Origin of the sequence: Pseudomonas capeferrum (genome assembly GCF_000731675.1) — a bacterium.
In the GTDB taxonomy this organism is placed as follows: Bacteria; Pseudomonadota; Gammaproteobacteria; order Pseudomonadales; family Pseudomonadaceae; genus Aquipseudomonas; species Aquipseudomonas capeferrum.
This window is the reverse complement of record NZ_JMIT01000002.1, coordinates 1,032,625-1,088,807: the sequence shown is the minus strand read 5'-3', so window position 1 is coordinate 1,088,807 and position 56,183 is coordinate 1,032,625. Positions and strand designations below refer to the sequence as shown.

The 56,183-nt window shown below is 63.2% G+C and carries 52 protein-coding genes and 1 tRNA gene (2 of these 53 only partly in view); 27 read left to right on the top strand and 26 right to left on the bottom strand.

The annotated features are described in order from the left end of the window. Window positions 1-95: the beginning of an HNH endonuclease signature motif containing protein gene (locus PC358_RS28295; protein WP_227697289.1), read on the bottom strand. It extends 130 nt beyond the left edge of the window; 95 of the gene's 225 nt are visible here — the first part of the coding sequence; its start codon is at window positions 93-95; its stop codon lies beyond the left edge, outside the window. Between the two features lie 517 nt (window positions 96-612). On the opposite strand from PC358_RS28295, the gene PC358_RS27260 reads away from it, so the two are divergent. Together PC358_RS27260 and PC358_RS17430 are read left to right on the top strand one after the other, a co-directional pair. Beyond that, window positions 613-882 (top strand): HNH endonuclease, encoded by a 270-nt coding sequence (locus PC358_RS27260; RefSeq protein ID WP_081874756.1) that lies wholly within the window; start codon window positions 613-615, stop codon window positions 880-882. Between the two features lie 493 nt (window positions 883-1,375). Continuing rightward, complete coding sequence (locus tag PC358_RS17430) at window positions 1,376-1,603, top strand: hypothetical protein (RefSeq protein WP_033701407.1); 228 nt, start codon at window positions 1,376-1,378, stop codon at window positions 1,601-1,603. Window positions 1,604-1,786: 183 nt separating this feature from the next. Here PC358_RS17430 and PC358_RS17425 read toward each other — a convergent pair whose 3' ends face one another. The 3 genes from PC358_RS17425 to PC358_RS17415 all read right to left on the bottom strand — a co-directional run bounded on the left by PC358_RS17425 (window position 1,787) and on the right by PC358_RS17415 (window position 5,802). After that, window positions 1,787-4,231, bottom strand: a complete 2,445-nt coding sequence (locus tag PC358_RS17425; protein ID WP_033701406.1) for a TonB-dependent siderophore receptor — start codon at window positions 4,229-4,231, stop codon at window positions 1,787-1,789. Between the two features lie 111 nt (window positions 4,232-4,342). Then, a complete protein-coding gene (locus PC358_RS17420) occupies window positions 4,343-5,299 on the bottom strand; it encodes a FecR domain-containing protein (protein ID WP_033701404.1) in 957 nt (318 codons plus the stop codon). Then, window positions 5,296-5,802 (bottom strand): sigma-70 family RNA polymerase sigma factor, encoded by a 507-nt coding sequence (locus PC358_RS17415; protein ID WP_033701403.1) that lies wholly within the window; start codon window positions 5,800-5,802, stop codon window positions 5,296-5,298. Before PC358_RS17415 ends, PC358_RS17420 begins: the two co-directional genes overlap by 4 nt. 230 nt (window positions 5,803-6,032) lie before the next feature. Between PC358_RS17415 and PC358_RS17410 the strand changes: the two genes are divergently transcribed. Then, window positions 6,033-6,962: a malate dehydrogenase gene (locus tag PC358_RS17410; RefSeq protein ID WP_033701402.1), complete on the top strand. Its 930-nt coding sequence runs from the start codon at window positions 6,033-6,035 to the stop codon at window positions 6,960-6,962. A gap of 78 nt (window positions 6,963-7,040) precedes the next feature. Here PC358_RS17410 and PC358_RS17405 read toward each other — a convergent pair whose 3' ends face one another. The 4 genes from PC358_RS17405 to PC358_RS17390 all read right to left on the bottom strand — a co-directional run bounded on the left by PC358_RS17405 (window position 7,041) and on the right by PC358_RS17390 (window position 14,190). Continuing rightward, window positions 7,041-7,994, bottom strand: a complete 954-nt coding sequence (locus tag PC358_RS17405; protein ID WP_033701400.1) for an arsenic resistance protein — start codon at window positions 7,992-7,994, stop codon at window positions 7,041-7,043. 69 nt (window positions 7,995-8,063) lie between these two features. Then, window positions 8,064-8,654, bottom strand: coding sequence for a hypothetical protein (locus tag PC358_RS17400; RefSeq protein ID WP_033701399.1), 591 nt, complete (start codon window positions 8,652-8,654; stop codon window positions 8,064-8,066). 142 nt (window positions 8,655-8,796) lie between these two features. Then, a complete protein-coding gene (gene glyA / locus PC358_RS17395; RefSeq protein ID WP_033701398.1) occupies window positions 8,797-10,050 on the bottom strand; it encodes a serine hydroxymethyltransferase in 1,254 nt (417 codons plus the stop codon). Between the two features lie 309 nt (window positions 10,051-10,359). Next, window positions 10,360-14,190: a sensor domain-containing protein gene (locus PC358_RS17390; RefSeq protein WP_033701397.1), complete on the bottom strand. Its 3,831-nt coding sequence runs from the start codon at window positions 14,188-14,190 to the stop codon at window positions 10,360-10,362. Window positions 14,191-14,461: 271 nt separating this feature from the next. Here PC358_RS17390 and PC358_RS17385 point away from each other — a divergent pair, with 271 nt between their 5' ends. From PC358_RS17385 to gdhA, 3 genes are all read left to right on the top strand, one after another. Then, a complete protein-coding gene (locus PC358_RS17385; protein ID WP_033701396.1) occupies window positions 14,462-14,878 on the top strand; it encodes a hypothetical protein in 417 nt (138 codons plus the stop codon). 261 nt (window positions 14,879-15,139) lie between these two features. Beyond that, a complete protein-coding gene (gene ettA / locus PC358_RS17380) occupies window positions 15,140-16,807 on the top strand; it encodes an energy-dependent translational throttle protein EttA (protein ID WP_033701394.1) in 1,668 nt (555 codons plus the stop codon). A gap of 324 nt (window positions 16,808-17,131) precedes the next feature. Then, on the top strand, window positions 17,132-18,472 hold the full coding sequence (gdhA, locus tag PC358_RS17375) for an NADP-specific glutamate dehydrogenase (RefSeq protein WP_033701391.1): 1,341 nt from the start codon (window positions 17,132-17,134) through the stop codon (window positions 18,470-18,472). A 66-nt stretch (window positions 18,473-18,538) separates the two neighbouring features. Here gdhA and PC358_RS17370 read toward each other — a convergent pair whose 3' ends face one another. From PC358_RS17370 to PC358_RS17345, 5 genes are all read right to left on the bottom strand, one after another. Continuing rightward, window positions 18,539-19,036 (bottom strand): GreA/GreB family elongation factor, encoded by a 498-nt coding sequence (locus PC358_RS17370; protein WP_033701390.1) that lies wholly within the window; start codon window positions 19,034-19,036, stop codon window positions 18,539-18,541. A 598-nt stretch (window positions 19,037-19,634) separates the two neighbouring features. Further along, the gene (locus PC358_RS27790; RefSeq protein ID WP_143500719.1) at window positions 19,635-20,222 is read right to left on the bottom strand and encodes a hypothetical protein; all 588 of its coding nucleotides are present in this window, start codon (window positions 20,220-20,222) and stop codon (window positions 19,635-19,637) included. Window positions 20,223-20,653: 431 nt separating this feature from the next. Then, a complete protein-coding gene (locus tag PC358_RS17355; protein ID WP_033701385.1) occupies window positions 20,654-21,010 on the bottom strand; it encodes a lipoprotein in 357 nt (118 codons plus the stop codon). Window positions 21,011-21,088: 78 nt separating this feature from the next. After that, on the bottom strand, window positions 21,089-22,942 hold the full coding sequence (locus tag PC358_RS17350; RefSeq protein ID WP_033701384.1) for an Lnb N-terminal periplasmic domain-containing protein: 1,854 nt from the start codon (window positions 22,940-22,942) through the stop codon (window positions 21,089-21,091). 75 nt (window positions 22,943-23,017) lie between these two features. Further along, window positions 23,018-23,506 carry a DUF3015 domain-containing protein gene (locus PC358_RS17345; protein ID WP_033701382.1) on the bottom strand — a complete coding sequence of 163 codons (489 nt, stop codon included), beginning with the start codon at window positions 23,504-23,506 and terminating at the stop codon, window positions 23,018-23,020. A 254-nt stretch (window positions 23,507-23,760) separates the two neighbouring features. Here PC358_RS17345 and PC358_RS17340 point away from each other — a divergent pair, with 254 nt between their 5' ends. From PC358_RS17340 to PC358_RS17320, 5 genes are all read left to right on the top strand, one after another. Continuing rightward, on the top strand, window positions 23,761-26,199 hold the full coding sequence (locus PC358_RS17340) for a Lon protease family protein (RefSeq protein ID WP_033701381.1): 2,439 nt from the start codon (window positions 23,761-23,763) through the stop codon (window positions 26,197-26,199). A 162-nt stretch (window positions 26,200-26,361) separates the two neighbouring features. Beyond that, window positions 26,362-26,700 carry a PA4575 family protein gene (locus tag PC358_RS17335; RefSeq protein ID WP_016713353.1) on the top strand — a complete coding sequence of 113 codons (339 nt, stop codon included), beginning with the start codon at window positions 26,362-26,364 and terminating at the stop codon, window positions 26,698-26,700. 177 nt (window positions 26,701-26,877) lie between these two features. Further along, the gene (locus PC358_RS17330; RefSeq protein WP_016501546.1) at window positions 26,878-27,366 is read left to right on the top strand and encodes a TIGR00645 family protein; all 489 of its coding nucleotides are present in this window, start codon (window positions 26,878-26,880) and stop codon (window positions 27,364-27,366) included. A gap of 109 nt (window positions 27,367-27,475) precedes the next feature. After that, the gene (locus tag PC358_RS17325) at window positions 27,476-27,781 is read left to right on the top strand and encodes a DUF6482 family protein (protein ID WP_033701379.1); all 306 of its coding nucleotides are present in this window, start codon (window positions 27,476-27,478) and stop codon (window positions 27,779-27,781) included. 85 nt (window positions 27,782-27,866) lie between these two features. Then, the gene (locus PC358_RS17320) at window positions 27,867-28,484 is read left to right on the top strand and encodes a BamJ family beta-barrel-assembly machinery protein (RefSeq protein ID WP_033701378.1); all 618 of its coding nucleotides are present in this window, start codon (window positions 27,867-27,869) and stop codon (window positions 28,482-28,484) included. A gap of 26 nt (window positions 28,485-28,510) precedes the next feature. On the opposite strand, the gene PC358_RS17315 is transcribed toward PC358_RS17320, so the two are convergent. The 3 genes from PC358_RS17315 to PC358_RS17305 all read right to left on the bottom strand — a co-directional run bounded on the left by PC358_RS17315 (window position 28,511) and on the right by PC358_RS17305 (window position 30,371). Beyond that, complete coding sequence (locus tag PC358_RS17315; protein ID WP_003256316.1) at window positions 28,511-28,756, bottom strand: PA4570 family protein; 246 nt, start codon at window positions 28,754-28,756, stop codon at window positions 28,511-28,513. 151 nt (window positions 28,757-28,907) lie between these two features. Next, on the bottom strand, window positions 28,908-29,249 hold the full coding sequence (locus PC358_RS17310; RefSeq protein WP_033701376.1) for a zinc ribbon domain-containing protein YjdM: 342 nt from the start codon (window positions 29,247-29,249) through the stop codon (window positions 28,908-28,910). Window positions 29,250-29,402: 153 nt separating this feature from the next. Then, entirely contained in the window at window positions 29,403-30,371 is a 969-nt protein-coding gene (locus PC358_RS17305; protein WP_033701373.1) for a polyprenyl synthetase family protein, read from the bottom strand. Between the two features lie 245 nt (window positions 30,372-30,616). Between PC358_RS17305 and rplU the strand changes: the two genes are divergently transcribed. The 5 genes from rplU (at window position 30,617) to PC358_RS17280 (ending at window position 34,304) form a co-directional block, all read left to right on the top strand. Then, on the top strand, window positions 30,617-30,931 hold the full coding sequence (rplU, locus tag PC358_RS17300) for a 50S ribosomal protein L21 (protein WP_003247466.1): 315 nt from the start codon (window positions 30,617-30,619) through the stop codon (window positions 30,929-30,931). Between the two features lie 38 nt (window positions 30,932-30,969). Continuing rightward, window positions 30,970-31,227 carry a 50S ribosomal protein L27 gene (gene rpmA, locus PC358_RS17295; RefSeq protein ID WP_008092023.1) on the top strand — a complete coding sequence of 86 codons (258 nt, stop codon included), beginning with the start codon at window positions 30,970-30,972 and terminating at the stop codon, window positions 31,225-31,227. A 188-nt stretch (window positions 31,228-31,415) separates the two neighbouring features. Continuing rightward, entirely contained in the window at window positions 31,416-32,642 is a 1,227-nt protein-coding gene (gene cgtA / locus PC358_RS17290) for an Obg family GTPase CgtA (RefSeq protein ID WP_033701372.1), read from the top strand. Between the two features lie 85 nt (window positions 32,643-32,727). After that, entirely contained in the window at window positions 32,728-33,846 is a 1,119-nt protein-coding gene (gene proB, locus PC358_RS17285) for a glutamate 5-kinase (protein ID WP_033701371.1), read from the top strand. Continuing rightward, window positions 33,843-34,304, top strand: coding sequence for a CreA family protein (locus PC358_RS17280; RefSeq protein WP_033701370.1), 462 nt, complete (start codon window positions 33,843-33,845; stop codon window positions 34,302-34,304). Before proB ends, PC358_RS17280 begins: the two co-directional genes overlap by 4 nt. 151 nt (window positions 34,305-34,455) lie before the next feature. Here PC358_RS17280 and mksF read toward each other — a convergent pair whose 3' ends face one another. From mksF to mksB, 3 genes are read right to left on the bottom strand one after another with little or no spacing between them, the layout of a single operon-like run. Further along, the gene (gene mksF, locus PC358_RS17275) at window positions 34,456-37,287 is read right to left on the bottom strand and encodes an Mks condensin complex protein MksF (RefSeq protein WP_033701369.1); all 2,832 of its coding nucleotides are present in this window, start codon (window positions 37,285-37,287) and stop codon (window positions 34,456-34,458) included. Then, window positions 37,284-37,991: an Mks condensin complex protein MksE gene (gene mksE, locus PC358_RS17270; protein WP_033701368.1), complete on the bottom strand. Its 708-nt coding sequence runs from the start codon at window positions 37,989-37,991 to the stop codon at window positions 37,284-37,286. Before mksE ends, mksF begins: the two co-directional genes overlap by 4 nt. Then, window positions 37,981-39,270, bottom strand: coding sequence for an Mks condensin complex protein MksB (gene mksB / locus PC358_RS17265; protein WP_033701367.1), 1,290 nt, complete (start codon window positions 39,268-39,270; stop codon window positions 37,981-37,983). The genes mksE and mksB overlap by 11 nt, the downstream gene beginning before the upstream one ends. A gap of 236 nt (window positions 39,271-39,506) precedes the next feature. On the opposite strand from mksB, the gene PC358_RS17260 reads away from it, so the two are divergent. The 4 genes from PC358_RS17260 (at window position 39,507) to PC358_RS17245 (ending at window position 42,094) form a co-directional block, all read left to right on the top strand. Beyond that, window positions 39,507-40,292, top strand: coding sequence for a hypothetical protein (locus PC358_RS17260; RefSeq protein WP_033701365.1), 786 nt, complete (start codon window positions 39,507-39,509; stop codon window positions 40,290-40,292). Continuing rightward, the gene (gene rimI / locus PC358_RS17255) at window positions 40,289-40,744 is read left to right on the top strand and encodes a ribosomal protein S18-alanine N-acetyltransferase (protein ID WP_033701364.1); all 456 of its coding nucleotides are present in this window, start codon (window positions 40,289-40,291) and stop codon (window positions 40,742-40,744) included. The genes PC358_RS17260 and rimI overlap by 4 nt, the downstream gene beginning before the upstream one ends. Window positions 40,745-40,795: 51 nt before the next feature. Then, window positions 40,796-41,434, top strand: coding sequence for a carbonate dehydratase (gene can, locus PC358_RS17250; protein WP_033701363.1), 639 nt, complete (start codon window positions 40,796-40,798; stop codon window positions 41,432-41,434). A gap of 75 nt (window positions 41,435-41,509) precedes the next feature. Next, window positions 41,510-42,094 carry a D-Ala-D-Ala carboxypeptidase family metallohydrolase gene (locus tag PC358_RS17245; RefSeq protein WP_077068631.1) on the top strand — a complete coding sequence of 195 codons (585 nt, stop codon included), beginning with the start codon at window positions 41,510-41,512 and terminating at the stop codon, window positions 42,092-42,094. On the opposite strand, the gene PC358_RS17240 is transcribed toward PC358_RS17245, so the two are convergent. Next, window positions 42,034-42,951 (bottom strand): LysR substrate-binding domain-containing protein, encoded by a 918-nt coding sequence (locus PC358_RS17240; protein ID WP_033701362.1) that lies wholly within the window; start codon window positions 42,949-42,951, stop codon window positions 42,034-42,036. The genes PC358_RS17245 and PC358_RS17240 overlap by 61 nt on opposite strands. A gap of 120 nt (window positions 42,952-43,071) precedes the next feature. Between PC358_RS17240 and PC358_RS17235 the strand changes: the two genes are divergently transcribed. Beyond that, window positions 43,072-43,689, top strand: a complete 618-nt coding sequence (locus PC358_RS17235; RefSeq protein ID WP_033701361.1) for a LysE family translocator — start codon at window positions 43,072-43,074, stop codon at window positions 43,687-43,689. Between the two features lie 116 nt (window positions 43,690-43,805). Here the strand turns inward: PC358_RS17235 and PC358_RS17230 are convergent. Next, a tRNA-Met gene (locus PC358_RS17230) sits at window positions 43,806-43,882 on the bottom strand. 95 nt (window positions 43,883-43,977) lie between these two features. Further along, complete coding sequence (locus PC358_RS17225; RefSeq protein ID WP_033701359.1) at window positions 43,978-44,901, bottom strand: FecR family protein; 924 nt, start codon at window positions 44,899-44,901, stop codon at window positions 43,978-43,980. Between the two features lie 192 nt (window positions 44,902-45,093). On the opposite strand from PC358_RS17225, the gene PC358_RS17220 reads away from it, so the two are divergent. The 3 genes from PC358_RS17220 (at window position 45,094) to PC358_RS17215 (ending at window position 47,826) form a co-directional block, all read left to right on the top strand. Beyond that, window positions 45,094-46,308, top strand: coding sequence for an MFS transporter (locus PC358_RS17220; RefSeq protein ID WP_033701358.1), 1,215 nt, complete (start codon window positions 45,094-45,096; stop codon window positions 46,306-46,308). A 138-nt stretch (window positions 46,309-46,446) separates the two neighbouring features. After that, a complete protein-coding gene (locus PC358_RS27930; RefSeq protein ID WP_167334465.1) occupies window positions 46,447-46,590 on the top strand; it encodes a hypothetical protein in 144 nt (47 codons plus the stop codon). 78 nt (window positions 46,591-46,668) lie between these two features. Next, a complete protein-coding gene (locus tag PC358_RS17215; RefSeq protein ID WP_033701357.1) occupies window positions 46,669-47,826 on the top strand; it encodes an MFS transporter in 1,158 nt (385 codons plus the stop codon). Window positions 47,827-47,838: 12 nt separating this feature from the next. Here PC358_RS17215 and PC358_RS17210 read toward each other — a convergent pair whose 3' ends face one another. After that, entirely contained in the window at window positions 47,839-48,795 is a 957-nt protein-coding gene (locus PC358_RS17210; protein WP_033701355.1) for a FecR domain-containing protein, read from the bottom strand. Then, on the bottom strand, window positions 48,782-49,297 hold the full coding sequence (locus PC358_RS17205) for a sigma-70 family RNA polymerase sigma factor (protein ID WP_033701354.1): 516 nt from the start codon (window positions 49,295-49,297) through the stop codon (window positions 48,782-48,784). Before PC358_RS17205 ends, PC358_RS17210 begins: the two co-directional genes overlap by 14 nt. 172 nt (window positions 49,298-49,469) lie before the next feature. Here PC358_RS17205 and PC358_RS17200 point away from each other — a divergent pair, with 172 nt between their 5' ends. Genes PC358_RS17200 through PC358_RS17190 form a run of 3 tightly spaced genes read left to right on the top strand, consistent with a single transcriptional unit; the run spans window position 49,470 to window position 53,662 of the window. After that, entirely contained in the window at window positions 49,470-50,096 is a 627-nt protein-coding gene (locus PC358_RS17200; RefSeq protein WP_033701352.1) for a DNA-3-methyladenine glycosylase family protein, read from the top strand. Window positions 50,097-50,144: 48 nt separating this feature from the next. Next, a complete protein-coding gene (gene ada / locus PC358_RS17195) occupies window positions 50,145-51,203 on the top strand; it encodes a bifunctional DNA-binding transcriptional regulator/O6-methylguanine-DNA methyltransferase Ada (protein WP_033701351.1) in 1,059 nt (352 codons plus the stop codon). Window positions 51,204-51,259: 56 nt separating this feature from the next. Continuing rightward, complete coding sequence (locus PC358_RS17190; protein WP_033701350.1) at window positions 51,260-53,662, top strand: DUF3772 domain-containing protein; 2,403 nt, start codon at window positions 51,260-51,262, stop codon at window positions 53,660-53,662. A gap of 29 nt (window positions 53,663-53,691) precedes the next feature. On the opposite strand, the gene PC358_RS17185 is transcribed toward PC358_RS17190, so the two are convergent. After that, the gene (locus PC358_RS17185; protein ID WP_033701349.1) at window positions 53,692-54,909 is read right to left on the bottom strand and encodes a DUF3422 domain-containing protein; all 1,218 of its coding nucleotides are present in this window, start codon (window positions 54,907-54,909) and stop codon (window positions 53,692-53,694) included. Window positions 54,910-55,122: 213 nt separating this feature from the next. Then, window positions 55,123-56,183 carry the 3' portion of an aldehyde dehydrogenase family protein gene (locus PC358_RS17180; protein WP_033701347.1) on the bottom strand. 370 nt of this gene lie beyond the right edge of the window, so the window shows 1,061 of its 1,431 coding nt (coding positions 371-1,431); its start codon lies off the right edge, out of view; the stop codon is at window positions 55,123-55,125.

The following is a 56,183-nucleotide window of genomic DNA, read 5'->3' as shown; positions in this document are numbered from 1 at the left end:
GCACCTAGCATGTGGTGCACGTCTAAGAAACCAGGGAACGTCCGACTCTCAGTGCATCTCTCACATCGGTACTGAGCTCGTTGTAGTACAGCCATTCGTACCTTAGGGTCTCGCTTCACGTGAGACCGAACGGTGCTCACCCTCTCCCCAAGGTCACGCCCTAAAGCCGAATAGTCCGGCGCCGGGCAATCGTCATATGTGTCCTCAAAACCAGCCGGTTTCGGATCGGACGCAACCAGCTTGGCGAGATCAACAACCCTTGGCCATTGCCACAGCACATCAGCGACCTGGTGGGTATCCGGCAACCGATCATCTATCACCGAAAAAATCACGGTTGGCGCGAGCAGTTGGAGCCAGCTATCAACGGCAACGCCTTCGATGCTTGCGCAATAGTGGTAGTAAGAGTTAGATTCCTACTGTCGAGACCACTAGGCTCGATGTTTGGCCAGTCAGAACAAATCGGCTGGTACCGTGTGGAGCTCACCAGAGATCAGCGGACTTCCTTAATTTATTTAGGAGGCCGCCGTGGCCACGCGACTCAAAACCCTCGTCAAATCTCGATCTATAGCCTTCGAACGCCAAGAAGGGCGCTGCTGTTATTGCGACTATCCAATGTGGCGCGATGCTGTTGAGCGTTTTGCCCTTATACACAAAATCACCGTCAAACAAGCCAGCAAGCTTCGATGTACAGCGGAGCATCTGACCGCTCGGCAGGATGGTGGTAAGGACACAGCTAGCAATATTGCTGCGGCTTGTGTGACGTGTAATTTACGTCGGCATAGGCGCGCATTTGTACCAGAGCCTGAGGCTTACAGGGCATTGGTCCAAGCGCGCATCAGCCGGAGAAAGTGGCATTCGTTAGGTGTTCTCGGTACCGCTTAAGTACGTAGCGATAACTGGTACTCAGAATCGAAGTTTTCGAACGCGAGCAACCCCACAATGCTCGGCGACTTTTCACACAACCCCAAACCTTGCAATACCAAGCCCACACAGATAACTTGCTCAAGTCGCGGCCCATTCCGCGACCGGGTTTGGCGACCCGTACGAAAAGGCGCAACGGCGCCCCGATCACGATTGCAGGCGCTTTTTTTGCGTCCGCAGTTTCGTGTAATGGCGGCTGTGCGTGGGAGACCTTCGGGTCTGCCGGGTTCCTTTTCCTCGGTTCGCCAACCCGCGTACAGCTGCCACCCTAACCGTTTGGCGACGGTCAGCGTGGTGCATCAACCGAAAAGGACCTCATGCATGCTCACCTTAAATCCATCAAGGATCCTCGCATTCGTTCTCCGCCGCCGCCCCGCGCCGGCCCGCACCCCCCACCGTTTCTACCCCATCGACACCCATTCCTGCGCCACCTCCACCCCCCAGGAGGCCCTCCATGACTGACCACGAACGCCTCGCCACCATCCAAAGCTACGCCTGGACCCTCGAGCTGCTAGGCGAAGCCTTGGTCCAGCATGACGAGATGCTGGAGTGCGAACACAACCCGCAGCTGAGTTTTCGCAACACGGCTGGTATCCATCAGGCGATTCGGATTATTAGCCGGTTGGCCAGTGAGCAGTGTGGGAAGGTGATGGAGCTGAAGGGGCAGGATCCGGGCGATTAGTTGGCCCGGTGCAAGCGGGCTTACCCGCGAAGCAGGCACTGTGGTGGATGGCACGGGCTTCGCCCGTGTTCGCGGGGCAAGCCCGCTCCCACGGGGGTCATGGCTGTTTTGGAAGTTTGAGCAAGGCAGTTGTGCCCACCAAGGCCAGCCTGGGTATTCGGGTATTCCAGGCTGGCACGGGCTTTAGAAGTTCCAGCGGGTCGTAACCATGACGTTGCGCGGTTCGCCGTAAATGGCCGAGTTATAGAAGCCGACGTTGGTGTAGTAGTACTTGTCGAAGAGGTTGTTGACGTTAAGCGTCGCCGACAAGTTCTGGGTGATCTGGTAGCGGGTCATCAGGTCCACCACCCAGTACGATTCCTGGGTGATGTCCTCGTTCACGCCTTTGGGGTTGTTCCAGATCTGCTGCCAGGCCTTGTTCTGCCAGCGTGCGCCACCGCCAAGGGTGATCTTGTCCAGGTCACCGGTGAGCTTGTAGGTGGTGTAGAGGCTGAACTGGTCTTCGGGCTCGAAGGTCGACAGCTTCACGTCGTTGCTGTCGCGCACCACCTTGTGCGTGTAGCCGCCTTGCACCTGCCAGCCTGGGGCCAGTTCGCCGGACACTTCCAGCTCGTAGCCCTTGGTGGTCGCCTTGCTGCCCTTGAACGCGTAGTTGGATGGGGTAGGGGTCAGGTTGTTGTAGGCGTCGTCCGGCACCGAGCGGTTGGTTTCTTTGACCTCGAAGTAGGCCAGGCTGGCGTTCAGGCGGCCGTCGAAGAACTCGCCCTTGACCCCGACTTCGTAGTTCTCGCCTTCATCCGGCTCGATCAGTTTGTTGTCGCGGTCGCGGTTGTAGTTTTCCTGCGGCATGAACACGTCGGTGTAGCTGGCGTAGACCGAGAAGTTTTCATTCAGGTCGTAGATGGCGCCGGCATAGGGTATGAAGCGTCCGGACTCGGTGTAGGTCGGGGTCAGGCCGGTCAGGCTGTAGTTGACCACGCGGCCGCCCAGCAGCACTTTCAGGTCGTCGGTGACGTTCAGGCGGGTGGTGAGGTAGACGCCGGTCTGGCGGATCACGTCGTCGGTGCGCTGCGACACCGGCCCCCAGTCGGGCTTGGGCAGGTTGCCGTGCCAGTTGTTGTAGTCCACGCGGTTGGGTACCGAGAAGGTTTCGTCCCAGTAACCCTTGCCATCCCAGTGGGCCTTGCTGATGGAGCCGCCGAGCACCAGGTCGTGCTCGCGGCCGAGCATGCTGAACGGGCCGCTGACATACAGGTCGGCGGAGTCGCTGGTGGTGTCGCCCTTGTAGCGTTGCGCGTTGATTTCGGCGCTGCCGTCGGGCTGCGGCTGGTCGAACTGGATGGCGCCCATCTGCGCGTCATAGCCGTTGTACTTGTGGTCCAGTTGCAGCTTGGTTACCCAGCCGTCGCCCATGTCGTGCTCCAGCGTAGCGAAGACCGTGCGGGTGTACTGCTGCCAGCTGCTCCAGTCGGTTGCGTTGCTGAACGAGCGCTTGGCGTCGTTGCGCTCGCCTTTGGAATTGAGCAGCGGGAAGCTGCCGGACCAGGTGGAACCCTTGGGGTCGTTGTCCTGGTAGTCGGCGCCTACGGTCAGCAGCGTATCGGGCGACAGGTCGAACTCGACGATGCCGTAGAACACCGAATTCTGGCTCGAATAGCGGTCGATGAACGAGTGCTTGTCCTGGTAGGCAAACACGGCCCGGCCGCGGACGTTGCCGGTTTCGGTCAGCGGGCCGCTGACATCCAGTTCGCTGCGGTAGTTGTCCCACGAGCCCGCGCCCAGGGTGGCGTGGCCCTGGAAGTCGGCGGTGGGCTTTTTGCGTATCAGGTTGATGGTACCGCCCAGCGAGCCGGCGCCGCTGAGCAGGCCGGAGGCGCCCTTGAGCACTTCGATGCGGTCGTAGATGGCCATGTCGCTCAGGGTGTTGCCGGCTGAGTAGGCAACGTTGCGCACGGCGGAGGGGATGCCGTCGTACTGGAAGTTGTTGATCGAGAAACCGCGGGAATAGTAGTTGGTCCGGTCCGTGTCGTAGGCCGACACGGTGATGCCGGGGGTGTGGCGCATCACCGCGTCGACACTGTTGAGGGCAAAGTCATCCATGTGCTGGCGCGTGACCACGCTGATCGACTGCGGGGTTTCCCTGGGTTTGAGTACCAGGCGGGTGGCCGTGGCGATGGTGCCGGGCGTGTAAGAGCCGGTGCCTTCGGTGACGGTGCCCAGCTGGTTGCTGATGACGTTGGTCGCCTCCAGCTCCAGGGCGCCACCGCTGCCCGCTGCGACCTCCACCGTGTAGTTGCCACCGCTATTGAATGCGCGAAGGCCGGTACCGGCCAGCAACTGGGCCAGGCCATCTGCAACGGAATAGCTGCCGTTCAGGCCAGCGCTGCGCTTGCCGGCGGTGAGCTGGGCATCGGCAGAAAGCAAGATACCGGCCTCGCTCGCAAAGCGGTTCAGCGCCTGGTCCAGGCCGCCAGCGGGGATGGCATAGCTGTGTGTTTGCTCGCTGGCGTCAGCCGGTACTGCGGGCAGCGCAAGCAGCAGTGGGCTGGTGCAGAGCAAGCCGGCAAACAGGCTGCGGCGCACCGCAAGGCTCAGTCGAGAACAGGTGGTTGTGGGCAGATACGGCACTCTTGACGTTCCTCTTGAGAATGCTTCTTGGTTGGATTCAAGAGGTATCCCGGACAAGTCGGCAAAACCGACAAGGGGCAGCAGCATTTTTTATCGGTGCGTGCAATGCCGCTACGCAGGACTAATCGTGGTCCAGAGGCTCGTCAGCCTGTGCACCTTTACCGGCAGGGACTGCTCAAGTGCAGTCAGTACGCGGTCTGTGTCTACCAAGGGAAAAACGCCCGTTAGCGCCAGGCCGGCGATGGTCGGGTCACAGCGCAGCATGCCGCGGCGATAGCGAGCCAGTTCTGCAACGAACTGCCCCAGCGGCATGCGTTCGGCGATAAGCCTGCCATCGTGCCAGGCGATGGCGTTGAGGTTCGCGGGCGCGATGTCACCGAACCGGGTCGCGGTAAACCAGCAACCTTGTCCGGCTTGAAGGCGCGTGGCGCGGGCCTGACGCGGGCGCAGTTCCAGCGCGCCCTCGAACAGATCGACCTGGCTTCTATCATCACGTTGGTACACGCAAAAGCGCGTGCCCAGCGCCTGGATTTCCCCGGCGGCGGTGTCCACGATCAAGGGGCGTTGCGCTGGGTCATGGCCGCTGTCGAGCAGCAACTCCCCCGCGAGCAGGCGAATGCGTCGCTCGCTCGCGCTGAACAGGATATCCACCGCGCTACCGCTGTTCAGGCTAAGCCGGCTGCCATCGGCCAGCGTGCGCTGCAGGCGTTCCCCCGTACCGCTGCGCAGGTCGGCGGTGGCCTCGCGCCAGGGTAGTTGCGATTGGGCAAGGTAGCTGCTGCCACCGGCCAACAGCAGCGCGCCGAGCAGTTTCAGCGTCTGCCGGCGGCGCGCATCGGGCAGCTCACGCAGCACCGCCAGCGCAGTATCTGTGGGCACACCGCTCAGGGTGTTTTGCAGGTGCTCCAGGCGCTGCCACGCACGATCATGTTCCGGGTCTGCGGTACGCCATTCAGCGAAGCGACGCTGTTGTTCCTTGTCCAGCTCGCCACCCCATTGCAGCATCAGCCAATGGCTGGCCTGCTCGATGATGGCAGAGGCGACGGGCGCTTCGCTGGTGGTTTTCATTCGGCGTACAGCACCTGGTAGCAGGCGGTGATGGCGCGCAGCATGTACTTTTGCACCGAGCTGACGCTGACCTCGAGGCGCTCGGCGATCTGGCTATAGCTCAGCCCTTCGAACTGCGACAGCAGAAACGCCTCGCGCACCTTCGCGGGCATGCTGTCGAGCATGGCGTCGATCTGCATCAGGGTTTCGATCACGATGGCACGGGTTTCCAGCGACGGGGTTTCTGGCTCGGGCAGGGCGGCGAGGCTCTCCAGGTAAGCTTGCTTGATACGTTGGCGGCGCCATTGGTCGATGACCAGGTTGCGGGCGATCTGCGCCAGAAACCGGCGCCCATCGCTCTGCGCCGGCAGGCGCCGTGTCACCAGCAGGCGCAGGAACGTGTCTTGCGCAATATCCGCAGCCCGCTCACGATCACCAAGGCGCAGACGCAGCCAGCCTTGCAGCCAGCCGTGGTGGTCGCGATACAGGCTATCCAGTGGTTGCAACGGGGCGTCAGTGGGCACTTTCCTCTTCCCATGAATGAGTTGCAGATAGGAATGAGTTGCAATTGTAGTGGGGAGAGGGCGACTTTGGAAACAGCCGATGCAGGAATCGGCTGAACTGCATCCTGGCGCGGCTCAAACCGCTCAGCCGACGGGTATCAACCTCGGGGTGGCCTTTTAGCCCTGGCAGGCAATACTTCTGTGTATACGCAGGCGTGTTCCTGGTGGCGCGCGCCGCTGGGAGGTGTCAGGTGAACAAATTATCCATTGTGGGTGCCGGCTTGGTCGGCGAGGCGGCGGCTCAGGTCATCGCCCGGGATGAGTTGTGCCGTGAGTTGATGTTGATCGATGTGCAGGGTGAGTTGGCACAGGGCAAGGCGCTGGATATCTGGCAGGCGGCGGTCGAGTCGGGTTCCGATACACGAGTTCAGGGCGGGGCCAAGGCCGAAATGCTGGCGGGGTCTGACCTGGTGGTGATTACGGCAGGGGTGCCGCGCAAGCCTGGCCAGTCGCGCCAGGATGTATTGAGCATCAACCTGCCCATTCTCGATGGCATCCTGCTGGACATCAAACAGCATGCGCCGGCGGCGACGGTGTTGGTGGTGTCGAACCCCGTCGATGTGCTGACCTATCGTGCCTGGTCGCGCAGCGGGCTGGGCCGCAACAAGGTGTTCGGGCAGGCGGGGGTGTTGGATACCGCGCGCATGAAGTGTTTCATTGCCGAGGAAACGGGGTTTTCCGCTCGGGACATCACGGCCCTGGTGCTGGGCGGGCATGGCGACAGCATGGTGCCGCTGATGCGCTACTGCGCGGTTGGGTCGGTGCCATTGGCGCACTTCCTGTCCAGTGAGCAGATAGAGCGCATCGTGCAGCGCACCCGCCAGGGTGGCGGCGAGATTCTGGGGCTGAAGAAGCTGGGCAGTGCCTGCGACGCGCCGGGCGTGGCCATTGCGCAGATGGTGGATGCGATCGCCAATGGGCGAAACCGCATTTTGCCAGCGGTCGCGGTGCTGGAGGGCGAGTACGGGCGCACAGGTATTGCCATGGGTGTGCCTTGTGTACTGGCTGGGGAGGGGATTGCGCGGGTCATCGAGTTGCCGCTGGATGCGCAGGAGCAGGCGATGTTCGACCACTCTGCAGACCAGGTGCTGCGCGATATTGCTGAAATGAATGCGCTATGAACGGGGTGTAGGGCTCTGACAGGGTCGCAGGGCGCAGCGGCCCAAGGGCCCTGACTGACTGGCGTAGCGTTTGAGCAATCAGCGCACGAGCGCCGGCACGACGCGCACGTAAATCAACTCCCCCACCAACTCCACCAGCGTCTGGGTAATCACCGCCGCCGCCGCCAACCCGCGCAAGTCTTCTGGCAACGCCAGCGCCAGCGGCAGCACCACCAGCGAGTTGCGGGTGGCCGCACTGAAGGTCACCGACCTCACCTCGGCCACCGGCAAACGCATCAGCCGCGCCGTGGCACAGCCGATCAGCGGCGCCAGCAGCATGAAGCCGATGTACACCGGGATCACCGGCAGCAAGCGCGCCAAGTCATGCAGCACGGCAGCGATCTGCGAGCCGATCACCACCATCAGCACCAGTGCCATCGCCGGTACCGGCAGCCACGCCCAGGCGTCGTTCCATGCCGCTGCCACACGCGAGCGACGGGCGCTGGCGCTGGTCAGCACGGCGAGCAGCAGCGGCAACACGATCAACAGGGCAAACGCTTCCACGAATGGGGTGATGGCAATCGCCACCTCGCCGCCGTCACCCAACATCAACCCCAGGTACACCGGCAACAGCAGCAGTTGCACCAGCAACAGCACGGGCGTTGCGGCGAGTGTCTGGCGTGAGTCGCCTTTGCCGATATGGGTGAACACCACCACGTAGTCGATGCACGGTGTCAGCAACACCAACAGGGCACCGATCAGGATGGCCGGGTGCGCGACCAGGCCGCGGGTGATCGCCCATACCAGCAGTGGCACAAGGATGAAGTTGGCCACCAGCAGCGCACTGATGAAGCGGCGGTTGCCAAGGCCCTGGCGTAGGTCGAGAAAGGGGATCTGCAGAAACATCGCGTACATCAGCACGGCAATGGCAGGGGTGATCAGGGCTTGCAGGGGGTGAGCGGCGTCAGGGGCCAGCAGGCCGAAGGCCGCGGCAACCAGCACGGCAGCAAAGTAGAGCGGGATCTGGTGGGTTTCGAGTTGCTCTCTGGTCAAGGCAGGGTCCTGTGCGCGCTCGGTGGTCGAAGCGGCACAGGGTAATACGTGGGGCGCGTGCAGGCGACATCAGGTGTCGAGCCAGTCCACCCCGCGTTGTTCGATCAACAGGCTCAGGGTGCATGGCTGGGCCTCGGCATAACACGCAAGAAAGCCGCCGACAGGGTATAGGTTGTGAATTTCCAGAGGGTGGCCATCGCTGCTGATCAACTGGATTTCGCGGCGGCCATCTTCGAGCAGAGTCAGGTCGAAGGCGTTGCCGGTTTGCACATCGATCAGGCTCCACACGCTGGGCTCCTTCGACGTTGAGGTTCTGAGGGTCACCTGCCCATCGACGTTCGTGAACACGCTTTTACCCAGATGAGGGCCGCTGCGCACATACAGCCTGTAACCGGCATCGCTGTGGCGAAAGTACAGCAGCAGCGCACAGGGCGTGGCGCCCTTGTCGAACGTGATCAGCCCTGACTCCTTGCCGTGCTGCCAGTCTTCTTCCGTGCCGTTGAGCATGCCCAGCGCCCGGGCTCCGTCAAATGCATGGCCTGGTGCATAGCGTGGTGTGACCAGGGTCACTGGCCCTGTGGTCAGGCAGTCCAGGCTGTTCACCGGTGATTCGGCTATCTGCAGGGTAGCCGTGAAAGAACGCGCTACATGATCCGCCATGGAAGGCCTCCGGTTTGGCGTGGGGGAGGCCGCAGGCTAGGTCGTCTTGGGGTGGCTACCCAGCTGGAACAGGTTCCGCGAAGCTGTGCAAAACGAAAAAGCCCGGCACAAGGCCGGGCTTTTCACATCAGGCTAACGCCAATCAGTTGCCGTAAACCGGCAGCTTCTTGCAGATGGCCTTGACCTTCTCACGCACGGCGTCGATCACCGCTTCGTTGTTCAGGTCAGCCAGGATGTCGCAGATCCAGCCGGCCAGTTCCTTGCACTCGGCTTCCTTGAAGCCACGGGTGGTCACAGCCGGGGTGCCGAAACGCAGGCCCGAGGTGACGAACGGGGAACGTGGGTCGTTCGGTACCGAGTTCTTGTTCACGGTGATGAAGGCTTTGCCCAGTGCGGCGTCGGCGTCCTTACCGGAGATTTCCTGCTTGATCAGCGACAGCAGGAACAGGTGGTTCTGGGTGCCGCCGGAAACGACGTCGAAACCACGCTCGATGAACACGCTGGCCATGGCCTGGGCGTTTTTCACCACTTGCTGCTGGTACGCCTTGAACTCAGGCTGCAGGGCTTCTTTGAAGCAGATGGCCTTGGCGGCGATCACGTGCTCCAGCGGGCCGCCCTGGGCGCCTGGGAAGACGGCGGAGTTCAGCTTCTTCTCGATGTCGGCGTTGGCACGGGCCAGGATCAGGCCGCCACGTGGACCGCGCAGGGTCTTGTGGGTGGTGGTGGTGACCACGTCGGCGAACGGCACCGGGTTCGGGTACACGCCAGCGGCAACCAGGCCGGCAACGTGGGCCATGTCGACGAACAGGTAGGCACCGACCTTGTCGGCGATTTCGCGGAAGCGTGGGAAGTCCAGCACTTGCGAGTAGGCCGAGAAGCCGGCAACGATCATCTTCGGCTTGTGTTCGACAGCCAGGCGCTCGACTTCGTCGTAGTCGATCAGGCCGTTGCCGTCGATGCCGTACTGGATGGCGTTGTACAGCTTGCCCGAGGAGCTGACGCTGGCGCCGTGGGTCAGGTGGCCGCCGTGGGCCAGGCTCATGCCCAGGATGGTGTCACCGGCCGACAGCAGGGCCAGGTAGACCGCGGCGTTGGCTTGGGAGCCAGCGTGCGGCTGAACGTTGGCGTAGTCGGCGCCGAACAGCTCTTTGGCGCGGTCGATGGCCAGTTGCTCGACCACGTCGACGTACTCGCAACCACCGTAGTAGCGCTTGCCTGGGTAGCCTTCGGCGTACTTGTTGGTCAGTACCGAACCCTGGGCTTCCATGACAGCCGGGCTGGTGTAGTTTTCCGAAGCGATCAGCTCGATATGCTCTTCCTGGCGCAGAGCTTCTTGCTGCATGGCTTCGAAGAGCTCGGCGTCGTACTTGGCAATGGTCAAATCACGGCTGAACATGGCGGTCCTCAAGGATCGGGCTGAATTGGGGGGGCATTCTAACCGATTGCTTCGCGCCTGGCATATGAAGTGACGTCAAGTCGCGGACCAATGGGACTCATGTTGCAAGCCGCGCCCTGACTGGGCTGGAGTTGACTCTCAAGTCCGTTTTTTTTGCGGTTGGAGGTGGGTGGTGTAGGAGCGGCCTTGCGTCGCGAAAGGGCTGCGCAGCGGCCCCTCGATTTCAGCGTCACCGCACATATCCGGGGGCCGCTGCGCAGCCCTTTCGCGACGCAAGGCCGCTCCTACACGGGGTCGCGCAAAGGGGGATTACTGGAACATGAACAGGGTCTCGTTGCTGAACTGCGCCTCGAACTGATGCGCCGGCATCGGCCGCCCGAACAGGTAGCCCTGCACCTCGTCGCAACCATGCTCGCGCAAGAACTCCAGCTGCTCATGGGTTTCGACGCCCTCGGCGATCACCGCCAGGTTCAGGCTGTGCGCCATGGCGATGATCGCCCGGGCAATCTGCGCATCCTGCTCGCCCTCGGGCAGGCCGTCGACGAAGGTGCGGTCGATCTTCAACACGTCGATCGGGAACTGCTTGAGGTAGTTGAGCGACGAGTAACCCGTGCCAAAGTCGTCGACCGCAATGCTCAGGCCAAGGTTCTTCAGGCTGGCCAGAATCTGCAAGGCCTCGTTGACCTCGCGCATCAGGATACTTTCGGTCAGCTCCAGCTCCAGGCATGCCGGTGGCAGCCCGGTTTCTTCCAGGATGGTGGCGATGCGCGTGCCCAGTTGGCCGTCGGAGAACTGCCGCGCCGAGATGTTCACCGACACCTTCGGCACCCGCACCTTGGCCTTGTGCCAGGCCTTGAGTTGGCGGCTGGCTTCGCGCAGCACCCAGTCGCCGACATCCACCACCAGGCCCAGCTCTTCGATCACCGGGATAAAATCACCCGGTGGCACCAGGCCACGGGTCGGGTGGCGCCAGCGCAGCAAGGCTTCGGCGCCGGTCAGGCGCTTGCCGTCGCCGCTGAACTGCGGCTGGTAATAGAGGATGAACTCGTTCTGCTCCATGGCATGGCGCAGGTCGCTCTCCAGCTCCAGGCGTTCCAGGGCGCTGGCGTTCATTTCCGCCTGGTAGAACTGGAAGTTGTTCTTGCCGCGTTCCTTGGCGTGGTACATCGCGGTGTCGGCGTTTTTCATCAGCTGGCTCAGCTCGCTGCCATCCTGCGGGCTGAGGGCGATGCCGATACTGGCGGTGACAAAGAACTCGCGGTTTTCCAGCACGAAGGGCCGTACCAGGCTGGCGAGGATGTTCTCGGCCACGTGGATGGCGCGGTTAAGGGCCATTTCGCGGGTTGCGCGCGGTTGCAGCAGCAGGGTGAACTCATCGCCACCCATGCGCGCCACGGTGTCGTCGTCATCCACGCAGGCCAGCAGGCGCAGGGCCATGTCCTTGAGCATGCGATCGCCCGCAGCATGGCCGAGGGAGTCGTTGATCGGCTTGAAGCGGTCCAGGTCGAGAAACATCAGCACCACCCACGCCTTCTGCCGGTCGGCCTGCTGCAGGGCCGTGTGCAGGCGGTCCTGGAACAGGGTGCGGTTGGGCAGGTGGGTGAGGGCGTCATAGTAGGCCAGGCGGTGAATGCGCTGTTCGCTGGCCTTGCGCTCGCTGATGTCGGTGAAGAAGCACACGTAGCTGGCCAGGTCGCCTTCGTCATCCAGCACTGCAGTGATGCCGACCCAGGCCGGGTAATGGTCGCCGTCACGGCGCTTGAGCCACACTTCGCCTTCCCAGCTGCCGCGCTGGTGCAGTTGCTTGACCACGTAGCGCAGGTGGCCTTCCTGCTGTTGCTCGACGGTGAGCATGCCGGGCAGTTGGTCGAGCACGTCGCTGACCGCATAGCCGCTGACCCGGCTGAACGCCTCGTTGGCCTGGACGATGTAGCCGGCCGGGTCGGTGATGAGGATGGCCGAGGTGGAGTGCTCGAATACCGTTGCGGCCATGCGCAGGTCTTTTTCGGCGCGGCGTTGCTGGCTGATGTCGCGGCCTACCCCGAGCACGCCTTCGAAGTGCTGCTGATCGTCCCACACCAGCACCAGGCGCAGTTCGATCGGGATCTTGCGGCCATCGGCACGCAGGCAGTCGAACAGGAACAGTTGAGTCGGCAGTTGGCTACGTAGCTGGGCCAGTTGCTCGCGGTCGCCCATGGCATTGCTGACGCGCTCCATCAGGCTGTAGATACCGGTCAGCTGCGCCGGGTTGGCAATGATCGATTGCCAGCCGTTGTCGAAGATCCACTCGGCCTGATAGCCCAGTACCGCTTTTACCGAGGGGCTGACGTAGTTCAGCTGCAGCTGGCTGTCGGTGGAGAAAATCACATCGCTGATGCTTTCGGCCAGCATGCGGTAGCGCTGTTCGCTGTCGCGCAGCGACTGGCTGGCCTCGATCTGCACGGTGACGTCCTTGCCCACGCCGATGATGCGCGTCACCAGGCCATCGGGGTCGCGGGTCAGCACCTGTTCGCGAATGTCGTAGCAACGCCAGCTGCCGTCGTGGTGACGGAAGCGCAACTGGCAGTGCAGCGGTTCGCTGTGGCCGGTTTCACGCTGATGCTGGCGCAGCGCCTGGAAGTGCGCGGCGTCTTCGGGGTGCAGCAGCAACTCCCAGAACCGGTCGCCCATCTGCGCCAGCTCGGTGCGGCTGTAGCCCAGGGTCTGGCCGAGGTGGCGGTTGCTGAAGATCATGCGCTGGCTGGGCACGTCCTGCACGTAGAGCTGGTCGGGCACGGTACGCACCACGTCCGACCAGAAGCTCTCGCGTTCGAGCAGCGACAGCTCCACCTGCTTGCGGCTGGTGATGTCGCTGATGCTGAGGATCACCGCCTGGTAGTCGCGGCGCTGCAGCGGCAGGCGGGCCATCAGCCACAGGTGCAGTTCGCCGCCCAGCGGCGCCGGCAGGCGCACTTCCAGCTCCAGCAGCGAGCGTTGTTCGATCAGTGCATCGATCAGTTGCATGCCGATGCTGTCACGGCCATCGCCGCTGCCGTCGATCAGGCGCTGCCAGGCACCCTCGTGGCATTCGACGTTGAGCAACTGGCGCGCCACCTGGTTGATCTCGGTGATCTTCAACTCCTGCAGCAGCGAGCGGCGCAGGTTCGGGTCCAGGGCCAGGCTGTGCTTGAGGGCCGCGTGGTTGCGCAGGTGGTAGCGGTCGAGCTGGCCGGGCAGGCTGGAGAGGTCGAGCACGCACAGGGCAACGCCGGTGCCTTCGAAGATTTCCTGATAGCGCCGGCGGTCTTCCTGCAGCGCGCGTTGGCGGCGGCGCATGTTGATCAACGCCAGCACCGGTAGCAGGGCACAAAACAGCACCAGCATGCACTTGCCGATCAGTGCCGGTAGCAACTTCTGCTGGGCCAGCTCGGCGTCGAACAGGCCGCGCAGCTGCCAGGTGCTGTTGTCGATGAACGCCAGCATCACGCTCTGCAGCGGCGCGGTGCTGGTCCGCGCGGTGGCATGGCGCTCCAGCACCGCGCCGCTGCGGCTGTTTTCCAGCAGCCACAGCGGGTGGCCCGGGTTGTCCAGGTGCACGGTGAGGGTACGGTAATACGCCCCGGACAGGCGCAGCAGCCAATAGCCGCGGTCCTGTTCGGTGGACTGGCGCAGCAACAGGTAAAGGGTGCGGTTGTCTGCCGAGTTGGTGAAGAAGTAGGGGCGCCCCTGGTTCAACCTCAGCAGCTCGCCAATCAATGGGCGGTCTGGGCTGCCGGCCAGGCTGTCGGCGCGGATCTGCCCGCTGGTGTCCAGCCAGGCCAGGTCACGCAGGGCGGGCAGGCGTGCGCGCAGGGTGTCGAGCAGGCTGGGCAGGGCGGCGGGCGTCGGTGCATTGACGTAGGGCTGTACCACATTCACCGCCTGCTGGGCTTTGAGCGCCATGTTCAGGCTGAGGTGGTCGGCAAGCTCCGCAGTGGCCTCCAGGCTTTGCTTGCGCAGGTCGGCCTGGGTATGGCGGAACTGGGCGAACAGCTGCCACAGCAGCAGGGCCAGCAGAATCAGGGCCAACAGCGCCAGCGCACCCTTGATCGACCCGCGCAGGGAAGCAGCAGGGGCCAGTGAAGCGGGACGCAGCGACGACGGATGAGTGAGATTGGTCAAGCGTTGGTCCTGCGATTGGGCTGGCGATGGCAGGGATTGATCATGCACGGTCGGTGCCGGTGTCTGGTTGCCAGACCGCGGTGGCGCACTATAAGGCCGGACACCCTAAACCGGCTAGCATGCCTAGGATTATGGCAAAGTGCCAGCCCGGTTGTCCGCTGGCGCTCGGCCTGCCGACGGTCGTGGTCGCGCCCCTGTGGTTCGGCAAGCCCCTGCAACCTGTGCGAGAATGCCGCCCGCTTCAATGACAACGCTTCGGAGATGTTCGGTTTTGGTTACTCACTTTTCCTCCAATGGCCTCGATTCCGCCTGTGGGCGCAGCAGTCAGACCCTTGTCAGCACTGCCGTGACCGAGGACGTATCCTGCAAGTCGTGCCAGCGTTCGCTGGTCAAACCCGAGGCGGCAGCCGCCTCGAAAAGCAAGGCCCCGTCGCTGGCCGAACTGCGCAAGACCGCCAAGGCGGCAGCAGCACCGGTTGCGGCCGCGCCCGTGGTGAAACAGCCGGCTACCCAGGCCGTCAGCAAGCCTGCCGCCAAGCCGGCCAAGGCCGCCAAGCCGGCCAAGGCCGCCGAGCAGCCTGCCCGCAAGGGTGGCTTCAGCGTCAAGTCTGCCTGGGCCGCGCGCCTGGCCGAGCAGGGTGGCGGTTGCCGGTTGCCGCGGGGCAAGGCCAAACAGCGTCACGTCTGAGCCTCTTCGGGCAATTGTGTTTGCTGGCCCATTCGCGGGGCAAGCCCGCTCCCACAGCCGCAATCGACCTGTAGGAGCGGGCTTGTCCCGCGAATGGGCCGTATAGCGGCCCCCTGTTGATGCCCCCACCCGGCCCTCCTATGCAACGCCGCGCGTTGGCGTAGAATGGTCGACTTTGTTCAATGACACCCCGTAAACACATCCCCCTGGCCCATTGCCGGGGCGTTCGTCGATGTCTTTACCTATTTAGAGGGCTTGGTTTTGGCTCAATACGTCTACACCATGCATCGGCTGAGCAAGGTCGTGCCGCCGAAGCGCGAAATTCTCAAGAACATCTCCCTGTCGTTCTTCCCAGGCGCCAAGATCGGCGTGCTCGGCCTGAACGGCGCGGGTAAATCGACACTGCTGCGGATCATGGCGGGCGTCGACAAGGAATTCGACGGCGAAGCCCGTCCGATGCCCGACATCAACGTCGGCTACCTGCCGCAGGAACCGCAACTCGACCCGGCCAAGACCGTACGTGAAGTCGTCGAAGAAGCGGTCAGCGTCATCAAGGACGCCCAGGCTCGCCTGGACGAGGTCTACGCGGCTTACGCAGAACCCGACGCCGACTTCGACAAGCTGGCCGCCGAGCAGGCCAAGCTCGAGTCGATCCTGCAGGCTGCCGACGGCCACAACCTCGAGCGCCAGCTGGACGTTGCCGCCGACGCCCTGCGCCTGCCGGCCTGGGACGCGAAAATCGAACACCTGTCCGGTGGTGAAAAGCGCCGTGTGGCCCTGTGCCGTCTGCTGCTGTCGGCACCCGACATGCTGCTGCTCGACGAACCGACCAACCACCTGGACGCCGACTCGGTGGCCTGGCTGGAGCGCTTCCTGCACGACTTCCCCGGCACCGTGGTAGCGATTACCCACGACCGTTACTTCCTCGACAACGTCGCCGGCTGGATCCTCGAACTGGACCGCGGCGCCGGTATCCCGTACGAAGGCAACTACTCGGGCTGGCTGGAAGCCAAGTCGGACCGTCTGGCGCAGGAATCCAAGCAGCAGAGCGCCCACGAGAAGGCCATGAAAGAGGAACTGGAGTGGGTGCGCAAAGGCGCCAAGGCCCGCCAGTCCAAATCCAAGGCACGTCTGCAGCGCTTTGAAGAAATGCAGTCGCAGGAATTCCAGAAGCGCAGCGAAACCAACGAGATCTACATCCCGGCCGGCCCGCGCCTGGGTGACAAGGTCATCGAGTTCAAGAACGTTTCCAAAGGCTATGGCGATCGCGTGCTGATCGACAACCTGTCGTTCGCCATGCCCAAAGGCGCCATCGTCGGCGTGATCGGTGGTAACGGCGCCGGTAAGTCGACCCTGTTCCGCATGCTGATGGGCAAGGAGCAGCCGGACTCGGGCAGCATCGAGATCGGCGAAACCGTGCAACTGGCCTGTGTCGACCAGAGCCGCGAAGACCTGGACGGCAGCAAGACCGTGTTCCAGCAGATCTCCGACGGTTCCGACCAGATCCGCATCGGTAACTACGAGATCCCGTCGCGCACCTACGTTGGCCGCTTCAACTTCAAGGGCGGCGACCAGCAGAAGTTCGTCAAGGACCTGTCCGGTGGTGAGCGTGGCCGTCTGCACCTGGCCCTGACCCTGAAGGAGGGCGGTAACGTCCTGCTGCTCGACGAACCGTCCAACGACCTCGACGTCGAAACCCTGCGTTCGCTGGAAGAAGCCCTGCTGGACTTCCCGGGCGCCGCGATCGTGATTTCCCACGACCGTTGGTTCCTGGACCGTGTGGCCACGCACATCCTGGCGTACGAAGACGACTCGAACGTGATCTTCTTCGAAGGCAACTACACCGAGTACGAAGCTGACCGCAAGAAGCGCCTGGGCGATGCTGCTGCCCAGCCGCACCGTGTACGGCACAAGAAGCTGGCCCAGTAAGCCCGTTTTGGATGCACAAGAATGGGGCCCTCAGGGGCCCCATTTTTGTGCCTGGCATAAAGGGGTGCTACCCCCTTCGCGGGGCAAGCCCGCTCCCACAAAATTTCCAGAGATCTGGGGCCTTTCATAGATCCTGTGGGAGCGGGCTTGCCCCGCGAAGAAGCCCGACCTGCTAACAACAATCCATCAATTTTGTATACATTTATATAAAACGCACCAAATAATTTCAAAAAAACGACATCACGCCCTGTTCTCGTGCGATTGCTTCTTGGTACATTCGAAAAAAAACCAATAAGTCCAATCCCTCTTGGTGAGATGTCTACCATGGTCGAATCTGTCGATAATTTCCTCGCGCGCCTCAAGCAACGCGATCCTGCCCAGCCCGAGTTCCACCAGGCAGTGGAAGAAGTCTTGCGCACTCTGTGGCCGTTCCTCGAAGCCAACCCCCATTACCTGCAGGCCGGTATCCTCGAGCGCATGGTCGAACCCGAGCGCGCGGTGCTGTTCCGCGTTTCGTGGGTCGATGACCAGGGCAAGGTCCAGGTCAACCGCGGCTACCGCATCCAGATGAGCAGCGCCATCGGCCCGTACAAGGGCGGCCTGCGCTTCCACCCGTCGGTCAACCTGAGCGTGCTCAAGTTCCTGGCCTTCGAGCAGGTGTTCAAGAACTCCCTGACCTCGCTGCCCATGGGTGGCGGCAAAGGTGGCTCGGACTTCGACCCGAAGGGCAAGAGCGATGCAGAAGTGATGCGCTTCTGCCAGGCCTTCATGAGCGAGCTGTACCGCCACATCGGTGCCGACGTCGACGTGCCTGCCGGTGACATCGGCGTGGGCGCCCGCGAGATTGGCTTCATGTTCGGCCAGTACAAGCGCCTGGCCAACCAGTTCACCTCGGTACTGACCGGCAAAGGCATGACCTATGGCGGCAGCCTGATTCGCCCGGAAGCCACCGGCTACGGCTGCGTCTACTTCGCTGAAGAGATGCTCAAGCGCCGCGACCTGCGCATCGATGGCCGTCGCGTGGCGATTTCCGGCTCGGGCAACGTGGCCCAGTATGCCGCACGCAAGGTCATGGACCTGGGCGGCAAGGTCATCTCGCTGTCCGATTCCGAGGGCACCCTGTACGCCGAAGCGGGCCTGAGCGACGCCCAGTGGGACGCCGTGATGGAGCTGAAAAACGTCAAGCGTGGTCGCCTCAGCACCCTGGCGGGCGAGTTCGGCCTGGAGTTCCGCAAGGGCCAGACCCCGTGGAGCCTGCCGTGCGACATCGCCCTGCCGTGCGCCACGCAGAACGAGCTGGACACCGAAGACGCCCGCACCCTGCTGCGCAATGGCTGCTTCTGCGTGGCCGAAGGCGCCAACATGCCGACCACCCTCGAGGCTGTGGATATCTTCCTGGAGGCGGGCATCTTGTACGCTCCGGGCAAGGCGTCCAACGCTGGCGGTGTGGCCGTGTCGGGCCTGGAGATGTCGCAGAACGCCATGCGCCTGCTGTGGACGGCCGGTGAAGTGGACAGCAAGCTGCACAACATCATGCAGTCGATTCACCATGCCTGTGTTCACTACGGTGAAGAGGCTGACGGCAAGATCAACTACGTCAAGGGCGCGAACATCGCCGGCTTTGTGAAAGTAGCTGATGCCATGCTGGCGCAGGGCGTGGTCTGATCCAAAACCGATGGGGCCGCTTTGCGGCCCCATCAGCCCGCCGCTCCTACAGGTGTGGGGGCGGCCTCACGCCTCACCCTCGATGGCGACTACCTCGATCGTCTGATCCCCTACCGGCCGCCGCCAAACCACTTCATCCCCAGGCCCCGCGCCTAGCAAAGCCCGCCCCAGCGGCGACCCCCAATTGATCAACCCGCGCCCCGCATCGGCCTGATCTTCCCCAACCAGCTGCACCTCGTGCGCCTGGTCGTGTTCATCGACAAACCTCACCCGGCTACCAATCTGCACCTTGCTCCGCGAAGTGGCGGCTGGCACCACCTGGGCACTCTGCACCCGGGCGCTGAAGTAGCGCAGGTCACGCTCGGCATCGGCCAGGCGCTGCTTGTCGGCACGCTCGCCCTGCGCCTGCAGCTGGCTGCGCAATGTGTTGAGTTCGGCCACCCGTTGCTGCAGTTGCGCCAGGCCCAGGGCCGTGACGTAGTTGGGCTGCTCGCTGACCCGCCGCTCTACCGGCTGGTCGGCCTGGGCGGCGGCCTGGTCTTCGTTGACGAATGCTCGGCTCATGGTGGCCTCCTTGTGCTGAAGACCATGATGGCAGGCCGCCGGTTTCAAAGGATGTCCGATTGCGACCTAGGGGCTTGCCTGACAGTATCGAGTCGATCGTCGATCGCGGTCACCCTGCTCTGGAGTGTATCGATTGAGACTTTCTCTGCTGCCCGACTCACGGTGCGGGACTGCCTGAGCGTGACGTGCTGCTGGTCTGGATCATTCAAACTATCGGTATCCGGGTTGCTGAGCAGGCCCAGTTGGAGGTCGTCTACCTGCTCTATCCTCGCACTCTGTTGTACTTGTGGCCTGCGATCACGAAAAGGTGTCGTCCGCGTAATAAGTAGCTTAGGTTCTGTACGAAAAGTATGGTCATTCATCATTGTGGGAGCGGGCTTGCCCCGCGATCTGCCGCAACGCGGCAGCAAATCCTGAATTCGCGGCGTCTTTGACGCTATTTAATATCGGGTACAGGAGCGCTTCGCACTCCATCGCGGGACAAGCCCGCTCCCACAAAACTTTTCGTACAGAGCCTAAGCATCCTCTGTGCCAGCCGGAAGGAAAAACCCAACCGATAGCACTTCGACTTGAAGTGCCATCGTTAATTCTAATTACTTTATTTTTTAAATTCGAGGACCCAACTCAATGTACATATCTTGTCTGAGCAGCTGTCTGGGTCACTCAGGAAGAAGTTATCCCAGTAAGGACTGGACTGGCCATCTTCCTCCCAATCACTCCCGCATTCGTTTTCTTTGGAGAAATAATTCGACCACCCGATACGAAATTGTATATCCCCTTTCATCTCCTCATTATGGCTGACAATCTGGAACTGGAGGAGTCCGTGGAAATCGGGTATGCCGTCGGGTTTGAGGTATTCATTGTCGAACACATATTTTCTTGTGTGGTTCGGAGCTATAACCGTATCGCGTCCTGTGGCTTCAATGAAAGTCCCTTCTGTGAAATCATAACCAAGAGGCTTCAAGCCAAATGGAGTTCGATTTTCCACTAGAATACGAAACTCCCGGCGTTGAAAGTGGTGAAGCGGCGCACCATGCGCCTGCGGCACGTCATCACCTCTTTTCGCTCGCTCCTCTTGGGATCTTTCAGCTGCGTTTGCAGCTATGAGGTCCTGAATCACACCTACAATTCCCGGATTTAACATTTCTATACCTAAAGAATGACTATTGGGAGATAAAATATGCATAAAGCGTTACGGGTACTTGGCACGCCACGAACGCACTATGCGTGCGCGTAGTGCTATTCCCGTAAAGCGCACTGTGGCTGTGCCAAGCGCAGGCTTTCATTTCAAGGTAGATTACCTGTTTCCTGTGTCAAATCACGCGGCGTCGATGTGTGGAGCAGAGCACATCCCTGCGTCAAGTGATAGGCCTAATGCATTAAACCCAAAGGAATAAGTCATAAAAATTAATGTGGCGATGAGCAAGAGGAAAAATTATAAGGGTTATGACGGGAAGGGGCTGCAAGCGTTGGATAAAGTGGGAGTAAAAGCTGATCCGGCACAGGTGTATCAATGCATATACTCATTATTTGACTGTCCATAGTTGATCAATCCGGGGCGTATTGGATCGATTCATCATTTGCCGCCTCATTCCCCAGGCAGGTACTGATGGCACACTAGGGGTGGCGGTAGGCCCGCGCAGCGCCGCGGTCTTTCTCCTGCTCCCAGTCACGGTCGCGTTGGTCCCAGTAGCGGTCGCGGTACTGACGCTGCTCTTCGCTGTTCTGCAGGGCGTGACACTGGCGAAAACCATCGTCCCAGCCGCTTTCGTACTGGCGGTTGTGCAGGTAGCGCGGCACGTCCTTGCGAAAGTCGCCGACCATCAGCCCGGCAGCCTGGCGGCCGCTGCTGCAGCCATCCTGGAAGCCATCGGCGTAGGCGGGCGGGTAACCGTGGTTGAGCATCTGTTCGTGGGTCGTTGCGCACCCAGACAGCAAAAAGGCAAAGCACAGGCCTAACCAGTACCGCGACATAGCCACCAGACCCTCCAGTTGATGCGGGAGAGTCTAGGTGGCGGTTTGTCGGTGGGCCGTCAAAACAGTGTCAAAGAGTCAGTAGTGGTACCACTTCAGCTCCAGCATCACCTCGTTCTGCGCCGTCGCCAGGTGGCTGAACTCACGCGATGCACTTAGCCGCAGGCCCAGGTTGCGGCTGATTTCCCATTGCTGGTTCAGGCTTACACTGCGCCGCACCTCGCCATTGGTGAAGAAATCGCCCTTGGCCTCCAGCGTCATGTTGCCCAGCCCGTTGCGCCACAGCAGCCCGCCGTTGAAACCCGCCGCCGGGGAAATGAACTCGGCGAAGTCGTTGTGGTGCTCCACGCGTACCGTGCCCAGGGCGAAGCCCAGCAGGCCATCGGCCAGTTGCCAGGTACCGCCGGCACCGCCGTTCACATGGCTTACCAGCACCTCGTCGTCATGCTTGCCCGGCACCCGCTCCAGGCCGCCGGTCACTTGCCATGACCACGGCTTGAGCAGCGCGTTGCGCGGCGTCAGGGAGCGAATGGTGGCGAGGTCCAGGCGCTGTACCTGCCAGTCGTTGCCTTCGTACTGGCGCACTTTGAGCTGCAAGATCTCGATCTGCGCGCCCAGCGGGAAGCCGTAGGCGTTGTCGTTGAGGTCGTGATAGGCCATGCGCAGGCCGTACTCGGCGTAGGCGCGGTCTTCCCGCGTGCCGACACCGAGCTGCCAGGTGCGTGAGTCATGGCCATCTTCGGGCAGCCCGGGGCGCTCGATATCCAGCGCTGGCGGCGGGTTGCGGTTGATCGCCCGCAGCAGCTCGAAGCTGCGCGTGGCCTGGCCCGGGTCGCGCTCCTGGCCGTTGGCGCGGTAACGCTCCAGGCGGTAGGCGGCGTCCTGCACCAGCGCCTGGCGCTCGCGCGGCAGGGCGGTGAAGGCCGGGCTTTGCAACTGCGCGGTATCGGCGCTGACCGCCAGTACCTGCTGCTTTTCGTGGGGGGCCAAAGGCTCGGCGCGGGCCAGCAGTTCGCGCTCGCGTGAAGGCCGGTAGTTGACGCTGGCCACCAGGCCAGACTGGCGCACCGCCTTGACCGTGTCGGTGGGGATGGCGGTCAGCGGAAACTGCGAGGTCAGGTCCAGGCTCGGCCGGGCTACTTGCAGCAGTTCCAGCAGGCGGTAGGAGCAGTTCTCGTCGAAGAAGAAGTAATCGAACTGGATCTGCTTGAGCTCCCACACATGCTCGACCATGCGCCCGGTCTCTTGCGGGGTGAGGTCCAGCTTGTACTCCCACAGGTCGCGGTTTTCCAGGCTGCGGTACTCGGACAGCTTCTCTTGGTACGGCATCAGCGCAAACAGGCCTGGATAGCCGCCCATCAGGCCCTTCCAGGCGTACAGGATGCTGTTGTCGCTGCCTTCGATGTAGGCGCCGAAGTTGATCGCGTAGCTCAGCAGCGTGGTGTCGTCGCTGTGGGTGGTGGACTGGTCGATGCGCAGCAGTGTATGGCCGAACATCGACGATGGGCTGTTCAGGTAGGCCGCCGGGAAGATCAACGCGGCGCTGTGCGGGTCGATCGAGGTGTACCAGGTCTTGAATTCCTGGCAGTCGGGCTGCGGCAGGTCAGTCAGCCCCAGTTGTTCCTTGAGCCAACGGGTGCGTGCCGGAAAGACGCATTGGGCATGCTTGTCGCCCAGGCTGGCCGGCGCATACAGCGCCTGCACCGTGGCCCGCAGCTCCTGGTCGGGGTGGTGCGCGCCATCCTCGGCGAGAAAGAACCGGGTGTCGTCCACATAGCTTCGCCAGCCACCGAGCTTGGCAGTCTCGTAATGGCCCAGGGCGATCCAGTAGGGGGTACTGGCCAGTTGCTGAATACGGCCTTCATCCAGCGCAGGCGCAGCATGAACAGGGGCGCAGGCACACAGCGCCAGGTAAGCGAGGCGTTTGAGCATATCGGGCAACTACTTCTTCACGATGCCGAAAAAAAGGCGAAACCCGCCCCGGAGGTGGGGCGGGGCAAGCTGCACTTAAGCCTCGGTTGCGTACTTGGCCAGGCGTGGATCGCTCTTCAACACCGCCAGGGTGTTGCTGTGCACGGTTTCGGCCGTGACGTCGGCGCTGCTGAAGATCTGGTTGAAGTGCTGGTGGGTGACCGACTCGAAGTAGGTGCGGTCTTCAGGCGCTACACCCAGTACCACGGCATAGGTGGTCAGAGCCTCGCCCTTGCCCATCGCCATGTCTTCGGACAGTTCGTTCATCATGCCGTTCATGGCAAACCAGGACTTGCCGCCATAGGTCAGCGAAGCCTTGGTGGAGCAGCCGTTGGTGCCGGAGGTCATGCCGAAGGTGGCATTACCGGAGGTACCGTTGGTGGTGGAAGCCAGGAAGTGGGCCGGCGTACCGCGCTGGCCTTCGAACAGCATGTTGCCCCAGCCGCAGTTCGGGCCGCCAGGCGCTTCGGCCATGGCATTGAGGGAGACCACGGTGAACAGAGTACCCAGAAGAATCCGTTTCATAGCATTTGTTCTCTATTTGTCTTAACCAAGGGTCAGGGTTTCTGGCAACTCGGTTGCCAGGCGGGAAAGCTTTTCACCCACCCGCGCAGCTTGGAGTTTAGGCACGATCTAAAGGTTGCGTTGTTGATTGCGAAAAATTTGCCTGAAGCGCTGTGTTATCGCGACTGCGACATAAAGTCCCGCCGAGCCTTGCAAGGCGCGCGCGGGCAGCGCCAGAATGCTGCGTATCCGCCCCGCCGAAGTAAGGAAACCCAATGCCCGATCCTGTCGCTGCGCGCCTGCGTCTTGCGCCTGAAGCCCTGACCCGGCGTTTTTCCCCCGAGCAGTTTGCTTTTACCCACACTGACGATCTGGAGCCGTTTCGAGGTGTCCTGGGCCAGGAGCGAGCAGTCGAGGCCCTGCAATTCGGCGTGGCCATGCCCCGCCCTGGCTACAACGTGTATGTGATGGGCGAGCCCGGCACCGGCCGCTTCTCGTTCGTCAAGCGCTACCTCAAGGCCGAAGGCAAGCGCCAACACACCCCTGCCGACTGGGTATACGTCAACCACTACGAAGACACCCGCGAGCCGCGTGCCCTGGAGCTGCCTTCGGGCACAGCCGGTGAATTCATCACCGACATGAACGGGCTGATCGACAACCTGTTGTCGACCTTCCCGGCGGTGTTCGAGCACCCGTCGTACCAGCAGAAGAAGGGCGCTATCGACCGTGCCTTCAACCAGCGTTATGACCGCGCCCTGGATGTGATCGAGCGCGCTTCGCTGGAAAAAGACGTGGCCCTGTACCGCGATGCCAGTAACGTCGCCTTCACCCCGATGGCCGAAGGCAAGGCGCTGGACGAGGCCGAGTTTGCGCAACTGCCGGAGGCGGTGCGTGAGCAGTTCCACGAAGACATCGCCCTGCTCGAGGAGCGCCTCAACGAAGAGCTGGCCAGCCTGCCGCAGTGGAAGCGTGAGTCGAACAACCAGCTGCGCCAGCTCAACGAAGAAACCATTACCCTGGCCCTGCAGCCGCTGCTGGCGCCGCTGTCGGAAAAGTACGCCGAGAACGCGGCGGTCTGCGCCTACCTGCAGTCGGTGCAGTTGAACCTGCTGCGCACCGTGGTCGAGCAACTGGTCGATGACAGCAAGACCGACGCCGTGGCGCGCAAGATGCTCGAAGAGCAATACGCGCCGAGCCTGGTGGTGGGGCATCACCACGACGGTGGCGCGCCGGTGGTGTTCGAGCCGCACCCGACCTACGACAACCTGTTTGGCCGGATCGAATACAGCACCGACCAGGGCGCGCTGTACACCTCCTACCGCCAGTTGCGCCCGGGGGCGTTGCACCGGGCCAATGGCGGCTTCCTGATTCTTGAAGCCGAGAAGATGCTCGGCGAGCCCTTCGTCTGGGATGCCCTCAAGCGGGCGCTGCAGTCGCGCAAGCTGAAGATGGAGTCGCCGCTGGGCGAGCTGGGCCGGGTGGCGAGCGTCAGCCTGACGCCGCAGATGATCCCGCTCAACGTCAAGCTGGTGATCATCGGCTCGCGTCAGCTCTACTACGCGCTGCAGGACCATGATCCGGACTTCCAGGAAATGTTCCGGGTGCTGGTGGACTTCGACGAAGACATGCCCATGGTCGACGAGAACCTGGAGCAATTTGCCCAGCTCTTGCGTACCCGCACCAACGAAGAAGGCATGGCGCCGCTGACCAGTGACGCCGTGGCGCGCCTGGCCACCTACAGCGCCCGGCTGGCGGAAAACCAGTCGCGGCTGTCGGCACGCATCGGTGACCTGTTCCAGCTAGTCAGTGAGGCCGATTTCATTCGCCAGCTGGCCAGCGACGAGATGACCGACGCCGGGCACATCGAGCGTGCGCTCAAGGCCAAGGCCACCCGCACCGGGCGTGTGTCGCAGCGGGTGCTGGACGACATGCTCGCCGGCATCATCCTGATCGACACCGAAGGCGCGGCCATCGGCAAGTGCAACGGCCTGACGGTGCTGGAGGTGGGTGATTCGGCATTCGGCATGCCGGCGCGTATCTCGGCCACGGTCTACCCCGGCGGCAGCGGCATCGTCGACATCGAGCGTGAGGTCAACCTGGGCCAGCCGATCCACTCCAAGGGCGTGATGATCCTCACCGGCTACCTGGGTAGCCGCTACGCCCAGGAGTTCCCGCTGGCCATTTCGGCGAGCATTGCCCTGGAGCAGTCCTACGGTTACGTCGACGGTGACAGTGCCTCGCTGGGTGAGGTGTGCACGCTGATCTCGGCGTTGTCGCGCACGCCGCTCAAGCAGTGCTTTGCCATCACCGGTTCGATCAACCAGTTCGGTGAAGTGCAGGCGGTGGGTGGGGTCAACGAGAAGATCGAGGGCTTCTTCCGGCTCTGCGAGGCGCGCGGCTTGACCGGCGATCAAGGCGTGATCATCCCGCGTGCCAACGTGGCCACGCTGATGCTCGACGAGCGGGTACTGCAGGCGGTCGAAGGCGGGCAGTTCCATGTGTATGCGGTCAGCCAGGCCGACGAGGCGTTGAGCCTGCTGGTGGGCGAGGAGGCCGGCACGGCGGATGAAAATGGCGAGTTCACCGAGGGCAGCGTCAACGCCCGCGTGGTGGAGCGCCTGCGCGAAATCGCCGAGATGATCAGTGAAGAGGACATCAAAGAGGCAGAAAAGGAACGCCTGGAAGAGGTGATTGCGCAGGCTAAGCCGGCCTAAGTCAATAAACCGGCGCTGGCGGCGATGTGCTACCGTTCAGCGCCGGTTTTCCAACTTTCTGTGCTGTTCCTCTATGCTGGAACTTAGGACGGTATCAGCGTTCAGGATGGAAACAGCCTGAGGGTTTCAGGCTGAACAGGGCTCATTGGAGGGGACGCGGCCATGCGCAACCTCAGCCTTACTCGCCAGTGCCTGGGCCTGGTGACCCGCATCGAATGCAGCATCCGCCCACTGGCCGGCGACAACGGCATGTGGACGCTGCTGTTCGCCGCCGGCATGGCCGGCGAGCAACCTTCGGCCATCAAGGCCCAGGGGCCGTTTCACGGGCCGCTGGTGGCCGAGTCGGTGCTCAATGCCATTGTCGACAGCCTGACGCTACACGGGTATCAGGTTGCCGAAGACCCGCAGATCTGGTGCCTGCACCTGCAGGCCCAGTTGCGTCGCATCAATGGCGAGCGCTGTCGTAACCTGGGGGATTATCAGTTCCATCCGGAAAGCTAGGCGATTGCTGGGGCCGCTGCGCGCCCCTTTCGCGACACAAGGCCGCTCCCACAGCGGTGGCCGGGTGCGGCCTTGTGTCGCGATTGCGCTGCGCAGCGGAGCCGGGCTTTTGCTGCAGCAGGTGGCTGGCTATACTCGCCGTCGCTTTTTTAGTCACCTGACGAGTCCCTACCCTCCATGGAACGTATTCTCGAAAATGCGATGTATGCCTCGCGCTGGCTGCTCGCCCCTATCTACTTCGGCTTGTCCCTCGGGCTGTTGGCCCTGGCCCTGAAGTTCTTCCAGGAAGTCGTTCACGTCCTGCCCAACGTATTTGCCCTGAGCGAAGCCGACCTGATCCTGGTGATCCTGTCGCTGATCGACATGTCGCTGGTGGGTGGCCTGCTGGTGATGGTGATGATTTCCGGCTACGAGAACTTCGTCTCGCAACTGGACATCGACGACAGCAAAGAGAAGCTCAACTGGCTCGGCAAGATGGACTCATCTTCGCTGAAGATGAAAGTTGCTGCCTCGATCGTCGCCATTTCGTCGATTCACCTGCTGCGCGTGTTCATGGACGCACAGAACATCTCCACCGACTATCTGATGTGGTACGTGATCATCCACATGACCTTCGTGGTGTCGGCCTTCTGCATGGGTTACCTGGACAAGCTCACCAAGCACTGAGCCCGCCTGATAGGGTAAAACTGACGAGTGGCGTCAGTTTTACCTTGTGTATTCCCTGGCCCTGTACAAAAAATGAGCACTCATGCGGTTCCCGCTGCGAGGTGCTCTCATGAACCTGCATCAGCTCAATACCGAGGCCAGGGTTGGCCATGTCGACGAACTCAACCTGATCGCCATCGAAGGTGGTGATTACCTGCTTGAGGCCCGGGTCAAGGGCCGTGCGCATCCGCTTTCCGACAGCCGCGGGCAACGCTTGCGCGTGCACTCCGTGGAAGAAGCGCGTGACCTGCTCAAAGCCCTTCCATTGCTGTCACTGAACCTGTTGCACTGGTCAGTGCAGGACGAAATGTGCGGCATGGGCACGCACCCCGAAGAAGACCTGAAAGTACCGATTTCCCAGCGTTCGGCCTGGTAGCTGCTCCAGGCGCCCCAGTGTGCTAGGCTGCTCGCCCTTTTCATCAAGGGCGCGGCTTCACTGCGCCCTGCAGTGGAGCACGACAATGTCCGAACTCAACCTGTCTACCGACGAAACCCGCGTCAGCTACGGCATCGGCCGTCAGCTGGGTGGCCAACTGCGTGACAACCCGCCACCAGGCGTCAGCCTGGACGCCATCCTGGCCGGCCTGACCGACGCCTTCAACGGCGCCGACAGCCGCGTCAGCGAAGCCGACCTGTCGGCCAGCTTCAAGGTCATCCGCGACATCATGCAAGCCGAGGCAGCTGCCAAGGCTGAAGCAGCGGCTGGTGCCGGCAAGGAATTCCTGGCCGAAAACGCCAAGCGCGAAGGCATCACCACCCTGGCTTCGGGCCTGCAGTTCGAAGTGCTGACCGCAGGTGAAGGCGCCAAGCCGACCCGCGAAAGCAACGTGCGCACCCACTACCACGGCACCCTGATCGATGGCACCGTGTTCGACAGCTCCTACGAGCGTGGCCAGCCGGCTGAATTCCCGGTAGGCGGCGTGATCGCTGGCTGGACCGAAGCCCTGCAGCTGATGAACGCTGGCAGCAAATGGCGCCTGTACGTGCCGAGCGAGCTGGCCTACGGCGCCCAAGGCGTTGGCAGCATCCCGCCGCACAGCGTACTGGTGTTCGACGTCGAGCTGCTCGACGTTCTGTAATGCCTATGGGGCCGGCTTAGCCGGCCTCAGTTCCAATCCGTCCCCCCAGGGCGCAACGCCCGCGCATAGCAGAACAGAAACAAATTCCGCACCAGCTCCTTGAGCACCCCAGGCTCACTCGAATTCAGCCCGCTCATGTCCAGGTCGCCCTGGTCGCGCAGTTCATCAAGGGCTTCTTCTTCAAGCACCGCGCACACTTCGCCGGTCTCGCGATGCAAGATGCGCAGGTAAGGGTGAGGGCGGTCCAGCCAGGCGTCGATCAGATAGGTCATGGCTATTCTCCTTGGATAGCAGTTCCAATGAGAATAATTCTTATTATCAAAATAGCAAGGGTCTATTGGCGTATTTTTGCCGAATGGTGCAGTGACCCTGTTGCAGGATCTGTCAGGGCCACCAGAAAGGTAGCCCCGTCGCACCCGAGGGTCAGACCTTGCGCACGAACTCGGACTTCAGCTTCATGGCGCCGATGCCGTCGATCTTGCAATCGATGTCGTGGTCGCCGTCGCACAGGCGGATGTTCTTGACCTTGGTGCCGACCTTGACCACCAGGGACGAGCCCTTGACCTTGAGGTCCTTGATGACGGTGACGGTGTCGCCGTCCTGCAGCACATTGCCGACCGAATCCTTTTTCACCACGTCATCGCTGGCGGCATCGGCTTCGCCGTTGGCCGACCACTCGTGCGCGCACTCGGGGCAGATCAGCTGGGTGCCATCCTCGTAGGTGTATTCGGAATTGCATTTGGGGCAGGGCGGCAAAGTGCTCACTTCGGTTCCTTAAACAGACAGGCGGTTGAAAAGACCCATATTGTATAAGGTTTTCTCTGTGAAGTGTTTTGTCCTTGCAAAAGCATCGCGGGCAAGCCCGCTCCTACATGGACCTGTAGGAGCGGGCTTGCCCGCGATGAAGGTGGCGCGATGTTAGTGCGTACGCGCTACCGCAAACTCGCTCAGCTCGATCAACGCATCGCGATATTCACTGGCCGGCAGCACTTCCAGGCACTCGATGGCCCGCTTCACGTAGTCACGGGCCATCTGCGCGGTGTAGTCAAGCGCGCCCGAGGCTTCGACCGCTGCACGGATCTGCTCGAGGTCTTCAAGGCCACCCTTCTGGATCGCCTGGCGCACCAGCGCAGCCTGTTCAGGCGTGCCTTCGCGCATGGTGTAGATCAGCGGCAGGGTCGGCTTGCCCTCGGCCAGGTCGTCACCGACGTTCTTGCCCAGGGTCTGCGAGTCGCCCTTGTAGTCCAGCAGGTCGTCGACCAGCTGGAAGGCCACACCCAGGTGGTCGCCGAAGGTGCGCAGGGCTTCGCGCTGCGCGTCGCTGGCGCCGGCCAGCGCGGCGGCGCTGTGGGTCGAGGCCTCGAACAGCATGGCGGTCTTGCCGCGGATGACCTCCATGTACACCTCTTCCGTGGTGCTGGCATCGCGCACGCGCGACAGCTGCAGCACTTCACCCTCGGCGATGACGCGGGTGGCCTTGGAGAGGATCTGCATGACCGGCATCGAACCCAGTTCGACCATCATTTCGAACGAGCGCGAATAAAGGAAGTCGCCCACCAGCACGCTCGGTGCGTTGCCCCACAGTGCATTGGCGGTGGAACGGCCGCGGCGCATGCCGGACATGTCGACCACGTCGTCGTGCAGCAAGGTGGCGGTGTGCAGGAACTCGATGGTCGCTGCCAGCAGGCGCAGGTCGTCGCCTTCGCGGCCCAGGGCCTTGCCACACAGCAGGACCAGCAGGGGACGCAGGCGCTTGCCACCGGCCGACGTGATATAGTCGCCGATCTTCGATACCAGCGGCACGCGCGAGGTCAGCTGCTTCTTGATGATCTCGTCGACGGCGCTGAAATCATCAGCCACCGCGCGGTAGAAGGTTTGGGGTTGCATCGGCTGCTCCATTGACGTTGCGCGGCATGCTAGGTCGCGGGTCCCGGTGTGTCAAGGCGCGGTGCCAGCGCCACGGGGGCGGTACTTGCAAGCAAAACCGGGGTTGCGTACAATCGCGCACCCTAACTTCCTGGGCAGCACCTGCCTTACGCAATTGCACCGGGCCGTTCCAGCCCCATGCAGCCATGCCAGCCAATACTCATCATATAAAGCGCTGGGTGAGCAGGATTATCGGAGAAATACCCATGTCTTACGCAGTAATCGTTACCGGCGGCAAGCAGTACAAAGTCGCTGAAGGTGAATTCCTCAAGATCGAAAAACTGGAAGTCGCCACTGGCGAATCCGTGACTTTCGATCGCGTTCTGCTGGTTGCCAACGGTGAAGAAGTCACCATCGGCGCTCCAGTCGTCGCCGGCGCTAAAGTTGTTGCTGAAGTCGTTTCGCAAGGCCGTCACGATAAAGTCCGCATCATCAAGTTCCGTCGTCGTAAGCACCACATGAAGCGTATGGGCCACCGCCAGTGGTTCACCGAGATCAAAATCACCGGCATCCAGGCTTAATCCCCTAGATCCCCTGAATTTATTTGGAGAATTGAACCATGGCTCACAAGAAGGCTGGTGGTAGTACCCGTAACGGTCGCGACTCAGAATCGAAACGCCTTGGCGTGAAGATGTATGGCAGCCAGGTCGTCAAGGCCGGCAACATCATCGTCCGTCAGCGCGGCACCCAGTTCCACGCCGGCTACGGCGTTGGCATGGGCAAGGATCACACCCTGTTCGCCAAGATCGAAGGCGTGATCAAGTTCGAGAAGAAAGGCGAGTTCAACCGCCGTTACGTGAGCATCGTCGCAGCCTAATCGCGACGTCGCTCCAGAAGCCCCGTCATGCGACGGGGCTTTTTCGTTTGTGGTGAGCCTCTTGCAAAGCTGTTTGTATGGGCTGCCGGCGTGGGTTTCTACGGTCGTACGGGGCCGCCGCGCTCATTTTTGCAAGAGCCTCAGGTTTTTTAAGTATTCAGCTCGTCGGAAGACGAGGGGCGGTTTTAATGAAGTTTGTTGACGAAGTATCGATTCGAGTCAAAGCCGGTGACGGCGGTAACGGTTGCATGAGCTTCCGTCGCGAAAAATTCATCGAAAACGGTGGGCCTAACGGCGGCGACGGTGGTGACGGCGGTTCGGTGTACATGGTTGCCGACGAAAACCTCAACACCCTGGTCGACTACCGCTACACCCGTCACCATGAGGCCCAGCGGGGCGCCAATGGTGGCAGCACCGACTGCACCGGCAAGAAGGGTGAAGACCTGTTCCTGCGGGTGCCGGTCGGCACCACGGTGATCGACGCCACCACCCAGGAAGTGATCGGTGACCTGATCACCCCTGGCCAGAAGCTGATGGTCGCCCAAGGCGGCTGGCACGGCCTGGGCAACACCCGCTTCAAGTCGAGCACCAACCGTGCGCCGCGTCAGACCACCCCGGGCAAGCCAGGTGATCAGCGCGACCTGAAAATGGAAATGAAGGTCCTGGCCGACGTCGGCCTGCTCGGCCTGCCAAACGCTGGCAAGAGCACCTTCATCCGTTCGGTGTCGGCTGCCAAGCCGAAAGTCGCCGACTACCCGTTCACCACTCTGGTGCCGAACCTGGGCGTGGTCAGCGTCGACCGCTGGAAGAGCTTCGTCATTGCCGACATCCCCGGCCTGATCGAAGGCGCATCCGACGGTGCCGGCCTGGGTATCCGCTTCCTCAAGCACCTGGCGCGTACCCGCGTGCTGCTGCACCTGGTCGACATGGCGCCGCTGGACGAAAGCAGCCCGGCCGATGCCGCAGAAGTGATCGTCAACGAGCTGACCCGCTTCAGCCCGTCGCTGGCCGAGCGTGAGCGCTGGCTGGTGCTGAACAAGTCTGACATGGTCATGGACGACGAGCGCGACGAGCGGGTCAAGGAAGTGGTCGAGCGCTTGCAGTGGGAAGGCCCGGTCTACGTGATCTCGGCCATCTCCAAGCAGGGCACCGACAAGCTCAGCCACGACCTGATGCGCTACCTCGAAGACCGCGCCGACCGCCTGGCCAACGACCCGGTCTTCGCCGCCGAGCTGGCCGACCTCGACCAGCGCATCGAAGACGAAGCCCGCGCCCAGCTGCAGGCTCTGGACGACGCCCGTACCCTGCGTCGCACAGGCGTCAAGAGCGTCCACGACATCGGCGACGATGACGGTTGGGACGATGATTTCGAGGACGACGAAGACGGCCCGGAAATCATTTACGTGCGCGACTGACCGGTTGCAGTACACTAAACGCCGCTCTCTGGAGCGGCGTTTTTGTATCCACTGTATCTACAGATTCGACATAGGTTGGAAGAAGATGCGAAGCAAGGTGACGGGCGCCAAGCGCTGGGTCGTGAAGATTGGCAGTGCGCTGCTGACCGCCGATGGCAAAGGCCTGGATCGCGGCGCAATGGCCGTTTGGGTCGAGCAGATGGTCGCGCTGCGTGAGGCAGGCGTGGAGTTGGTGCTGGTCTCTTCGGGGGCAGTGGCAGCGGGCATGAGCCAGCTGGGCTGGACCTCGCGACCGAGCGCGATGAACGAGCTGCAGGCCGCCGCTTCGATCGGCCAGATGCGCCTGGTGCAGGCCTGGGAGTCGAGCTTCGGCGAGCACGGCAAGCACACCGCGCAGATCCTCCTGACCCATGACGACCTGTCCGACCGCAAACGTTACCTGAACGCGCGCAGCACCCTGCGCACGTTGGTCGACCTCGGCGTGGTGCCGGTGATCAACGAAAACGACACCGTGGTCACCGACGAGATCCGCTTCGGTGACAACGACACTTTGGCCGCGCTGGTGGCCAACCTGGTGGAGGCCGACCTGCTGGTGATTCTCACCGACCGCGACGGCATGTTCGACGCCGACCCGCGCAACAACCCCGAAGCCCAACTGATCTATGAAGCCCGTGCCGACGACCCGGCGCTCGACGCCGTGGCCGGTGGCACCGGTGGCGCGCTGGGCCGTGGCGGTATGCAGACCAAGCTGCGCGCCGCACGCCTGGCGGCACGTTCCGGTGCGCATACCATCATCATCGGTGGCCGCATCGAGCGCGTGCTTGATCGCCTCAAGGGTGGTGAGCGCCTGGGCACCTTGCTGTCGCCTGAACGCGGCATGCTCGCTGCGCGCAAGCAGTGGCTGGCCGGGCACCTGCAAACCCGTGGCACGCTGGTGCTCGACGCCGGCGCCGTGCAGGCACTGCGCCAGGCCAACAAGAGCCTGTTGCCGGTTGGCGTGAAGACCGTGCAGGGCAGTTTCCGCCGTGGCGAGATGGTGGTTTGCGTCGGCCCGGACGGCCTTGAAGTGGCCCGCGGCCTGGCCAACTACAGCGCCCTCGAAGCGCAGAAAATCATCGGCCAGTCGTCCGATGCCATCGAGGCCCTGCTCGGTTACAGCGCCGAGCCGGAGCTGGTGCACCGCGACAACCTGGTGCTGGTATGAATAGGTTCAAGCGGGTGATTGCCGTGGCGGCATTGGCACTGCCGATGCTGGCCGCAGCGGAAGAGGTTGGCCAGGTGTCGACCGTGTTCAAGTTCCTCGGGCCGAACGACCGCATTGTGGTCGAGGCTTTTGATGACCCCAAGGTCGAGGGTGTGACGTGCTACCTGTCGCGCGCCAAGACGGGCGGTATGAAGGGCGGCCTGGGCCTGGCTGAGGACCGTGCCGAGGCGTCGATTGCCTGCCGTCAGGTGGGGCCGATCAACTTCAAGGGTGAGCTCAATGACGGCGAAGAAGTGTTCAAGGAACGCACCTCGCTGGTGTTCAAGACCATGCAGGTGGTGCGCTTCCTCGACAAGAAGCGCAATACCTTGGTGTACCTGGTGTATAGCGACCGCATGATCGAAGGCAGCCCGCAGAATGCGGTGACGGCGATTCCGATCTTGCCTTGGGCTCATTGATAGGCCGGTGAAAGTTGGGAGGCCTTTGGCCTCCTTTCGCGGGGCAAGCCCGCTCCCACAAATTCAGCACAGTCATCACAGGCGGCGGGGTAGTTGTGGGAGCGGGCTTGCCCCGCGATTGGGCCGCAAAGCGGCCCCTATCGAAGAGTAATCAGGCCAGTTCTTCGGCCTGATCCTCACGCACGTCGGCCTTCACCTCATCCAGCCGGCTGATGAACTTCCAGTCCGCCTCATCGATGTAGATACCATTCGGCCCGCTACCGCCTTCCAGGTCGATCGCCACCTTGGCCGACACCTGCGGCTTCACACTCGCCAGAATCGGCACAAAGCCCAGTTGCAGGCTGGTTTCCAGCAAGGCCGCCTGGTTGCGTTCGTCGATGTCTGCCGCCTCGTCGAGGTAGTACGGCAGGCGAATGCGCCCGGCCAGGTCACGGTCCATCAGGTGCAGCAACAAGTACATGTTGGTCAGCGCCTTGATGGTCATGGTGGTGCCGTTGGACGCGGCGCCGTCGATGTCGGCGTGGATCACCGGCTGGCCATTGACCTTGGTGATCTCGAAGGCCAGTTCGAACAGGTCCTTGAGGCCCAGCTGGTTGTGGTTGGCCGCCACCAGCCGTGCCAGGTACTCCTTGGCCTCTTCGTTCTTGTGGTCCTGGTCGGAGTTCTGCGTCAGGTCGAACACCGACAGGGTTTCGCCTTCCTCGTACTGGCCGGCGCTGTGGATGATCTGGTCGATGTGCTTGAGCGCTTCCTTGTTCGGTGCCAGCACCACGCGGAAGCTCTGCAGGTTGGACACCTGGCGTTTGTTGATCTCGCGGTTGAACAGCGCCAGTTGGTGCTCGAGGCTGTCGTAGTCGCTACGGATGTTGCGCAGGGTCCGGGCGATGTCGGTGACTGCGGCGCGGCGCGCCTTGGCCAGGGTCAGGGCCTCATCGGTGCGGTGCGCGTAGGCGTTGACCAGCAGTTGCAGGCGGCGCTCCATGTCGTCTTCGCTGTCGAACTTGGCCACGCCCTTTAGGCGCACCTGGGCGTACAGCGCCTCGATCTGGTTGTCCACCCGCTGCAAGCCCTGCCAGCTGTCCTGGTAGTCGTTGAGCATCGGCAGCAGGTTGTCCATCGAGTCGTCGACCGCTTCCATGAACGGCGTGCCGTAAGGCAGGTCGGCCGGCAGCAGCTGGCGGCGGCGCAGGGCGTCTTCAAGGGTGCGCTGCTTGGACTCCAGGTCGCCGAGCTGGCGGCCGACCAGTTGCAGCTTGGCCGACAGTTGCTGGACGCGCTCGGTGAAGGCATCGCTGGAGCGTTTGAGCTCGTCCTGGGCCGCTTCCAGTTGTGACAAGTGCTCCAGTTTCTCGGGTTCTTCGGCCGCCAGCGTTTCGCTGCGACGGAAGTCTTCCAGCGCCTTCTGCGCATCCAGTACGGCCTGGTACAGGGTTTCCGTCTGCGCCTTGGAGGCGGAGCGGTCGGCGGCCACGGCCTGCTGGGTCTTGAGCTGCTTGAGCTCGCGCTCCAGGCGGTCCTTCTGGTCGCGCAGGGCGGCGCGGTCGGCCAGCGCCTGCAGGGCTGGTGGGTCGATGTGCGAGATATCGATGGAAAGGCCCGGAGCCTCGAAGCGCTCGCCTTTGAAGCCATCGAGCACCGCTTCCAGCGACTTCACCCACAGGTCGCTGTCGTCCAGTTCGATGCCGCGCTCGCCCAGCGGCAGGCTGAACAGCGCGCCGTTGAACAGGCGCATCAGGCGGTCGACGTCCTGCTGCGAGAACTCTTCGCGCAGGCGGGCATAGCTGTTGTTGTCGGCGTGGTCGAGCTGCTGCTTGACCTGCTTGACGCGTTTTTCCAGGTCGCGTACGCGCTCGTCCAGGTCTTCGGCAGAGAACTGCCGCGACTGGGCCAGGGCGCCGGCCAGTTCGTCGTGGGCATCCTTGGCGGCCAGCAACTGCTGCTCCAGGACCTTGACGTCATCGACCAGGGCGAAGCGGCGCTTGAGCACCGACAGCTCGCCGAGCCAGCGCTGGATGCCGGTGATCTCACGCTCCAGCCGCATCAGTTCTTGGGTGCCTCCGCGTTGGTCGTTCTGCAGCCGGTCCTGTTCGCCACGGTAGTGCTCGGACTGGATGACCAGCTCTTCCTTGCGCGCCATGGCGTATTCCTGCCAGGTGCCCAGCAGGTTGTCGAGCAGGGGCGAGAGGCGGTGCAGCTTGCCGCGCAGAATGTCGCGCTGGGCAACGCCACCGGCGAGGGCTTCGACCAGCGGGCCGGCGGCGACCAGGGCGTTGTAGTCCTGCTCCATGCGGCGCACGTCGCGGAAGGCTTCTTCACAGGCCGCGATGTAGTCGACGCTGCCCGAGCGCAGGCTGTGCTCGAAGGCGTCGAGGAACAGCTGCTTGAGCTTGGCTGCGGTGATCTCGCGCATGTGCAGCAGGTTGATGAACAACGCGCGGAAGGTTTTCAGGCTTTGCTCGCTGGTCGAGCGCAGCGGGATCATGGTCAGGTCCAGCGGCACCGAGGTGTGGCCGCCGACCAGCAGCCGACGCAGCTCGTCGGGCTTGAGCTCGTAGGCCTTCAGGCCCAGGCGCTCGAGGTTGGTGAACAGCTCTTTCTGACGCAGGCAGGTGTCGTTCTTCTGGTAGTGGGCCAGGTCCAGTTCGCCTTTGTAGGCGAAGAACTGGTGGCCGAAACCGCCGCCCGGGCCGCGGCCGACCACGCCGATCACGTGCGGGCCGTGGGGCAGGTTCAGTTCGCAGAGGATGTACGAGGTGTCGCTGGCGAAGTAGAAGCGACGCGACTGCTCCAGGCTGTACTTGCCGAAGCTCATGTCGGACATGCGCGCCAGGATCGGGAACTGCAGGGCGTTGATCGAGGCCGATTTACCCAGGTTGTTGGCGCCGTACACCGACAGCGGGTGCTCCAGCGGGAACAGGCCAAGGCTGTAGCCGGCGGTGTTGAGCAAAGCAAAGCGGCGGATGCCGTAGCGTTCCTGGCTCATGCGTCAATCTCCTGTTGCTCTTCGCGGATGGCCCGGGCCAGGGCGTCCTCTTCGCTCTCGTCGCCTTCGAATGGCGACAGGTCGAGCGGGTCGTCGGTGCGGTTGAGTTGCTCCGGGCTTTCTTCCTCGGCCAGTACCGGGGTCGGCAAAGGCAGGTCGCTGTGCAGGGTGGCGGCCAGGTCGCGGTCCTGCTGCACCGACAGGCAGACGTCGAGGAAGCGATGCATCGGCGGCAGGAAGCGGTAGATACCGCCTTCCTCGAAGGCGAAGCCGAGCTGGGTCATGCGCCGCAGGATTTTTTCTTCCAGTTCTTCGACGGTTTGCACTTCGGCCTGCAGGAACAGGTCGCGGTACTTTTCCAGCAGCGATGGCAGTTCGTCGCGGCCAATGCTGCCGCCGTCGAGCACGGCCATTGGGTCGCGGCCCTGGTCGGCCAGGTGCTCGACCAGGATGAAGGTGAACAGCGACAGGCGCTGGGCGGTCTTGTTGACCTGCGCGGCGGCAAGCTCGGGCACGAAGTAATAGAAACCACGGGTGTCGCACACCAATTCGAAGCCCAGGGCCTTGAACAGGGTGCGGTACTGGTCCTGGAAGTTCGACAGCTGAGCGTACAGCTCGGGGTCACGGCGGCTGACGTGGAAACCTTTGAACAGCTCGCGGAAGATCGGTGCGAGCTGGGACAGTTCGGAAAGATCAAGATGCATTGGCTGGGCTCGCGTTGGATTCGGCAGTCGTTCTGGCGACGTCTTCACGGCTGGACGTCAGGGCGAACGAGCGCAGGCTGACCAGGTGTTCGTGGGTGGTGTAGTCGCGGCGTTCGAGGCGCTCGCGCTGGAAGCGCTTCTCGCGCGACAGGCGCGAGAACCAGTACAGCAGTTCGTCGGTGGCGCCGTCGGGCTCCTGCTCCAGTAGCCAGACCATCAGGTCGGGCAGCGGCAGGGCCTGCTCGCAGCGTTCGAGCATTTCCTTGACCGTGCGTGGCGCGCGCGGCAACGGGTCTTTGTCGGTCTTGTGCGCCTTGGGGAAGCGCGCAGGCTTGGGCTCGAAGCGGGCCAAAGCGTAGACATAGGCCTCGACCTGGCTGGCGCTGCCGAGGAAGGTGCTCTGCGGCCGGGTGAACATCGGCATGGCCGCTTGCGGCACGGCATCGATGCCCTTGCGGCGGATCACCGACAGCGCCAGGGCGGCGCCACGGGTCACGGCGTTGTGCCGGCGCGCTTCTTCGCGCAGTGGCAGCAGCAGTTCGCGGGCGTGGCGCAGGGTCAGCTGGGCGCTGGTCTGCATTTCCAGGATGCGCGCGTGGGTACGCAGCAGCATGTCGTCGTCGACCAGGTGGCCCAGGCGCGCCTGCTCGCCCAGCAGGCGCAGCAGCACGGTTTCGACCTTGCGCACGCCCTGTTCGAAGGCGCCGTCGGCGTTGACCAGCTGGATCATCGGCTCGACGTACTCGTCCCAGGTTGCGAGGACTTCAGCGTAGCGCTGGCGCAGCGGGATCTGGCGGTTGCTGGTCTTGGCCCGCTCGGCCACGGCCACCAGCGCCTGCTCGTCGTTGTCGAGCTTCTTCAGCACATCGCGCACGCGCATGTCGAGCAGGCGCAACTGGCGCGCCAGGTCGTCGCTGTCGCGGTTGTCGAAGGCATCCTGGATGTGCCCGGCAAGGCGTTCCAGGTGGCGCAGGTAGGCTTCGATCTCCAGGCACAGGCCCAAGCGGTGTTCGCGGCGTAGGTAGGCGAGGAAGTCGTGGATCTGGGCGTTGAGCTCGAAGCGGTTCGGGCTCTTGGCCACCGGCACCAGGATATCCAGGCGGATCCACACGTCGAGCAGCTGGGTGATGTCCTGCGGGGTACTCTCGACCTGCTGGCGGGCCACATGCTGACGCAGTTCGACCAGGCTCAGGGTGCCCTGGTCGAAACGTTCGCACAGCGGCTCGATCAGGGCCCAGTGTTCGGCTAGGGCGCGCAGGACGCGCTTGGGTTCGATCATGGCTTCGACTCGTTGCCAAGAAAAAGGGGGCGATTGTACTGCATACGGGGGGGAGGATTTCACCCCTTGGTCTGTAATGAGAAATGGCCTTTGTTTATTTGTGTGTATGGCGGGAGGGCTTTGGCGCCTGGAAGACCGAGCGCCGCCCGGGCGGCGCTCGGTCTTCCAGGCGCTGCAAAAACCCCGCCGTACGCGTTACAATGCCCGATTGATATAACCCCCCGGATACCCGCCTCGTGCTGACCGAACCCCGTCGCCGCGCCTACCTTTCCGCCATGCAAGTGGTGCACTGGCTGCCGCGCGCCGAACTGCCGTTCGCTGCACCGTCGCGCCCCGAACTGTTGTTGCCGGTGGCCCCGGTCGAAGACCTCGACTTCGACGTCAAACCAGCGCCCGCCGCCAACGAAGCCCCTGCCGCCCCCCAGGCGCGCAGCGGCGAACGCCCGAAAATCGAGATTCCGCGCCCAGGCAGCACCCCCAAGCCTGCCGCCAAGCCCATCGAAGCAGAAGAACCAGCCCCCGCACCGCGCCCGGTGCCGGTGCCGCCACCGCGCTTCTCGTTGCAACTGCTGCGCGCCGGCAACTGCCTGCTGCTGGTGGAACTGGCCACCGGCCAGCCGTTCCAGAGCCGCGACCCGTCCTACTTGTTGCTCAAGGACATGCTGCGCGCCGCCGGCCTGCCCGACGCCCCACAGATCATCGGTGAGCCGGTGCGCTGGCCGCTGCTGGTGCGCGGCAACATGGACCAAGGCCCGGACGCTGCACGCGATTTCGTCCAGGGGTTCATCCAGGCCCGCCTGGAAGAGGCACCCTGCACCTGCTTGTGGTTGATCGGCCTGCCCGCGCTGCGCTTTGCCGGCAATACCGACGCGCACACTTACTACCAAACACTGAAGCTTGAGGGCCTGGGCGATGCCTGGGCCTTGCCGGGCCTTGAACTGTTGATGGACGAGCCGCAGCGCAAGGCGGACGTCTGGCAAGCCATGCGCCAGCTGATGGCGCGCTGGAAGAGCGTTGAATGAGTGACTCGATCAGTTTCCGCCCGATGACCGAGGCGGATCTGGATGCCGTGCTTAAGATCGAATATGCCGCGTTCAGCCATCCCTGGACCCGCGGAATCTTTATGGATGCGCTCAAGTCCTACGAAGTGTGGCTGATGTTCGACGGCCAGCAGCAGGTCGGCCATGGCGTGATCAATGTGATCATCGACGAGGCGCACCTGCTCAACATTACCGTCAAACCCGAGAACCAAGGTTTCGGCCTGGGCCTGCGTCTGCTTGAGCACCTGATGGCGCGGGCCTACCAGCTCAATGGCCGCGAGTGCTTCCTGGAAGTGCGCGCCAGCAACCAGTCGGCCTATCGGTTGTACGAGCGCTACGGGTTCAACGAAATCGGCCGCCGCCGTGACTACTACCCGATGGCCGGCGGCCGTGAAGATGCCCTGGTGATGGCCTGCACCCTGTTCGAGGAGTGACCCCTCGAGTGCAGGCCTTGTCACACAGGTACAACCTGATGAGGCAAGACCATGCACGACCTGCAGGAACTGATCGACAACAATGCACGCTGGGCCGATGCCATCACCCAGCGTGACCCCGATTTCTTCGCCAAACTGGCCCGTCAGCAAACCCCCGAGTTCCTCTGGATCGGTTGCTCCGACGCCCGCGTGCCGGCCAATGAAATCGTCGGCATGCTGCCTGGCGACCTGTTCGTCCACCGCAATGTCGCCAACGTGGTGCTGCACACCGACCTGAACTGCCTGTCGGTGATCCAGTACGCCGTCGAAGTGCTCAAGGTCAAACACATCCTGGTCACCGGCCACTACGGTTGCGGCGGCGTGCGCGCTGCCATGCAGGACCGCCAGCTCGGCCTGATCGACGGCTGGCTGCGTTCGATCCGCGACCTGTACTACGAAAAGCGCGGCGAACTGGCCAAGCTGGAAACTGAAGAGGCGCAGGTCGATCGCCTGTGCGAGCTGAACGTCATCCAGCAGGTCGCCAACGTGGCCCACACCAGCATCGTGCAGAACGCCTGGCATCGCGGGCAGGAGCTGTCGGTGCATGGTTGCATCTATGGCATCAAGGACGGGCGTTGGAAAAGCCTGGACACCACCATCAGCGGCTTTGCCCAACTGCCACCGCAGTATCGGTTGCGGGCGTTGGAGTAGGCGGTGTGTTGCCCTGCGTTTCTGCTTACATAACTTGAAACAGGGTGTTCGATCTCGTTGAGCAGGGGAGTGGGGATGACAGGCGCGAAGTGGCTGCTGATGGCGATGGGCATGTGGGTGGTTAGTGTCGCGCACGCCGATGACCGTGACCTGTGGATGTTCGCCCAATGGGCCGGCGATCATCAAACACGCCCCTTCCGCGAAATGCTGGTGGATGCCCGGCTGTATGGGGTGGTGCCGATCCATCAACTGCTTCGCTCGGCCTCTGACTGGAAGCTGTGCCGGGCATCCCCCTTCGCCGTGCCACCTGCCAGCCAATGGCCTGCGGTGCGCTCGACGCTGGCATTGCTCAACACCCTCGACGACCAGGGCATCCTGCGCCAGTTCGAAGTGGTCTCGGCCTACCGCGACCCCAGCCTCAACCGATGTGCGGGCGGTGCCGTGGGTAGCGCCCATACCCGCGCATTCGCCGTTGATATCCTGTTGCCGGCCTGGGCCGACCCCAACCCACTGTGCAGTTTCTGGCAACAACACGGCCAGGCCTGGAACATGGGCCTGGGCCGTTATCCGTCAGGTCGCATCCATATCGACACCGCCGGCTATCGCACCTGGGGTGGCGATGGCAGTGCGGGCTCGTCGTTCTGCGCCAGGCCCAGGTGAGCCAGGCAGGCTTGGCATTCGCTGATCACCCACTCGGCAAAACGCTGGCGCTTGCCGCCATCGTCCAGCGGCTGCGGGCTGAGCAGGTGATACGCAGAGCCGTCGCGCAAGAAGCCGAAGGGGGCCTGCAGTTGGTCGCTGTCGAGCTCGTCGCGCACCATCAGCGCTGAGCCCATGGCCAGGCCCAGGCCCGCACTGGCGGCCTGGATCGACAGGTAGAAGTGCTCATAGTCGCTGCGCTCGGTGTGCCTGGCCCGTTGCGTGCTCAGGCGCAGCCAGGTGGGCCAGGCGCTGGGCCGCGTGCGGCTGTGCAGCAGGCGTTGACCATACAGGCTGGTGACGGCGCCGGGGCGGCACACCGGGCCGATCCATTCGTCGCAGATCTTGCGGTGATGGAGTTGGCGGTCCCAATGGAAGTCATCGCGGCGCAGCGCCAGGTCGACGCCGCTGCGTGTAAAGTCCACTGGCCCACCGGCGGCTACCAGATGCAGCTGCAGGTCGGGGTGGGCGGCGTTGAAGCGGGGCAGGCGCGGGATCAGCCAGCGCATGGCGATGGTGGGCTCGCAGGAGAGTACCAGCACATTGTCGCTGGCCTGCTGTTGCAGGCGCTGCACGGCGCCTTCGAGCTGTTCGAACATGGCCTGGGTGGTGCCCTGCAGGGCGCGGCCGGCGGCAGTGAGGAAAATGGCCCGGTTGCGGCGCTCGAACAATTCGACGCCAAGGCTTTCTTCGAGCAGGCGTACCTGACGGCTGACCGCGCCATGGGTGACGTGCAGGCGCTCGGCGGCGCGCACGAAGCTTTCGGTTTCGGCGGCGATGTCGAAGTAGCGGAAAGCGTTGAGGGGCGGCAGTTTCATGTTGTGCTGTCTGTGAGAAAAACTAGCGGATAACCGCCACTATAAATCGATTTTTCCCAGTTAATAAGCCCAGGATAATCGGCGCGTCTGTGCATTTTCATCGCCTATCGAGACCCGCCAATGACTGAACTCATCGCTGTAGCCCTGTTCACCGTCCTCGCCGTCATCAGCCCTGGCGCCGACTTCGCCATGGTCACCCGCAGCAGTTATGCACAGGGCCGCAAGGCCGGGCTGGCGGCTGCGGTGGGGATTGCATTGGGCGTACAGGTGCATGTGCTGTACACCGTACTGGGCATTGCGGTGATCATCAGCCAGAGCCCGACGCTGTTCCTGTGCATGAAGGTGGTGGGCGCGGGTTACCTGGTCTACCTGGGCTACAAATCGCTGACCAACACCGCGCGCATCAGCCTGGACGGTATCGACCGGCACACTGGCGCCAGCCTTGCGGCCGCGCTGCGCACCGGCTTTCTCACCAATGCCTTGAACCCCAAGACCATGCTCTTCGTCATCAGCGCCTACACACAAGTGGTGCAGCCGGGCAGCCCGTTGGCACTGGACTTCGCCTACGGCGCGTTCATGTCTTTTGCCCACTGGCTGTGGTTCAGTCTGGTGGCCGTGTTTTTCTCCAGCACGGCGTTGCGTAAGGCGATGATCGAGCGACAGCGGCTGGTGGACCGGGTGATCGGGCTGGCATTGATCGGCCTGGGCCTGGCGGTGGCAGTCACAGGTGTGCGTTGATGTGACGATTGCAAGTTGGGGTGCTGGCCATATAGGCCGCACCCAAACAGCTCAGGCTGTGCTTTTTCGCAGGCAAAGAAAAAGGGCTTACCTTTCGGTAAGCCCTTTATCATGTTTGGTGGCTACACAGGGACTTGAACCCCGGACCCCAGCATTATGAATGCTATGCTCTAACCAACTGAGCTATGTAGCCAATGGCGCGCATTATTCCCTTGTGATGCCCCTCTGTCAACACTCATTTCAAAAAAAATTTGCACGCTTTCAAAAACTTAGCCGCCAGGGCCGGCCTCAGCGCACGATCAGCCAGTGGTCGAGCACGCCCTGCAGCTGCAATTGCTGGGTGCTGGCCAGTGCGGCAAGGCTTTCGGCAGGGCGGTCGAGGCTGAAGTCGCCGCTCACGCGTCGATGGGCGGCCTGCTCGTCGAGCATCCACAGGCGTTGCCCCTGGTACCCCGCCAGGCGCTCCAACACCTGCCCCAGCGGCATGTCGGTGGCTCGCAGGCGGCCGTTGCGCCAACTGTCGGCGGTCTTCATGTCGGCTTTTTGTACAGGGTCGATCCGTGTGGCATCGAATGTCACCCGTTCGCCGGCAGAGACCAGGCGCTGTTCGCCACCCTGGACCACCATCGCCTTGCCACTGAGCACCACCAGTTCGTTGTGGTCGGCAAAGCGGGCAATTTGCAGGCGGGTACCGAATACCTGGATGCGCGCATCGCCCACGTCCACTTCCATGGCGCGGCCATCGAGCAGTACCTCGAGGTACACCTGGCCTTGTACCAGGTGCAACTGGCGGGTACGCCCGCGCAGGTCGACGTTCATCGCGCTGGCGCTGTCCAGGTGCACGGTCGAGCCGTCGGCCAGGCGCAGGCTGCGGCGTTCGCCAACGTCGGTGTGCATTTCGCTGCCCAGGCGTTGCATCAGCGGCCAGTACAGGTAGGCCAAGGTGCCCATCACCAGTAGAAACACCAGCGCCAGCCATTTGCCCAGGTGGCTGCGGCGCGCCGTTAGCTGCCGGGGTTGCGGGCGAGCCGGTGCGGGTTGCAGCTGTTGCCAGAAGGTTTCCAGCTCAGCGTAAGCCTGGGCGTTTTGCGGCACTTGGCACCAGGCGGCAAACACCTGGCGTTCGCCTTCGTCACACCCGGGCTGACGCAAACGGGAGAACCACTCCAGGGCTTCCTGCTGCGGGTCGGGCTGGAATTGCTTGGCGGGCATCGGGCTCATGGGATCGGTCTGCTCACGATAGGGGCCGTTTCGCCCAACGATGACAGGGGAATGAGTCGAGGATGCTAAATATATTGAGAACCATTTACAAGTACGTCTCGACGGAGGGATAAAAAAGGTAGCTATGTATCTATTTGTTTCCTGATAATCGGATCCCAAATCTGCGGACGGAGATTCAGGCACATGGCCACCAGTAGCACCTCCACGGCTTCCACCAGCGCAGCGGCGAACCCTGCCAACCCCCTGGTGATGCGCATCATCGGTTTCTGCGCCCTGGCGCACCTGATCAATGACCTGATCCAGTCGGTGCTGCCGGCCATCTACCCGATGCTCAAAGCCAACTACGACCTGAGCTTCGCCCAGATCGGCATGATCACCCTGACCTTCCAGATCACTGCCTCGCTGCTGCAGCCTTGGGTGGGCTTCTTTACCGACCGTCGGCCTGCGCCGAACCTGCTGCCGCTGGGCACCTTGTGCACACTGGTGGGCATCGTCATGCTGGCCTTTGTCGGCAGTTTCCCGATGATCCTGCTGGCCTCGGCGCTGGTCGGCATCGGCTCGTCCACCTTCCACCCAGAGACCTCGCGCATTGCACGGTTGGCCTCGGGTGGGCGCTTTGGCCTGGCCCAGTCGACCTTCCAGGTGGGCGGTAACACCGGCTCGGCGCTTGGGCCGCTGTTGGCGGCGGCCATCGTCATCCCGTTCGGGCAGACGCACGTCGCCTGGTTCGGCCTGGCGGGGCTGTTCTTCTTCGCCGTGACCCTGATGCTGCGGGGCTGGTACAAGGAGCACCTGAACCAGGCCAAGGCGCGCAAGGCCGTGCAGGCTACCCATGGCATCTCGCGCAAGCGGGTGATCGCGGCGCTGATCGTGCTGGGCCTGCTGGTGTTCTCGAAGTACTTCTACATGGCCAGCTTCACCAGCTACTTCACTTTCTACCTGATCGAGAAGTTCGACGTTTCGGTGGCCAGCTCGCAATTGCACCTGTTCCTGTTCCTGGGCGCGGTGGCGGCGGGTACGTTCTTTGGCGGGCCGATCGGTGACCGTATCGGGCGCAAGGCGGTGATCTGGTTCTCCATCCTGGGGGTCACCCCCTTCACCCTCGCGCTGCCGTATGCCGACCTGTTCTGGACCACGGTGCTGAGCGTGGTGATCGGCTTCATCCTGGCATCGGCGTTTTCCGCCATTGTGGTGTATGCACAGGAACTGGTGCCGGGCAGCGTGGGCATGATTGCCGGGATCTTCTTCGGTTTGATGTTCGGCTTCGGTGGGATTGGCGCCGCGCTGCTTGGCTATGTCGCGGACCTGCGCGGTATCGAGTATGTGTATGGGGTGTGCTCGTTCCTGCCGTTGTTCGGGTTGTTGGCGGTGTTTTTGCCTAGTACTCGTAAGCGCTGAGGCGTTTGGGGGCTGCTGCGCAGCCCATCGCGACGCAAGGCCGCTCCTACAGGGATTGCGAGCGGCCCTTGGATTGACGATTCCACCTGGCTTGGCCTAGAGTGCCGCCTCTTTTCTCCAACCTGCGTAGTCAAAGCAATGCGCCGTAACCCGTCCCTGCCAAATGCTCGCCAGCCTGCACTGCAGGCACTGCGTCGTGCGTGGCCGAGTGACACGGTGCTCAAGCGTCGGCGCAGCGTGCTGTTTGCCTTCACCTTCTCGCCACACCTTGCCCTGAACTGATCTGCGCTTTTGCGTCGTCCGCCGCCCTGGCGTGCGCGCTCGTGTTTGCTCGTCTTTTCGGTTTGCAAGGAGTGGTAAATGAACATGCGTTTGCTGGCGGGCCTGTTGTTCGCCGTGTCGGTGGTGGGCTTCAGCCTGGGGGCCAGCCTGCCGTTGGTGTCGTTGCGCCTGCATGAGGCCGGCGCAGGCACCCTGGAAATCGGCATCATCTCAGCCATCCCCGCAGCGGGGATGATGCTCTCGGCGTTCATGGTCGACGCCTGCTGCCGCTTGCTGACCCGGCGGACGATCTACCTGCTGTGCTTCAGCCTGTGCACCGTCAGCATCGCCTTGCTGGAGTCGGCCTTCGACTCGATCTGGCTGCTGGCGCTGCTGCGTCTGGGCCTGGGCATCGGCATGGGGGTTGCCATCATTCTGGGCGAGTCCTGGGTCAACGAGCTGTGCCCCGAGCACAATCGCGGCAAGATCATGGCCCTGTACGCCACCAGCTTTACCGGTTTCCAGGTACTCGGCCCGGCGATGCTGGCTGTGCTGGGGGCCAACAGCCCATGGATCACCGGCGTGGTCACCGCCTGCTATGGCCTGGCCCTGCTGTGCATCGTGCTGACGGTGCCCAACGACTATGTGGAACATGAAGAAGGCGAAAAGAGCTTTGGCCTGGCCGGCTTCTTCCGCGTGGCGCCAGCCTTGTGCGTGGCGGTGCTGTTCTTCTCCTTCTTCGATGCCGTGGTGCTGTCGCTGCTGCCGGTATATGCCACCAGCCATGGCTTTGCCGTAGGCGTGGCGGCGCTGATGGTGACGGTGGTGTTTGCCGGCGACATGCTGTTCCAGCTGCCATTGGGCTGGTTGGCCGACCGGGTCGAGCGTACCGGCCTGCACCTGGTGTGCGGCCTGGTGGCGATGCTGATCGGCATCGGCCTGCCGTGGTTGCTGCAGATGACCTGGTTGCTGTGGCCACTGCTGGTGGTGCTGGGCGCTGTGGCGGGGGGCATCTACACCTTGGCACTGGTGCTGATCGGGCAGCGCTTCAAAGGGCAGGACCTGGTCACGGCCAATGCCAGTGTCGGCCTGCTATGGGGAGTGGGTAGCCTGGTCGGGCCGCTGGTCAGCGGCGCGGCGATGGATGTGGCGCCGCACGGGTTGCCGATGGCGCTGGCGCTGATGGCGGGGCTGTTTGTCTGCTTTGCCCGGCAGTCGTACCGGCGGGCAGGGCGGTTGCGCGCAGTGGCGGACTGATCACAGGCTTTTTCAGGCGGCGCCGATGCTCACCCAGTAACGCGTGCGGTAGTCGACCCGCACCGGCAGGCTGCGGGCTAGCAGTTGCAGAATCTGCTCGGTGTCGGCCAGTTGGTAAGTGCCGGAGACCTTGAGGTTTGCCACGTCGTCAGCACAGCGCAGCAGGCCCGGGCGGTAGCGCGAGAGTTCGGCGGTAAATTCCCCCAGCGGCATCTGCTGCACGCTGAGCACGCCGTCGGTCCAGCCCCAAGGGTCGCTGTGCAGGCTGACGGCCTGCAAGTTGCCGTTGGCCTGCACTTGCAGCGTTTCGCCGGCATGCAGCAACCGTGCGTGGGCAGAGGCGGGGAACAACGTCACCTCGCCACCGCGTACTGCCAGCAGCAAGCCCTTGTCGTTTTCGCGTAGCAGCAGTTGCCCGTCGCGGGTGCTCAGGGTGCCAACACGGGTATCGATGCGGAAAGGGCGGTTGTCGTTGGCGTTGCTGTCCAGGCTCACCTCGCCCCGTAGCAGCTCAAGCTGACGTTGCTCGGCGCTGTAGCGCAGGTCGATGGCGCTGTCGGTGTTGAGCTGGATGCGGCTGCCATCGCTGCCGTGCAATTGCCGGCGTTCGCCCGTGGCGGTGCTGCTGTCTGCCAGTAGCTGCGGCAGGCCCAACGGTTCGCGTGCGGCCCAGCCCAGGCTGCCGCCGGCGGCCAGCAGCGCCAGCAGTTTGAGGTGGTCACGGCGGCTGCTGCGCTGGCGTTGGCTGGCGTCGAGGGTGCTGCGGCTCAGGGCCTTGGGCAGCCCGGCCAATTCGTCGCTGAGGTTGCTGACGCGCTGCCAGGCCTTGGGGTTGTGCGGATGGCTGGCCAGCCATTGCTGGAATTGCCGCTCGGTGCGCGGGCTGGGGCTGTCGAAGCGCAGCTTCACCAGCCAGTCGATGGCCTGGTCGACCTGGGCCTGTGCGGGCGCGCCGTCAGAGGTCGACATAACGCAACCGGTAGCAGACACCCAGGGCCTTGGCCAGGTCGCGCTCGATCGTCGCGCGGGCCACATCCAGCTGCACAGCGATCTGCGTGATGCTCAGCCCGTCAATCTGGGCCAGCAGAAAGGCCTGGCGTGTACGCGGCTTCAGCGTGTGCAGGGCGCGGTCGAGGCGCTCCAGGGTATCGAGAATGACCAGCCGGTGTTCTTCGCTGGGCACCTCGGCTTCGGGCAGCAGGGCCAGGCTTTCGTGGTAAGCCCGCTCCAGGGCGCGGCGGCGGAACTGATCGATCATCAGGCCGCGGGCGATGGCGCTCAGGTAGGCGCGGGGCTCCTTTAGCGGCGAAGCCTGGCGGGCGCGCAACAGCCGCACGAAGGTATCCTGGGCCAGGTCGGCGGCATGCTCGTGGCAGCCGACCCGGCTGCGCAGCCAGCCGCTGAGCCAGGCGTGGTGGGACTGATAGAGCAGAGCAACCTCGGTCGGCTTGAGCGTGTCGGTGGTCTGCATCGTAGCGAAGGCCTGATCCGGTGAGCGTGCGTGATTGTGAATAGTTCTCAATTCTATGCGCGGAGCGCGGCGCGGATCAATGGTATGCCAGAAATTAGCCGCGCAAGATCCGGCGTTTCACCGATGAACGGTTGGGCTAAGCTGGGCCTGTCATCGACCTGTTGGAGGCGCAATGATTCTGGCTGACCTTTCGCCCGAAGCTTACCGCGAGGCCAGCCGACACCTGGCCGCATCGGACCCGGACTGGGCACGGCACATTGCCGCGATCGGGCCGTGCCTGCACCAGGCAACGCCCGGGCGCGAGCCTTATGAGGCGCTGGTACGGGCAATTGCCTACCAGCAGTTGCATGCCCGCGCCGCCGAGTCGATTCTGGGAAGGCTGTTGGCGCTGTTCCCCGAGGGCAGTTTTCCCGCCCCGGAGCAATTGCTGGCCGTGACACCTGAGGCGATGCGCGCATGCGGTTTTTCGGCGAGCAAGACGGCCACCGTGCAGGGCATTGCCCAGGCTCGGCTCGAGGGTTTGGTACCCAGCCGCCAGGAGGCGCTGGCCATGGCTGACGAAGCGTTGATCGAACGCCTTGTGGCCCTGCGTGGGGTAGGGCGCTGGACGGTGGAGATGTTGCTGATTTACAGCCTTGAGCGCTCGGACATTCTGCCGGTCGACGACTTCGCGGTACGCGAGGGGTATCGTCGACTGAAGGGGCTGGAGAAAGCACCGACGCCGGCGCAGATGCGCTCGCTGGGCGGTGGCTGGTGCCCGTACCGGACCGTGGCAGCCTGGTACCTGTGGCGGGCCTGATGTTTTTGCATTGGCGGTACAGGCGAGACAGACAAGAGGTAACCCGCGATGAAACCCTACACCACCCCCGAGCAGCGCTGGCAAGCCGTGCAGGCCCGTGACAGCGCCGCCGCCGGCCACTTCGTCTATGCCGTACGCACCACGGGTATCTACTGCCGCCCAGGGTGCAAGTCGCGCATGGCCAAGCGCGAAAACATCGCGTTCTACGACGATACCGCCGCCGCCGAAACCGCCGGCTACCGCGCCTGCAAGCGTTGCGCGGGTGACAGCGGTGCCAGCGCAACCCGGCGCAGCGAGCTGGTGACGCGTGCCTGCCGGCTGATCGAGGGCGCTGCCAGTGGGCCAAACCTGGACCAACTCAGCGCGCAACTGGCAGTCAGCCCCTTTCACCTGCACCGTCTGTTCAAGGCCGAAACCGGCCTCACCCCCAAGGCCTACGCCTCGGCATTTCGCGCCCGACGCCTGCGTGAGCACCTGGAACAGGATCAGCGCTCGGTGACCGATGCCATCTACGACGCCGGCTACAACTCCAACAGCCGGTTCTACGAAAGTGCCGGGCAGCGCCTGGGCATGCGGCCCAAGGCCTACCGTGCCGGCGGGGCAGGGGCAACCATTCGTTTTGCGCTGGGCCAGTGTTCGCTGGGGTCGATCCTCGTGGCCCAGAGCGAGAAGGGTATCTGCGCGATTCTGCTGGGCGATGACCCCGAGCCACTGTTGCAGGCCTTGCAGGACCAGTTCCCCAACGCTCGGCTGATCGGCGGTGATAGCCATTACGAGCGGGTGGTCGCCGAGGTGGTGGGCTTTGTGGAAGCCCCCGCGCTGGGCCTTGCGCTGCCGTTGGATATCCAAGGCACGGCATTTCAGGAGCGGGTCTGGCAGGCCTTGCGTGAGGTACCTGCCGGCTGTCGGGTCAGCTACACCGACATCGCCGAGCGTATCGGCGCACCCAGGGCGGTCCGCGCCGTGGCCATGGCCTGCGCGGCCAACCGCATTGCCGTGGCCATTCCTTGCCATCGGGTGGTACGTCGCGACGGCGACATCAGCGGCTATCGCTGGGGTGTGGAGCGCAAGCAGCAACTGCTCAAGCGAGAAACGGCACTCTCCTGATCGCGTGAAGCCGCGTAGAATCCCCCGCCAAATCGAAATGCATAGAGGATTGTTCGATGAGGCGTGTCAGCCTTGCCCGTTATTGCCTAGGCGTATTGGCCCTGATGCTGGCGTTGGCCACTCCGGCCTGGTCCGCTCCGGCCCCGCCAGCCTCCAGCCTGGCGGCTGCCGAGTTGCCGGTGCTCGATGAGAACGCGAGCCTTGAACAGTTGAGTGATCGACTCGACCTGATCCGCCAGGGCGTGACCAGCAGCGCCAATGACGATGTGCTTTCGCAACTGCGCCAGGCTGCCATACAGGTTCAGCGGCAGGCCGATGCCCTTGGTGCGCTGCGTACTGCCGACGTGCAAGGCCTGGACGACAAGCTCAAGGTGCTGGGCCCGCAGCAGCCGGATGAACCTGCCAGCATCACCCTTCAGCGCAAGGACCTCGAAGCCCAGAAAAAGACCGTGCTGGCCGAGCAGGAGCAGGCCACCAAGCTGACCCAGTCGGCCCGGGACCTGTCCACGCAGATCGTCAACCTGCGCCGCAGCCAGTTCAACTCGCAGGTCACCAGCCGCGCCACCAGCCCGCTGACCCCCGCGTTCTGGCAGTCGCTGATCCGCCCCACCGATGAAGACGTGGCACGCCTGCGCGACCTGCGTGGCGAGGCGGCCGATGCCGTGGCCAGCGCGTTCAGTGCAGAACATCGCTGGTTTTTCCTCAGCAGCCTGGTGGCGGCCATCCTGGTGTGGACGCTGGTTCGTCGGCTGCTTGAACGCCTGCTGGCAGATGCGATGATCCGCTGGCTGCCCGAAGGCCGCCTGCGCCGCAGCGCCTTGGCCCTGAGCGTCAGCCTGGCGACGCTGGGCACCATCGCCGGTTCCGTGTCGCTGCTGCGCTGGGGCCTGGAAAGCAGCGCCGAGCTGGGCACGGATATCGCCAGCCTGGCTAACCACATCCTTACTCTGGTGGTGTTCAGCGCCTTCATTTCAGGCCTGGGCCGCGCCATGTTGATGCTGCAGCGCCCGTCCTGGCGCCTGCCGCCGATCCACGATGAGGTGGCCAGCGCCCTGGGCTGGTTCCCTAAACTGCTGGCCCTGGCGTTGATGGTGCTGCTGACCCAGGAGCGCATTAACAGCGTGATCGGTACCAGCCTGGCGCTGACCGTGGCGACCAACGGCCTGACTGCGCTGGTGGTGGCGGTGATTTTCTCGGTGGCCTTGCTGCGCTACCGCCGCACCTTGCGCAAGCATGAGCTGGAACGCCCGACTGGCCTGGCGGGGCTGATCCCCTTCGTCATCGTGGTATGGGTGGGGCTGATCGTACTGGCCCTGTTGGCCGGTTTCCTGACCCTGGCGTACTTCCTTACGGCCAAGTTGCTGTGGATCAGCGTGGTGGCGACCTGTGCCTACCTGCTGACCACCTTCCTCGGTGACCTGTGCGAAACCCTGCTGTCGCCCCGCCAACCGGGCGGCCTGGCCCTGGCATCGACATTGGGCCTGGCTCCGCGCCATCAGGCCCAGGCCAGCACCATTTTGGCTGGCATCGGCCGTACCGTGCTGCTGTTCCTGGCGGTACTGCTGGCCTTCACGCCTTCGGGCACCAGCCCCGGTGAGTTGCTGCTCAGCCTGGGGGATTGGGATGGCACCGGTGGCAAGATGCTCGGCAACTTGAACATCGTGCCGCAAGATATCCTGCTGGCCGTGGCGATGTTCTTCGGCGGCATGTTCGGCATCCGTGTGCTCAAGCGCTGGTTGAGCGAGCGCCTGCTGCCGGAAACCGACATGGACGCCGGCATGCGTGCCTCGCTGGTGACCCTGGTGGGGTACCTGGGCTTCCTGTTCCTGGCCATGCTGGTGATGTCGACCCTGCGTATCAACCTGACCAGCCTGACCTGGGTGGTGAGTGCGTTGTCAGTGGGTATCGGTTTTGGTCTGCAGCAGATCGTGCAGAACTTCATCTCGGGTCTGATTCTGCTTACCGAGCGCCCGGTAAAGGTGGGCGACTGGGTCAGCCTGGCCGGTGTCGAGGGTGACATCCGCCGCATCAACGTGCGCGCCACCGAGATACAGATGTCTGACCGCTCGACAGTGATCGTGCCCAACTCGCAGTTCATTTCACAGAACGTGCGCAACGTGACCATGGGCAATGCCCTTGGGGTGGTCAGCGTGACCCTGACTTTGCCACTGGAAACCGATGCCAACCGCGTGCGCGACCTGCTGCTGGCGGCGTATCACGAGCATGAGGCGATACTGGATGCACCCGCGAGTTCGGTGTCGTTCAAAGACCTGACGAGCAGCGGCATGGTGATTGCGGTCAGTGGTTACGTGGCCGGGCCGCGGCAGGTGTCCGGCACCCGCAGTGACCTGCTGTTCACCATTCTTGGGCGGTTGCGTGATGAGGGGATCCCCTTGTCTTCGCCGCAGAGCATGGTGTTGCTGCAGGAAGGTTCGCGCCCGGCCGACGAGCCGGCGTGAGTATTGGGGGGCGCCCAGCGCCCCCCGCTTCAATGCTGCTTGGCCTGCCTGATCCGCAGCAATATCACCAGCAGCACCAGCAACACCGGCGGCGCCATCGCCATCAGCGCATCCTTCGCCGTCAGCTCCAGCCCCAGCACATTCAACCCGCCATACAGCAGCTTGAACAGGTTCAGCAGGTAATAGGTGATGGCGATGATCGACAGCCCCTCCACCGCCCGCTGGATCTTCACCTGGGCATCGGCCCGGGCATTGAGGCTGTGCAGAATCCCGGCATTCTGTTCTTCCATCTCCACCTGTACCCGCGCCTGCAGCAGGTCACCCAGGTTGGCGACGTTCTTCGCCAGCTGTTCCAGCCGTTGCTCGGTCGCCGCGCAGTAGCGCACCGTTGGTTTGAAACGGCGCTCGATGAACACCCCAAGGCGTTGGCAATCGCCCACATGGCTCTCGCGCAATTCGCCCAGGCGCTCGAACACCAGCTGCGCATAAGCTTGCGTGGCGCCGAACCGATGGCGGGTTTTCACGGTGCGGCTGACCACCTGCCGCGACAGGTGGGCGATGGCGTCGAGCAGGCCTTTGGAGTCGCGTCCATCGCCCCCGGCACTGCGTTCGGAAAGGCTCACCAGGGTTTTGTCGAAGGCGTCCAGTTCCTGGCTCAGCGCCTTGGCCGTGGTCAGGGTCAGCGAGGCCATCATGCGGTAGGTCTCGATCTCCAGCAGGCGCCGGATCATGCGGCCCTGGCGGTAGGCATTGAGGCGGCGGTTGATGAACACGAAGCGGTTGGTGCCGTCGGCGGTCAGGCGAAAGTCGCTCCACACCACCGCATCGCCACCGCCGACGCAGGAGCCGCACGGGTCCTTGAAGCCGTAATCGGGCAGGTTCAGGTCCTGCTCGTCGCGCACCAGCACTTGCACCGCGTTGATCAGTTGCGCCGCCTGGGGCGCGATGGCGTCGGCCAGCACCGCTGGCAGCGGTTGCCATTGGGTGTCGGCGGCCGAGCAAGGCACTACCAGGGTCAGGGTGAAGAACTCGGTATGGCGCTCCCACTTGAACGGGTGGCCATCGAGCTGGGTAATGCCTTGCGCAGCGCCGGCATCTGCAGCCTGTGGGCAGCAGCGCTGCAATAGCGCGGTACAGGCGGCATCGCCGCCCAGCAGGGCGAGGTGGAAGACATGCGCAGGGCCATCGAAATACAGCGACGGGCGGGCGTGCAACTCGTTGTGCAAGGCGGTGCGTTGAGGGTGCATGGTGGTCCGGCCTGGTGTTGTGATTGTGGGGGTACCAGGGAGTGGGACTTGGCGGGGGGAGGGGAAAGTCACGCGCGGGAGATTTCTATTGGTTGTGCTGGCCTCTTCGCCGGCAAGCCAGCTCGCACAGGTTGGCGCACCATTCGAGTGCTGGCGCTATCCCTGTAGGCGTTGGCTTGCCGACGAAAGGGCCGCAATGCGGCCCCAGCGATATCAGCCCAGGCAGCGCGTCACATGCTTCACCGACAGATACCCCGACAACCCCCAAGGCCCGAGCTCTCGCCCAATGCCGCTGCCCTTGGTGCCGCCCCACGACGTTTCGACGAACACCGCCTGCACCGAGTTGATCCACACATGGCCAACTTCCAGGGCATCGGCCACCCGCTCTGCGCGTTCCAGGTCCGCTGAACAAACGGTGGCGACCAGGCCGAAGCGGCTGTCGTTGGCTTCGGCAATTGCCTGCGCTTCGGTGGCGAAGCGGCGTGCGCACAGCACCGGGCCAAAAATTTCTTCGGTCCACAGGCGGCTGTCTGCCGGCACGTCCACATACAACGTCGGGCTGACAAACCAGCCGTCACGGTCCAGCGCCTCGCCACCGGCCAGGCACTGCAGGCCCTCTTCGCGTGCAGTGGCAAAGTAGCTGGCAACCTTCAGCCACTGCGCCTGGCTGGTCAGTGGCCCCATGTCCACTTCTTCGCTCAACGGGTTGCCCACCCGCAGGTTGTCCAGTGCAGCCTGCAAACGCGGCAGCAGTGCATCGGCAATGCCGTCCTGCACCAGCAAGCGCGAGGTGGCCGAGCACATTTGCCCGGCGTTCCAGCTGATGCCGGCGACAATCCATTCCACCGCCTGCTCGACATCGCAATCATCGAACACCACGATCGCCGACTTGCCGCCCAGCTCCAGGGTCACCGGCCGGCACTGCGCCGAAGCGCTGCGCATCACCTGGCTACCGACGCTGTTGCTGCCGGTGAACGACAACTTGTCCAGGCCATTGTGGCCACTCAGCGCTGCGCCGGTTTCGGCCTTGCCGTTGACGATGTTCAGCACACCTGCGGGCAGGCCCAGGGTATCGGCGATCTGGCCGTAAGTCTGCTCGATCAGCGGGGTAACCTCCGAGGGCTTGAGCACCACGGTGCAGCCTGCGGCCAAGGCCGGGGCAAGCTTCCAGGCGCTGGTCACCAGCGGGAAGTTCCACGGCACGATCAGGCCGACCACGCCAACCGGCTCCAGACGGGTGCGGGCGGTGAAGCCAGGCGCGGCCAGGGGTACGT

Bases quoted from the DNA above. Each gene is read 5' to 3' on its own strand.
- cgtA (WP_033701372.1), top strand. From the start codon at position 31,416: ATGAAGTTTGTTGACGAAGTATCGATTCGAGTCAAAGCCGGTGACGGC.
- PC358_RS17240 (WP_033701362.1), bottom strand. From the start codon at position 42,951: ATGAAACTGCCGCCCCTCAACGCTTTCCGCTACTTCGACATCGCCGCC.
- rplU (WP_003247466.1), top strand. From the start codon at position 30,617: ATGTCTTACGCAGTAATCGTTACCGGCGGCAAGCAGTACAAAGTCGCT.
- PC358_RS17335 (WP_016713353.1), top strand. From the start codon at position 26,362: ATGCGCAACCTCAGCCTTACTCGCCAGTGCCTGGGCCTGGTGACCCGC.
- PC358_RS27260 (WP_081874756.1), top strand. From the start codon at position 613: ATGTGGCGCGATGCTGTTGAGCGTTTTGCCCTTATACACAAAATCACC.
- PC358_RS17430 (WP_033701407.1), top strand. From the start codon at position 1,376: ATGACTGACCACGAACGCCTCGCCACCATCCAAAGCTACGCCTGGACC.
- PC358_RS17215 (WP_033701357.1), top strand. From the start codon at position 46,669: ATGAACATGCGTTTGCTGGCGGGCCTGTTGTTCGCCGTGTCGGTGGTG.
- PC358_RS17220 (WP_033701358.1), top strand. From the start codon at position 45,094: ATGGCCACCAGTAGCACCTCCACGGCTTCCACCAGCGCAGCGGCGAAC.
- PC358_RS17350 (WP_033701384.1), bottom strand. From the start codon at position 22,942: ATGCTCAAACGCCTCGCTTACCTGGCGCTGTGTGCCTGCGCCCCTGTT.
- mksE (WP_033701368.1), bottom strand. From the start codon at position 37,991: ATGCATCTTGATCTTTCCGAACTGTCCCAGCTCGCACCGATCTTCCGC.
- PC358_RS17400 (WP_033701399.1), bottom strand. From the start codon at position 8,654: ATGGCGGATCATGTAGCGCGTTCTTTCACGGCTACCCTGCAGATAGCC.
- PC358_RS17245 (WP_077068631.1), top strand. From the start codon at position 41,510: ATGACAGGCGCGAAGTGGCTGCTGATGGCGATGGGCATGTGGGTGGTT.
- PC358_RS17305 (WP_033701373.1), bottom strand. From the start codon at position 30,371: ATGCAACCCCAAACCTTCTACCGCGCGGTGGCTGATGATTTCAGCGCC.
- PC358_RS17345 (WP_033701382.1), bottom strand. From the start codon at position 23,506: ATGAAACGGATTCTTCTGGGTACTCTGTTCACCGTGGTCTCCCTCAAT.
- PC358_RS17315 (WP_003256316.1), bottom strand. From the start codon at position 28,756: ATGACCTATCTGATCGACGCCTGGCTGGACCGCCCTCACCCTTACCTG.
- ada (WP_033701351.1), top strand. From the start codon at position 50,145: ATGAAACCCTACACCACCCCCGAGCAGCGCTGGCAAGCCGTGCAGGCC.
- PC358_RS17205 (WP_033701354.1), bottom strand. From the start codon at position 49,297: ATGCAGACCACCGACACGCTCAAGCCGACCGAGGTTGCTCTGCTCTAT.
- PC358_RS17325 (WP_033701379.1), top strand. From the start codon at position 27,476: ATGAACCTGCATCAGCTCAATACCGAGGCCAGGGTTGGCCATGTCGAC.
- PC358_RS17370 (WP_033701390.1), bottom strand. From the start codon at position 19,036: ATGAGCCGAGCATTCGTCAACGAAGACCAGGCCGCCGCCCAGGCCGAC.
- glyA (WP_033701398.1), bottom strand. From the start codon at position 10,050: ATGTTCAGCCGTGATTTGACCATTGCCAAGTACGACGCCGAGCTCTTC.
- PC358_RS17185 (WP_033701349.1), bottom strand. From the start codon at position 54,909: ATGCACCCTCAACGCACCGCCTTGCACAACGAGTTGCACGCCCGCCCG.
- PC358_RS27930 (WP_167334465.1), top strand. From the start codon at position 46,447: ATGCGCCGTAACCCGTCCCTGCCAAATGCTCGCCAGCCTGCACTGCAG.
- PC358_RS17235 (WP_033701361.1), top strand. From the start codon at position 43,072: ATGACTGAACTCATCGCTGTAGCCCTGTTCACCGTCCTCGCCGTCATC.
- can (WP_033701363.1), top strand. From the start codon at position 40,796: ATGCACGACCTGCAGGAACTGATCGACAACAATGCACGCTGGGCCGAT.
- PC358_RS17320 (WP_033701378.1), top strand. From the start codon at position 27,867: ATGTCCGAACTCAACCTGTCTACCGACGAAACCCGCGTCAGCTACGGC.
- rpmA (WP_008092023.1), top strand. From the start codon at position 30,970: ATGGCTCACAAGAAGGCTGGTGGTAGTACCCGTAACGGTCGCGACTCA.
- PC358_RS17355 (WP_033701385.1), bottom strand. From the start codon at position 21,010: ATGTCGCGGTACTGGTTAGGCCTGTGCTTTGCCTTTTTGCTGTCTGGG.
- PC358_RS17200 (WP_033701352.1), top strand. From the start codon at position 49,470: ATGATTCTGGCTGACCTTTCGCCCGAAGCTTACCGCGAGGCCAGCCGA.
- PC358_RS17330 (WP_016501546.1), top strand. From the start codon at position 26,878: ATGGAACGTATTCTCGAAAATGCGATGTATGCCTCGCGCTGGCTGCTC.
- PC358_RS27790 (WP_143500719.1), bottom strand. From the start codon at position 20,222: ATGCATATTTTATCTCCCAATAGTCATTCTTTAGGTATAGAAATGTTA.
- PC358_RS17210 (WP_033701355.1), bottom strand. From the start codon at position 48,795: ATGTCGACCTCTGACGGCGCGCCCGCACAGGCCCAGGTCGACCAGGCC.
- proB (WP_033701371.1), top strand. From the start codon at position 32,728: ATGCGAAGCAAGGTGACGGGCGCCAAGCGCTGGGTCGTGAAGATTGGC.
- PC358_RS17225 (WP_033701359.1), bottom strand. From the start codon at position 44,901: ATGCCCGCCAAGCAATTCCAGCCCGACCCGCAGCAGGAAGCCCTGGAG.
- mksF (WP_033701369.1), bottom strand. From the start codon at position 37,287: ATGAGCCAGGAACGCTACGGCATCCGCCGCTTTGCTTTGCTCAACACC.
- PC358_RS17340 (WP_033701381.1), top strand. From the start codon at position 23,761: ATGCCCGATCCTGTCGCTGCGCGCCTGCGTCTTGCGCCTGAAGCCCTG.
- rimI (WP_033701364.1), top strand. From the start codon at position 40,289: ATGAGTGACTCGATCAGTTTCCGCCCGATGACCGAGGCGGATCTGGAT.
- PC358_RS17190 (WP_033701350.1), top strand. From the start codon at position 51,260: ATGAGGCGTGTCAGCCTTGCCCGTTATTGCCTAGGCGTATTGGCCCTG.
- PC358_RS17420 (WP_033701404.1), bottom strand. From the start codon at position 5,299: ATGAAAACCACCAGCGAAGCGCCCGTCGCCTCTGCCATCATCGAGCAG.
- mksB (WP_033701367.1), bottom strand. From the start codon at position 39,270: ATGATCGAACCCAAGCGCGTCCTGCGCGCCCTAGCCGAACACTGGGCC.
- gdhA (WP_033701391.1), top strand. From the start codon at position 17,132: ATGGTCGAATCTGTCGATAATTTCCTCGCGCGCCTCAAGCAACGCGAT.
- PC358_RS17280 (WP_033701370.1), top strand. From the start codon at position 33,843: ATGAATAGGTTCAAGCGGGTGATTGCCGTGGCGGCATTGGCACTGCCG.